Origin of the sequence: Mesorhizobium sp. B2-4-12 (assembly GCF_006441575.1) — a bacterium.
Lineage (GTDB): Bacteria > Pseudomonadota > Alphaproteobacteria > Rhizobiales > Rhizobiaceae > Mesorhizobium.
The window spans coordinates 1-55,600 of sequence record NZ_VFVC01000028.1 but is presented as its reverse complement, the minus strand read 5'-3'; the positions used below and the strand labels follow the sequence as shown (position 1 = coordinate 55,600).

The following is a 55,600-nucleotide window of genomic DNA, read 5'->3' as shown; positions in this document are numbered from 1 at the left end:
CGTTGTCCTTGAGGAACCCGGTCTCGATATAGACCGGCCCCAACGGCGGCAGATGGTCGCCGAAAAAGGCGATGATCGTTGGCCGCTCGCGCTTCTTGGCCCATTCGATCAGCCGGTCAAGGCCACGGTCCGCATCGGCCGAACCCTCCGCATAGCTCAGCAGCGAATCGCGCGCCCACTGGCTGATCGGCGCCTGTACCGAGTGGGTCGGGTTGTTATAGCGGTTTGGCTCATAGGGGCCGTGGTTCTGCAGGCTGACGGCGAAGAAGAACACCGGATCGTCGCTGGCGTCGGCTTCGCGGATGATCTCATCCGTCATTGCCGCATCCGATGCCAGCGGTCCGCGCTTTTCCATGGGCGGCAACGTCTCTTCCGACTTGAAATCGTTGAAACCGAAATCGGCATACACCGCGCCACGGTTCCAGAACCAGTTGGTGCCTGGATGGATGGCACGCGCCCTGTAACCTTCACTCTTCAGGAAGGTCGCCATCGAAGGCGTCGGCGTGCGCACATATTGCTGGTAGGGGATGCTGCCGGCCGGCAGGAAAGCATTGGAAAAGCCGGTCAGCGCCTCGAATTCGATGTTGGCGGTCATGCCGCCGAATTCAGGCGAGAACATCGAACCCGAACGCAATCCCCGCACTGTGGGAATGGGATCCGGCGTGATGGCCACGCCAGGCAGCTTGGTTGGATCCCAGAAGGATTCGCTCATGACGACGATGATGTCGGGCTTGTCATCGGGCACCGATGCTGTCGTCCGCGGCCGCTCGATCGCCGCGATTGCCTTGTCGGAATAGCCTGAGGGTGCCGAGACATGGGCCATCGGCACGTTGAGCGCGAAGGCGAGCGCAAAGCCGTTGGAGGCATAGTTTTCCTTCTGGTCCCACATGATCGGGATGATCTGCAGCCGGTCCCGGGTCCACGAGAAGGTGGCGTAGTCCATGATCGAGACGAAGAAGGCGAGCAGAGGCACTGCCAGCGTCAGCCGCGCAAGGCGGCCTTTGCGGCTGAGAGCCGGAACCTTGCGGTGCCACAGCCGCCAACCGTGGACGAGCAGCGACAGTCCGACGACGATGCCCACGACCATGGCCAGCGCGGTCATCGGCCGTTCGCGCACCAGGAGCGGCAGCAGGGCGAAAATCTGGCGAGCGTAAAGGAAATCTGTCGGATAGAGCGGATCGCCAAGATAGTGCGATTTCTGATGACCGACAAAGGCCAGCCCCAGGGTCAACGGCGCGACAATCATCAGGCTCTGGTGACTGCGGCCGAGCAAGGCGTCGAGGCCGATCAGGATCAGGGCGAACACGACGATGGTCGTCCAGCCGGGCTTGAGCGGTTGAAGAAAGAAGGAAACAGTGCCGGCAACATCGCCACGCACGATCAACTCGATGGCGAACACCAGGACGGCGGAGATCAACAGGCTGACCAATCCGTAACGGACGACCGGCCATCTCCGGCCCGGCAAATAACCGGTGGACGGATCGTCTTCCAGGAACTGCGGCGCGGCCTCGCCGGCGCGTTTCGAATTCTTGGCCACCTTAACTTCCCCACCCAGCGACAAACGCGTCACTCGATTGTCATGAAACTGTCACGCCAAGCTAGCGCCTGTATCGGAAATAAGAAGAGCCAGCAAACGAATCGTGAGCAGTTTTCATCAGGAGTGATCGCCAAAAGTCCTTTTGGAACAGGCACTCGGCAGAAGGTTCCGACCTGAGGCTTGTTTGAAGCGGGCTTGACTTGACCGGCTGCCTTGCGTCACAGGCAAGGAAAATTCGTGTTATCAGGCAAGCAGAACAAGTCTTCGGGAGCCCTCGCATGGCCGTTGCATTCACCTTTCCGGGACAAGGCAGCCAGGCTGTCGGCATGGGCAAGGATATCGCTGATGCCTTTCCCGAGGCGCGCAGGATCTTCCAGGAGGTCGATGACGCGCTTGGCGAAAACCTGTCGAAGCTGATCTGGGAAGGTCCGGAAGAAACCTTGACGCTGACGGCCAACGCGCAGCCGGCTTTGATGGCGGTATCGCTGGCAGCGATCAGGACACTGGAATCGCGCGGTTTCTCGTTGAAAGACAAGGTCGCCTATGTCGCCGGCCATTCGCTGGGCGAATATTCGGCGCTTGCCGCCGCCGGCTTCGTTTCCGTCGCCGACGCCGCCCGGCTGCTGCGTATCCGCGGCAATGCCATGCAGGCGGCAGTTCCAGCCGGCGAGGGCGCCATGGCGGCGATCATAGGGCTGGAGCAGACCGATGTCGAAGCCGCCTGCACCGAGGCCACGCAAGGGTCCGGCAAGGTCTGCCAGATCGCCAATGACAATGGCGGTGGCCAGTTAGTTATCTCCGGTGCCAAGGCGGCGGTCGAACTGGCGGCGAAACTTTGCACCGAAAAGGGCGCCAAGCGGGCGCTGATGCTGCAGGTCTCGGCTCCCTTCCATTCGGCGCTGATGGCGCCGGCGGCAGAGATCATGCGAGACGCGCTGGCCGGAGTGACGAAGAATGCACCTTTGGTTCCTGTCGTCTCCAATGTGTCGGTGACACCGTCGAGCGATCCGGACGAGATCGCGCGGCGCCTGGTCGAGCAGGTGACCGGCCGCGTTCGCTGGCGCGAGACGGTGGAGTGGCTTGGCGCCAACAGTGTCGCCACGCTCTACGAAATTGGTGCCGGCAAGGTGCTTTCGGGCCTGGCGCGGCGTATCAACCGCGACATCGCCACCGCATCGGTCGGTTCGGCGGCTGAAGTCGAGGCAGCATTGGCCGCGCTTGCATAAAGCGCCATTTGATCCCATCCCTATAGGGGCTGTGCTCTTCTCAACCTGGAGACAAAAATGTTCGAATTGACCGACCGCAAGGCGCTCGTCACCGGTGCTTCGGGGGGGATCGGCGAGGCGATCGCCAGGGTGCTTCACGCACAAGGCGCCATCGTCGGCCTGCACGGCACGCGCGTCGAGAGGCTGGAGGCGCTGGCCGCCGAACTCGGTGACCGGGTCAAGCTGTTTCCGGCCAACCTGTCGAACCGCGACGAGGTCAAGGCGCTTGGCCAGAAAGCGGAAGCCGATCTCGAAGGCGTCGATATTCTGGTCAACAATGCCGGCATCACCAAGGATGGGCTGTTCGTGCGCATGTCGGACGCCGACTGGGACACGGTGCTCGAAGTCAACCTGACGGCCGTGTTCAGGCTTACCCGCGAACTCACCCATCCGATGATGCGCCGCCGCCACGGCCGCATCATCAACATCACTTCTGTCGTCGGCGTCACCGGCAATCCCGGTCAGACCAATTACTGTGCCTCCAAGGCCGGCATGATCGGCTTCTCCAAATCGCTGGCGCAGGAGATCGCCACCCGCAACATCACCGTCAACTGCGTCGCTCCGGGCTTCATCGAATCGGCGATGACCGACAAGCTCAACGACAAGCAGAAGGAAGCGATCATGGCGGCGATCCCGACGCGCCGTATGGGCACCAGCGCCGAAGTGGCCTCCGCTGTCGCCTATCTCGCTTCTAATGAAGCCGCTTACGTCACCGGCCAGACCATTCACGTGAATGGCGGCATGGCGATGATCTGACGAATGCCGTCCAGAAGCGCGCAAGCGGTTTTGGGACAATGACAGGCAAGGCCAGCACGCTGTGAAAACAGACCATTTCGGCTTGGACCTTGCCCATTTTTCGTGTAATGCGGCCCGCAACCCGGCGGTTCGGGCAAAAACCGGTCCGTAGCCGTTGCGTTTCCGGCAGGACCATCTTTCAACTTGATTAGCGGCATTCTGCCCGCTAACGAAGACAGACAAACAAAAGACGAGGATGCCCAAATGAGTGACACCGCAGAGCGCGTCAAGAAGATCGTCATCGAGCACCTTGGCGTCGATGCCGACAAAGTGACGGAGCAGGCGAGCTTCATCGATGATCTGGGCGCTGACAGCCTCGACACGGTTGAACTCGTCATGGCGTTCGAAGAAGAATTCGGCGTCGAGATTCCCGACGACGCAGCCGAGACCATTCTGACCGTTGGCGACGCTGTCAAGTATATCGACAAGGCTTCGGCCTGACGCATTCTGCAGTCATCACCGGGGAGGACCTGCGATGAGGCGTGTCGTCGTCACGGGCCTTGGATTGTTGTCGCCTTTTGGCATGGGCTTCGAGCACAGCTGGAAGGAACTTCTGACCGGCCGCAGCGCCGCCAGGCGCATCACCGAGTTCGAGGTGGAAGATCTTGCCTGCAAGATCGCTCACGTCATTCCGCGTGGTGACGGCAGCAATGCCACCTTCAATCCCGAGGCCGTGCTCGAGCCGAAGGAACTGCGCAAGATCGGCGACTTCATCCTGTATGGGATTGCCGCCGCCGACGAGGCGCTGAAGGATTCCGGCTGGCAACCGAAAACCCATGCCGAACAGTGCGCCACCGGCGTCCTGATCGGCTCGGGCATCGGCGGCATCGAGGGTATCGCCGAGAATGCGATAATCCTGAAGGAGCGCGGTCCGCGCCGCATCAGCCCGTTCTTCATCCCGGGTCAGATCATCAATCTCGTCTCCGGCCAGGTTTCGATCCGGCACGGGCTGAAGGGCCCGAACCATTCCGTCGTCACGGCCTGTTCGACCGGCGCGCACGCCATTGGCGATGCGGCCCGGCTGATCATGTGGGGCGATGCCGACATCATGGTCGCGGGCGGCGCCGAAGCGCCGGTGACGCGGCTGTCGATCGCCGGCTTCGCCGCATGCCGGGCACTGTCGACCGAGCGCAATGATGCCCCGCAGACGGCGTCGCGCCCGTACGATCGTGACCGCGACGGCTTCGTCATGGGCGAGGGTGCCGGTGTTGTCGTGCTGGAAGATCTCGAGCACGCCAAGGCCCGCGGCGCCAAGATTTACGCTGAGGTGACCGGCTACGGTCTCACTGGCGATGCCTATCATATCACCGCACCGGCCGAGGACGGCGACGGCGCTTTCCGTTGCATGGCCGCGGCGTTGAACAGGGCCAAGCTTACGCCCGCCGATGTCGACTACATCAACGCGCATGGCACTTCGACCATGGCCGACACGATCGAACTCGGCGCTGTCGAGCGGCTGGCCGGTAATGCCGCCTCAAAGATTTCGATGTCGTCGACCAAGTCGTCGATCGGCCATCTCCTGGGGGCGGCGGGTGCCGCTGAGGCGATATTTTCGATCCTCGCTATCAGGGACAATATCGCGCCGGCGACCATCAATCTCGACAACCCTGAGCGCGAAACGGCGATCGACCTGGTGCCCAACAAGCCTCGCTCCCGCCAGATCGACGTAGCATTGTCCAACTCCTTCGGCTTCGGCGGCACAAACGCTTCGCTCGTGTTCCAGCGCTACAATGGCTGATCGTCCGGCTGCCGGACGCCGCTTTGGCGTGCCGTCAATTTTGCCATATTCGCCTCTACTCTGCCGCAGGGGATTCGTTGAGAGATCAAACGGTAGGGCGAAATGAACACAAATCCGGCGGGCAACGGAGAATCGGGGCAGCGGCCCGCTAACACCGGGCCGATCGTACCGAAGACGGCCAGCGAGGCCTTGCGACCGGAAGCTGGAACGCCGCCGCCGAAGCGCTCGCGTGCTTCGCGCAGCCAGGTCGTCGTGTTCATGAACTTCGTCATCTCTTTGGTGATCCTGACGGTTCTGGCGGCAGGCGCGGCGCTCTACTTCGGCAAACAGGAATTCACCGAGCCCGGCCCCTCGGCCAATGGCGACACCTTCCTCGTCAAGCCGAACACGGGCGTCCAGGACATCGCCGACCAGCTTGAGCGCCGCGGCCTGATCACTGACGCCCGCGTATTCCGTCTTGGTGTGCGCGCCTTTGGCAATGATTCCGCACTCAAGGCCGGCGAATATGCGATCAAGCCCCGGGCATCCATGCGCGACATCATGGAGTTGCTGAAGAGCGGCAAGTCGGTGATGTATTCGCTGACCATTCCGGAGGGGCTGACCGTCGAGCAGGCACTGGAGCGCATTGCCGACGAACCCGCCTTGAGCGGCGTCATGCCCGCGGCCACGCCGCCGGAGGGCAGCCTTGCCACCGACACGCTGCGCTTCACGCGTGGCGCGACGCGCCAGCAGATGATCGACAAGCTGCTGGCCGATCAGAAGAAACTGGTCGATGAGGTATGGCAGCGGCGTGCGCCGGACCTGCCGCTGGCCAATGTCCAGGAATTCGTCACCCTGGCCTCGATCGTCGAGAAGGAAACCGGCAGGGGTGACGAGCGTTCGCGCGTTGCTGCCGTCTTCCTGAACCGGCTGGCCAAGGGGATGCGCCTGCAATCCGATCCGACCATCATCTATGGTCTGTTTGGCGGCAAGGGAAAGCCCGCCGACCGCCCGATCTACCAGTCCGACATCCAGAAGCTGACGCCCTACAATACTTATGCGATCAGCGGCCTGCCGCCGACACCGATCGCCAATCCGGGCCGTGCGGCACTTGAGGCCGTTGCCAATCCATCCAAGACCGACGATCTCTATTTCGTCGCCGACGGCACAGGCGGTCACGTTTTTGCCGCGACGCTTGACGAGCACAACGAGAACGTTGCCCGCTATCGTGCGTTGCAGAAGAAGCAGGCCGATGACGCGGCCAAGGCCGCCGCGGCCGCTGGTACCAGCGGCAACAATGCGGACAAGCCTGCTGACAGCAGCGGCAGCGATAAGCCTGCCGACAGCAGCGGAAATGACACCAGCGGTGGCGACAATGGCGACGCCGGCGGCGATGCGGGCGCTGCCCAGTAAGAGGAAGAAAGGCGTTGCCCCCCAGGGCGACGGCCTGACATTTGAAAGAACGCCATGCGTCTGATTTCGACGCACCCGGGCGTGATCGTTTTTACGCAGCACTTGCCCCTGTCCGGAAAACCGGTTTCGGGGTGATGCGCCAAGGATATGCAGGCGACATGAATTTGCAGAGCATGACTGGATTTGCCCGCACCGTCGCCGAGCATGACGGCACCTCCATCGCCTGGGAGGTCAAGTCCGTCAATGGCAAGAGCGTCGAGGTGCGGCTGCGGCTGCCGCAAGGTTTCGAACGGCTGGAGCCGGCGGTCAGGCAAACGCTGCAGAAGCGTTTCGCCCGCGGCAATTTCCAGGCGACGCTGACCATCGGCCGCGCTGCCGGCGCGCAGGCACAACCCGTCGTCAACGAAGCGTTTCTGAAAGACCTCGCGGGTCTTGCCAAGCGACTGCAGGAGCAGTTCGGCGTTGCCCCCGCGACCGCCGACGGGTTGCTGTCGCTCCGTGGCGTGCTCGACATTCCCGAAACCGTCGAGACTGAAGAGGCGCGCACCGCCCTTGACACCGTTATCATGGCTGCGCTCGACGTGGCGCTGAAGGGCCTGGAACAGGCACGGTACGGTGAGGGCGCTGCACTGGCTCTGCTGCTGTCCGGCCATATCGACGTTATCGAGGTATTGACGCTGCGCGCGGAAGCGGACCCGTCGCGCGATCCGGCGGCGATCCGCGAACGCATCGGCGAACAGGTCAGGCTGTTGATGGACGCGTCCGCCAATCTGGACGCCAGCCGACTGCACATGGAGGCGGCATTCCTCGCCACCAAGGCCGATATTCGCGAAGAGATCGACCGGTTGAAAACGCATGTCGCGTCTGGCCGGGCGCTGCTCACGGGAGGCGGCGCGGTCGGTCGCAAGCTCGATTTTCTGGCACAGGAATTTAACCGTGAATCGAATACGCTGTGCTCGAAGTCGAACGCCGCCGCCGTCACCGCGATCGGGCTGGAACTGAAGGCCGTGGTCGACCAGTTTCGTGAACAGGTCCAGAATCTGGAGTAGCCGATGGTTGCCAAGGAACCGACGGTTCCCAGGGATTTGGGGTCCCGCATTCGCCGCCGGGGGCTGATGCTCGTCCTGTCGTCGCCGTCAGGTGCCGGCAAGTCGACAATCGCGCGCAATCTTCTGGAAAGCGATTCCAGCCTCGAACTGTCGGTCTCGGTCACCACCAGGCCGCGCCGCGGCAGCGAGATCGAGGGCGTTCATTACCATTTCCGGACGATGCGCGAGTTCGAGCGGCTGCGCGATTCCGACGCGCTGCTCGAATGGGCCGAAGTGCACGGCAATTGCTATGCGACGCCGCGCGAGCCGGCCGAACTGGCGCTGGCGCAGGGACGCGACATGCTGTTCGACATCGACTGGCAAGGCGCCCAGCAACTCAAGGAAAAGATGCGCGCCGATATCGTCTCGATCTTCATCCTGCCGCCATCGATGAAGGAGTTGAAGTCGCGGCTGAAACGCCGCGCCGAGGACCAGGAAGCGGTGATCGAGACGCGGCTGAAGAACGCCCGTACCGAGATCGAGCACTGGAAGGAATATGATTTCGTCATCGTCAATGACGATCTCGACCGTGCCTTCGCCGAAGTGCGCGGCATCGTTGTCGCCGAGCGGCTGCGGCGGGACCGCCGGCCCGGTCTGTTCGATTTCGTCTCCGGCCTGCTGGACGAGAAGACGGCGTGAACGCCTCCTCCTTCTCCCCGTGAACCGGCAGAAGCAAGCTTACGCAGCATTGGTCAGGCGCACGAATTCCTCCACACTGAGTGTTTCGGCGCGTCGGGTCGGATCGATGCTGGCGCGTTCCAGCAAGGCCTCGCCGCCGAGGCTTTTCACGCTCTGCCGCAGCATCTTGCGGCGTTGGCCGAAGGCGGCTTCGGTGACGCGGCCGAGTTTTTTCACATCGGCGGGCAGCGGTGTCGCGCGTGGCTCCAGATGCACCACCGAAGAGGTGACCTTGGGCGGCGGCGTGAATGCCTGGGGCGGCACATCGAAAACGATCCTGGCCTGCGTGCGCCAGCCGGCCAGCACGCCAAGCCTGCCATAGGCATCGCTGCCAGGCGCGGCGACGATGCGCTGGGCCACCTCGCGCTGGAACATCAGCGTCATCGAGGCGTAGAAGGGCGGCCAGTCCGGGACCGTCAACCATCGGATCAGCAGTTCCGTGCCGATATTGTAGGGCAGGTTGGCCACGATCCGCACCGGGCCGCCATGTCCGTCGGTCGCGGAAGCAAGCGCGGCGAAGTCAGTCTTCAACGCGTCGCCGGAGATCACCTCCAGCCGGCCGGGATAATGGGCGGAGACTTCCGCAAGGGCGGCCAGGCAGCGTTCGTCGCGCTCGATGGCGACGACCCTGCGGGCGCCGTTGGAAAGCAGCGCTCTTGTCAGTCCTCCAGGTCCCGGCCCAACTTCGATCACCGTGGCATTTGTCAGATCGCCGGCGCTGCGCGCGATCTTGCCGGTCAAGTTGAGGTCGAGCAGGAAGTTCTGGCCGAGCGCCTTTTTTGCCTGCAGCCCGTGGCGCTCGATGACGTCGCGCAGGGGCGGCAGCCCGTCGATGCTCATGCCCGAAGATCCGAAGCTGGAGCGCTCATATGGCCGCAGCCTCTTTGTCGGTGTCGGCGAGCCTTCTGGCAAGCTTCAGCGCCGCAATCAGGCTGTCGGGCCGTGCAATGCCCTTGCCAGCGATGTCGAAGGCGGTGCCGTGGTCGGGCGATGTGCGGATGAAAGGCAGGCCGAGCGTCACGTTGACCGCCTCGTCGAAGGCCAGCGCCTTGGCGGGGATCAATGCCTGATCGTGATACATGCACAGCGCCGCGTCGTAACCTGCTCGCGCCCGGATATGGAACAGCGTGTCCGCCGGCAGGGGGCCGAAAGCATCGATGCCTTCGGCGCGCAGGATATCGACCGCCGGGCGCACGATACGCTCATCCTCCAACCCCATGGAGCCGCCTTCACCCGCATGCGGGTTGAGGCCGGCAATGGCGAGCCTCGGCTTGGCGATGCCGAAGCGGCTGGCGAGGTCAGCGGCGGTGATGCGCGCGGTCGCGACGATCAACTCGCTGGTCAAAACCTTCGGCACCTCGGCCAGAGCGATGTGTATGGTGACAGGAACCGTGCGCAGGTCGGGGCCGGCCAGCATCATCACCGGCATCACCTCGACGCCGCTGTGCCCGACCGCCAGATAGGCCAGATATTCGGTGTGGCCGGGGAAGCGGAACCCGGCATCGTAGAGCGGCTTCTTGGCGATAGGGCAGGTGACCACAGCCGCGGCCTCGCCGGCAAGGCAGGCAGCGACAGCGCGGTCGATAGCCTCGATGGTGCCGGCTGCGTTGGCGGGATCCGGCAGGCCGGGGCTGTCGATAAAGTGGGCCGCCAGTGGAACGATCGGCAAGGCATGGGCGAAGATCTGCGCCGCTTGCGCGGGAGTTGTCTCGACGATCGGCACCGACACGCCGAGGTGACTTGCCCGCGAGGCGATCAGCGCCGGATCGGCCAGCAGATAAAAGGCCGGCAAGGCAACAGCCTCGCGCGCCAGGAAGGCCGCGACGGCGATTTCAGGGCCGATGCCGGATGGATCGCCGACGCTCAACGCCAGCGCGGTCATCGCGCTGCTCACGTCAGCGCTTGACGATGCGGGCTTTCGCCTTCAGCTCGTCGACATACTTCTTGCTGAGATCCTCGGCGGCCTTGTCGTTGGACCCTTCGCTCTGGAACACCATCTGGGCAGCCTTGTCGTCGGACACTTCGCGCGAGGAGCAAATGCCAATGAACTCGACGCCGCGTTCGGTCTCTCGCGTGGTGGTGGCGCCGCCGACCTTCGTCGCCTTGATCTGCTCGGCCCAGTCGGCCGGCAGTTGCGGTGCCAGCACCCGGCCCAGATCGCGGACGGTGACGTCGATCAGGCCCTTGGCAAACTCGCGCGTCGTGTTGCAGCCATTGAAGCGGGCACGCATGGCGTCGGCCTCGCGCTTGCGCTTGGCCAACGTCGCGCTGCGTTCGGCGGGCGGTACGACGAAGATGACCTGCTGCAGCATGTACTCGGTGGCGCTTGGTTTGGCTCCGCCCTTGTCGAGCATGCGCCTGACCGCATCTTGCTCGGTCACGCTGCCGCCTTCGCCGGAACGGTAACGCGCGCTCAAGGCCTGGCTCCAAGCCATCTGGGCGCGGATGAATTCCTTGAAATGGTCCTTGCCGACACCGGACTTTTCCATGACACCGTCAAGCTGGCTGATCTGCATCTTGTTGTTGGTGGCGAAGCGCTGATAGGCAGCCTGCACCTGGGCATCGCTGATGCGGATACCAAGCCGCCTGGCCTCGGCCAAGCGCAGCGTCTGGTCGATCATTTCCTGGGCGGCGTCGCCCTTCTTGTGCTGCAGCTTCAGGAACGCGGCACGATGCGCGATATCGCCGCTGGTGACTGGTATGTCGTTGACGACGTATTTGATCTCGCTGGCGAAAGCCGGCGGCGTCATGACGGTCATTGACACGGATGTCGCCGCCACAAGCAGCGCGAACCCTGCTGAAAAGAGGTATTTCCTCATCGTTAGCATCCCAATTCTATCCCGGTCCCGCCCAATTTCGTCCTCTTCCGGGTGCGCGAATCCGTGCCAGCCCTATGCGGCAAAACGATGTCGCCGACTACTGGATGGTGTTGACTGCGTTGGTCGACGAGCCGAAATCGCCGAGGGTGCGGAACGACAGATTGAAGCCGATGCTCTGCGTCACCTCCCTGGTGTTGAGGTCGCGCGACTGCGAGTACGTCATCAGGTAGGTGAAGCAGGAATCGTTGTAGGCGAAACCGACCCCGTCCTTGACCAGCAGGCCTTCCTGCAGGTCGTAGGTTCCCGTGCCGAACACACGCCAGTTCTGGGCGAGATGTGTCGACGCTCCGAGTGTGACCTCGTGACGGTCGGTGGTGAAGCCATAGAGCGGCTGGGCCTGGATGAAGGCATATTTGGCGCTCAATGACACCGGCAGGCCCGAATAGGCAGCCTTGAACTCGGCGCGGCGAATCTCGAAGGACTGTTCGTCGAAGCGGCCGCTGACCGAGGCCGCGAAGCCGTTCGGGCTGTTGATGCCAAAGAGGCCGACATAGTCGGACGTGGTGTTCTGAAGGCCTGAATAGGCGCCGACATTGACCAGATCAGGCGCTGCGAAGGAATTCTCGCCGCCAAGCTGATAGGATTGGCCGAAAATCGCGTTGGTGCCCCAGCCATTGATATAGGAGCCGGAATAGCGCAGGCCGACATTGGCGCGCGAACCGCCTTCCACACGGTCGTAACCAGAGAACTTGTCGCGTTCGAACAGGGTGGTCGCGTCGAACACCATGCTCTGGGCGTCTTCGTTCGGGACGGAGAGGCCGCCGACATATTGTTCGTTCGGCCGCATGAAGACCTGCGCCATCGGCTCGAAGACATGGCTGGATCCGCTGGCCATGGAAAACAGCACCGGCCAGCGCATTTCGAGGCCGGCGGTTGCCATAAAGCGGGCAAAGGACGAGCGCATATCGTCCTGCTCGCCCAAATTCGTCGCCATGTGATTGATCGCGTCGAGCGAACCCGATGAGGCGTTGAGATAATCGACGTCGCCCTGCAGCGCCAGCAACGGCGTCAGCACCAGTCCCCCGTCAGTGACGAATGACCGCTTCCACTCGGTCTCGGCGGTCAGACGGCCGGATTCGCCTTCGATGCCGCGCACACGCTGTACAGGCGTAGCGGAGTTGTATGGTACATTGAATGCCTCATCGAGATCGTCGCGACGGATAATCCGCGTATTGACATTGAGCGACAGCTGGCCACCCGCGACCGAAACATCGGGAATGTAGGCATAGTCGAGCGACGGCAGCACCCAAGGCTGCTGGCCGCTGCGCGCAGCGGGATTGCTGTTTAGAGTATTTTCCTGGACGTCGAAATGCATGGCGCGCACGTCGAAATAGTTGCGGCCATTGAGGCCCGTCAGGTAAACCGACGACTGGTGAACGGCGGCGTTGTATTTGCCGATATTGTAGGTGCTGGCGAAGTTCTTGTCGGTCTGCAGCAGCACATCCCAGCCGAAATCCCAGCGCTCGTTGATCGCGAATTGCCCCTGCGTGCCCATCATGCCGCGAAACTTGTTCGGATCGCCAGCTGCACCCGAACTGACATTGCGGCCGGCGCTGTCGATGAAGGCGTCGGGATTCCGCTGCTGAATGCCGGCGATCTTCAAACTGTATTCGCCATTGTTGAAGCGCTGCCGCCACTCGGCCTCTCCAAGGAAGCCCTGCTTGGTGTAGCCGCTTCCCGTCACCGTCAGGTCATAAGTCGGCGAAAGGGCGAAATAATAGGGGATCTTGACGCTATACCCCAGGTGGCTGTTGTAGTTGACGCTCGGGATCAGGAAGCCGCTCTTGCGCTTCACCGTCGGGTCGGCGATCTCGAACGCCGGCAGGTAGGCGAGCGGAAAGCCGAAGAATTCGAAATTCGCGTTCTCGAAGCGAACCGTCTTCTTCTCGCCGTTCCAGATGATCTTCCTGGCCTTCACGCGCCAGGTCGGCGCCTTGTCGGGCTTGTCCTCGCACGGTTCGCAGGCGGTGTAGACGCCATTGTGGAAGGTGGTCAGCACGCCACCCATGCGCTCGGCGCTCTCGGCGGCGAAATAGGCCTTGTCGACGGTTTCAACGCGAAGCGCGTTGACGAAACCGTCGGCGAAATCGTCAGTAATGTCGATATGCTGTGAATTGATCTTGGTGCCGTCGCTGTTGACGATTTCAACATTACCGCTGGCAACCATCCGCTTGGTGTTGCGGTTGTAGACCACCTTCTGGGCGACGAGGCGGTTGCCGCCATAGTCGATCTGCACGCCGCCGATAGCGGTCACGGTCTGGTTGTCGTTGTTGTACTCCAGCGTGTCGGCCGCCAGCAGCATCTGCGAGCCGGACGGAACCTTGGTCGCCATGTTGCCGACATCTTGCGCGAACGAAGGCAACGGCACGCCGCAGGCAAGCAGGCACGCCAAGGCGCTCGCCGCATAGAGGCGCGCCAAATTGGCCTGCCTGTTGCTGGGCAAAAACGCCTCCCTCACTAGCCGTCTTCCTTGTATAGCAGGAAAGTCACCCCGAAGAACATAGCTACTACAACCGGCACCCAGGCGGCTATCGCAGTCGGCACGAACCCCGCCACGCCGAATGCCTTCACCAGCACCGAAACGACATAAAGCAGAAACCCGGCAACGACGCCACCCAGAATCATCGTCGCCGATTGCCCCATCCTCGCAAATCTCATTGAAACTGTTGCCGCAATCAGCGTCATGGCGACGAGGAGGAACGGCAACGCCACCAGCGAATCAAACTGCATGGCAAAGGCATTTGCCTTGAGGCCGAAGGAACGGGCAACCTCGATTTTTCCGGGTAGGTCGTAGAAGGGAATGGTTTCCGGGCGCGCCAGCCGTTCCTGTACGAATTCTGGTTTCAGATTGGTCGGCACACGATCGCTCGCCGTGGGCTGGATGGTGCCGTTCCTGAAGGTCTTCACATCCTGCAAATCCCAATAGCCGTCGCGCAGGTAAGCACGCGCGGCGTCCTTGCGCTCGACGATATTGCCTTGCGGGTCGAGGATGAAAAAGACGGCGTCGGCCATCTCCAGGCCTTGGTTGAGGATGGCCCGCGCGCCGATGATGGTGTCACCGGAACTGGTTTTCTGGCGGATCCAGGGGGCGGCATCGGCCGAAACCGTATTTGATTTGCCGGAGCGCAGCTGGGTCTCGATCTGCTCGGACCAGGAGAAGGCATGCGCGGCCAGCGGGTTGATGAGCCCCACCGACACGAAGCCGAACAGTAAAGCCCCGATGCAGCATGGCAAAAGAAACTGCCAGGCGGAAACGCCGGCGGACCGCGCGATGACCAGCTCGTAGCGCCGGTTGAGCGAAACCAGCGTCGCCATGGCCGAGAACAGGCCGACAAACGGTACCGTCTGCAGCATGATCATCGGCATCCGAAGGCCCGAAATGGCCATCGCCGTCCCATAGGTGAAGCCGGGCAGACCGGTGGTGCGACCGGACAGCTCGGTGAAGTCAATCAGGAACACCAGCGCCAGCAGGCCGATGAAGAACCAGATCGTGATCGCCACGTAGCGGAAGAAGAAATAACGGCCAAGCGTCCAGCCCATCAGCCGACCCCTTGACCTGAAGTGTCGCGCCTGGACCAACGCAATTTGAGGGCGTTCCAGCCATCACCGAGACGGCTGGCCAGGTTCGTCATCCAATCGGCCCAGGCCACCGGCAGTTCCATGGTCCGGTTGGACACGATGAACCAGATCGCCACGGCGGAAGCCACGATGGGCACGCCATAGACCATATAGGCATATTGCGGAATCTCGTCGGCCTTGCTGGCGGCAAAGAAGCCAAGCCAGCGTACGAACAGGGATATCGCGATGGCCGTGATCAACGGATTGACGCGCGCCTCGCGATGCGAGCGCGCGTCCCCCGCGACCGCGAGCGCGATCAGGGCAAAGACCATCGAATAGGTCCATTCCGAAAACCGCTGGTTGATTTCGGCACGGTATTCGTTGGGGATTTGTTGAAAATTCTTGTCGTTTGGGCTTGGATTGAGCAGGTACTGGGTGGTCTGGTCCTTCGGCAGGAGCGTCACCTGGCCGGCCGCCGACATGAAGGCCGACATGTCGAAGGCATAGGAGGTGAATCGGATAACCGACAGGTCGCCGGTTAGCGTTTTGCGGTGGATGACGCCGTCATTCATCATCAGCACCTTTTCGCCGCCGCGTTCGACGATGCTGCCGGTCTTGGCGTAATAGACGAGATTGACACCTTCCTCACGCGAATCGGCGACGAAGATTCCGCCCAGGCGATTGTTGGGAAGCCGCTCGCCGATCTGCAGGAACAGCCCGTCCTCGATCTTTCGGAATGTGCCTTCCTGTATGATCAGCGACAACAGGTCCGCGCGCGACTCCGCCACCAGGGCGCGATTTTTCTGCCGCGCATAGGGGTCTATGCCATTGTCGACCGCAAAGGAAAAAACGCTGGCCGCAAGGGCGAGAAGCATGATTGGCCGCACGATCGTCCAGCGTGAGGCGCCCGCGGCGTTGACGACGGCGAGCTCGGAATCCGAATTCATGACGCTGAGTGTCTGGGCGACCGCCACCACCAGCGCGAAAGGCACGACGATCGGGATGATCGAGGGAAGGATGAGGGCCGCGACCTCGAAGAAGGTCAGTGACGACTGGCCGCTGTCGGTGACCAGATCGATTTTGGCCAGCACCTGCGTCGTCCACACGATGGCCAGCGTCCAGACCAGCGCCGCCAGGAAGACCACGAAAGCGCGGCGCATGATGTAGCGTTCAATGACCTTCATGAAGGCTTTACTCGATTTTCTCGAACGGCATCATGCCACCACGCTAAGGGTAGCTGTCCGGCGACGCCCGCACAACTGGCTCCATTGGGCCACATCAGGCAGGCGATCCGGTTCCCGTCCCACGTCGCGTGCCGCAGTGGACCGGAGTGTCGGCGGCAATGGATAAGAAAGGGCGAACATCGATGGTTAACAACAAGTTGCGGCTAAAAGCGGCGCCGTGCCGCGACGAATCGCCATCGATTCCGTGTGTCATATGGGTAGCCATTTTGGCAAAGTCTTGCCAAATGCCGGAAAACGACCAAATGTCGCGGATCGCTTCAAACCGCTTCGCGCAATTTCACGCAATCCCCGAAAGCAGGACATGATGAACCAGAGACCGTCGATCGCCTTTGCAAAATTCGCCGCGCCTCAGGCGTCGGCGAACAGGAAGGGCACGGTCTTCGTGCTGTCGGCGGATGACGGTGGCCTGAGTGATGCGGCCAAGGCTTACGATCCCGGCAAGACGCTGGAACGCGCTTTCCCGGTCGCCGAGTTTAACGGGAAGTTCGCCGGCGTCGTCGAAATGCTGGCGCCGGAAGGAACATCGCTCGACAGGCTAGTCGCGATCGGCGCCGGCAAGACGTCGGGGCTTGACGAATATGCATGGTTGAAGCTCGGCGGCACCATTGCGGCGTCGCTGCGCAAGGCAACCGATGTGGCGGTGGTGCTGGACCTCGTCGGGGCCTCGCCCAATGGCAAGGACGCCGCCGCCCTCGCGGCGGGTATTCTCCTGCGCAGCTATTCCTTCGACAAGTACAAGACCAGAAAGGACAAGGACGACGCAAAGTCCGATCCGGAGAAGCCGATCAAGGTCACAATCCACACCGCCGACCCGGCGGGCGCCAGGAAGGCGTTCACGGATGCCGAGGCCGTGATGGATGGCGTGCTTCTGGCGCGCGACCTTGTCAACGAACCGGCCAACGTGCTGGGGCCCGTCGAGTTCGCCGCCCGCGCCAAGGAACTCGAGGCGATCGGCGTCAAGGTCGAGATCCTGACCGAGAAGGAGATGAAGAAGCTCGGCATGGGCTCGCTGCTCGGTGTCGCGCAGGGCTCCCCCCGCGGCGCCCGAATGGCCGTCATGCAGTGGAACGGCGGCAAACCCAAGGACAACCCCGTCGCCTTCGTCGGCAAGGGCGTCACCTTCGACACCGGCGGCAATTCGATGAAACCGGCGTCGGGCATGGAGGACATGAAGGGCGACATGGGTGGCGCCGCGGCCGTAACAGGGCTGATGCATGCCTTGGCCGCGCGCAAGGCAAAGGCCAATGTCGTCGGCATTATCGGGCTGGTGGAAAATGCCGTCGACGGCCACGCGCAGCGTCCTGGCGACATCGTCACCTCGATGTCGGGACAGACCATCGAGGTGCTCAACACCGACGCCGAAGGGCGCCTCGTGCTGGCCGATGCGCTCTGGTACTGCAACGACCGCTTCCAGCCGAAGTTCATGATCAATCTGGCGACGCTGACTGGTGCCATCATGGTCGCGCTCGGTCAGAATTATGCCGGCCTGTTCTCCAACAATGACGAACTGTCGGAGAGGCTGGTGGCAGCGGGACAGTCGACGCAGGAGCGCCTGTGGCGCATGCCGCTTGGCGCCGAATACGACAAGCTGATCGATTCCAAGAACGCCGACATGAAGAACATCGGCGGCCGCTACGGCGGTGCCATCATCGCCGCGCAGTTCCTGCAGCGCTTCGTCAAGGACACGGCCTGGGCGCATCTCGACATCGCCGGCACGGCAATGGGCTCGCCATCGAACGAGATCAACCAGTCCTGGGGGTCAGGCTTCGGCGTGCGGCTGCTCGATCGGCTGGTGCGTGACCATTACGAGAGCTGACCTCGATCCATGGCCGAGGTGCTGTTCTATCATCTGACCGAATCGACACTGGAGGATGCGCTGCCTGGTCTGCTGGAGCGCAGCATCGATCGTGGCTGGCGCGCCGTGGTGCAGACCGGCACCGAGGAACGGCGCGACGCGCTAGACCAGCATCTGTGGACATTTCGCGATGATTCCTTCCTCGCCCATGCCAGCGACCGCGAAGTCTATCCCGCTGAGCAGCCGATCCTGTTGACCACCGGCGAAGCCAACCCGAACGCGGCGCAGATACGTTTCCTGGTCGACGGGGCCACGCCGCCGGATCTCGGCGGCTACGAGCGCGCCGTGTTCCTGTTCGACGGCCATGATGCCGCCCAGGTCGAGGCGGCCCGGGGGCACTGGAAGGCGATGAAGGACGCCGGCCATGCCGTGACCTACTGGCAGCAGACGCCCGATCGCCGCTGGGAGCGCAAGGCCTAGGCACGTCACGTGATGATGCAGAGGCCCGCCGATGGCCGGCCTCTGCATGTCGCCGGTGGACTTACTGCCCAGCCATTTCCTTCTTGAATGTGTCGAAATCGATCTGCATGCCATTGAAGATGGTGCTCCAGTGGCGGGTCAGCGCCGCCATCGCCACAGCTTCCTGGATTTCCTCATCGGTGGCGCCGGCGCGCTTGGCATCCTGCGTGTCCGACCAGATGCAATAGTTACACGGAATTTGCGCCGCCACCGCCAGCGAAATCAGCGACTTGACCTTTGGCGGCAGTGCCGTCTTGTCGCTAAGTTCGATGGCCTTGACCTCGGCCCAGGCACCGGGCAGACCGGCTTTGGGAAACTGTTTCACAAAGCTTGGCACACCGCCCATGGTCGACTGGATGTCCTTGATGGTTGCATCATATTCATCGGCATGGGCCGGCGCTGCTCCGAGCGACAGGACGCAGGCCGCGGTGGTGAAAAGGAACGCACGGCGGATGGAAGATTGCACGGATTCGGCGATGCGACGGTTCGACATGGTTTTCTCCTCTGGTCTTTTCTAGCCTTACGATGTAAGGTGCGCGGAAGATGAACCTTACAGTGTAAGCTGTCAAGCGACGCCATGGACTCAGAGATCAAAAAAAAGCGAACCCGCGGTCGGCTGTCCCGCGAGATGATCGAGGACGCCGCCTTCGAGGTGATCGAGCGGGAGGGGTTCGCCGGCTTTTCGACGCGCAAACTGGCGGCGGTGCTCGGCTGCGAGGCGATGAGCATCTACCACCACTTTCCGTCCATGACGCATCTGTTCGAGGCGATGGTCGACAGGCTGGTCGGCCCGCTGGAGATGCCGGATCCCGGCTTGCCATGGCGTCAACGGATGCGCATGGCCATATTGGATTATCGCCGGATCGGTCGCGAGCATCCGGCCTTCGCGACGTATTTCCTGACCTACCGCATGAATTCGCCCATTTGCCTTGCCTATCTGGACGGCATCATCGGGCTGTTCAAGGACGGCGGCTTCGACCAGGAGGCGACTGCGAGGCTGTTCCGCGCGGTTGGCTATTATCTGACCGGCGCGGTGCTCGACGAAACAGCCGGGTACGCCAAGGGCCCATCGGCCGCCACCCCCGTCAGCAACGAGGAGCTTGGGCGTAATTTTCCCAATGTCGCCGCTGCCGGCCGTTACTTTGGCAAGGCGGAGTTCGACAAGACGTTCGAGCTTGGGCTCGATATGCTGCTGGATGAAATGGAACGCTTGCGCGACGGCGCCAAGGCAAGCCGGTTGTCCGGCGAGATCTGACCAAGTGACTGTCTGAATGCGATGCCGACGATATACCGATGCGGGCGGTCGATCTTGTCTTGCGCTCCGGGGCGGGCGAAGCCGAAGCCGCGCGCGGCCGATCGGCTTATCCCTGATGGCGGTTGGCTTGATCGGTTTCCTGTCCTTGCATTTCGGTGGCGGCCGGCCGAAAAGTCCAAACTCGCAACCGCCGCCGCGCTGGGGCAGGGGAGCTTCATGAACTACCGCCACGCCTATCACGCCGGCAATTTCGCTGACGTCGTCAAGCATGTCGTGCTGACGCGTCTGCTCGAATATCTGAAGCAGAAGGACAAGGCGTTTCGCGTCATCGACACCCATGCCGGCATCGGCCGCTACGACCTGTCATCACCCGAAGCGCAAAAGACAGGCGAGTGGCAGGGCGGCATCGGCCGGCTGATCGACGCCTCGTTCGATGCCAAGGTGGCGGCGCTGTTGGCGCCTTATCTCGGCACGGTGCGGTCGCTCAATCCCGAGGGCGGTGTGAAGAAGTATCCGGGTTCGCCGCTGCTCGCACGCAATCTCCTGCGCAAGCAGGATCGATTGTCGGCGATCGAGCTGCACCCGAAAGACGCGGTGAAGCTGAAGGCGGAATTCGCCGACGATTTCCAGACCCGGGTGATGGAACTCGATGGCTGGCTGACGCTGGGCGCGCATCTGCCGCCAAAGGAGAAACGCGGGCTGGTGCTCGTCGATCCGCCCTTCGAAGAAGAGGGCGAGTTCGGCCGCCTCGTCGACGGGCTGGTCAAGGCGCACAGGCGCTGGCCTGGCGGCATCTATGCGCTGTGGTATCCGATCAAGGACCGCAAGGCGATCATCGCCTTCAGGAAAGCGCTGAAGCAATCCGGCATCCCGAAAATCCTCGACATAGAATTCGAGATCAGGCCGGCTTCGTCGGAACCCAGCCTCGACGGCAGCGGCATGGTAGTGGTCAATCCGCCCTTCACGCTGGAAGGCGAATTGCGAACCGTGCTGCCGGCATTGCACAGATTGCTCGCCGTGGAAAAGCCGGCGCACTGGTCGCTGGAATGGCTGGTCGGCGAGCAGGCTTGATTTGGAACGGCCGTTTTGCGGTGCGTTGTCCTGGTGAACTTCGCTATTGTTGGCAATTGCAAGCGCCGATTTCTGGAAACCATTGTTTCGGCAACCGCTTGACCGCCGCCAAGCGAATCCGCACAGTGCGCGCAATCGACCTTGAGAGGCTGCCATGACTCGCTTCGCCAAATCCGCACTTGCTGCCCTGATTTCGCTCTGCACCCCCTTTACCGCGCCTCTCGGCGTAACGCAGGCCGTTCACGCCGCCGATGTCATAGGCATCTATTCCGAGGACGACGGCAGCATCTGTGGTGAGTCATGGGTGCTGAACAAGATCACCCATCGCTTCGCCTACCAGGTGCATCACGTGCCGCATCTGCCCGACGTCGCGATCACCGATTTTCACAACATTCACCAGCACCGATATCAGCTGGCGAGCGAGCAATGGCCGATCGGCCGTCACTATTGCCGGGCAACCGTCAGTCTGTCGGACGGCCGTGACCGGTCGATCTTCTATCTGATCGAGGAAGGCCAGGGCTTTGCCTCGATCGGCGACAACGTCGAATTCTGCGTCTCGGGCTTTGACCGCTGGATGGTCTACAACGGCCGCTGCCGCGTTCTGCGCTGAACGCGTCTCTTCCTCGGATGATTTTCGCGCCTGCGACCTGAAGGGGTCGCAGGCGTTTTTGCGTCCTGCGTTGACCGAAGGTGCGATCGCACGCGCCGGGTCAATCGCTCGGCAGGTCATGATCGGCGCCGGCGTTGCCGTGGTCGTTGCACGATGGGAGCGTCCGCTCGGCCGTAGAGCTATTTCCTGCGTTGCGTCGCCTGGGCCTGGTCGATGATCTTGCGAAGAAAGGCCATGTGACCGCGAAAGGCCCGCCGCCCAATCGTCGTTGCCTTGACTCGGGTCTGCGGCCGCCGCCCGACGAAGAGCTTTTCAATCTCGACATAGCCTGCCCTCGCCAGCGTATCGAGGTGCGCGCCGAGATTCCCGTCGGTGGTTTCGATCATCGCCTTCAGCCGCGTGAATTCCAGCGCCTCGCGCCTTTCGAGCCTATTCAGAACAGTCATGATCCTGAGCCGTGTACTCTGGTGGATGATGTCGTCGGCGCTCATCTATGGGCTCCAATACAGCAAGGCTTTGAGCTTTCCCACGTGGCTCGGCGATCTCGGGCAGCAGCGGTTGTGGGACCGACATCGAAGCTCTTAGTTTTCGACAGAATACTCCATTGTACAGAGTTATCTGTCAATTTTCCAACCGGCAATGAAACGGCGCTTGACAAGGTGATCTCCAGATCGGTCGTCGCATTGCGTTCGTGAGCTGCATCGATCGTCCAGCTGTAAAAGAAGATCGCCTCGATAAGGCTGCAGCTCATGATGTTCGTGATCGAAGATCAATGCGCGAAACTATTAGCTATCTTCGAAGGTTCACGGCGGGCTTGGTCCCGCAGCGCATCGAGAATGCCGGTGTCAAATCGCGGGCGATATCCAAAGATGACGCCGCGTTTTTGCGATGATGAGTGCGATCGTGTGCCGATCGCAACCAAAATTTAAGCTGAGAGAATCATATCATTGCTTCGCTGGCTAGCGAGCCGCGAGTCAGATATGCATTGCGCGCTGGGGTCATTCACGGCCATCGGCATAACGTGAAGGGGCATGACATGGCTAAGCAGTCATCTAAAGCGCCGGCATCCAAGACACCGGCAAAGAAAGCACCCGCAAAAGCAGTCGCGGCGAAGGCCGCAACGGCAGTGAAGAAAGCAGCGCCCGCCGCCAAGCCGAAGGCAGCCGCGGCCAAGGCTCCGGCGAAGAAACCCGCAGCCGCGGCGAAGGCTGCTGTGAAGCCGGCGGCGAAGAAAGCAGCGCCTGCGAAGGCAGCGGTAAAGCCGGCGGCAAAAGCAGCCCCAGCGAAGAAACCGGCAGCGGCGAAGGCGGCGGCAAAGCCCGCAGCCAAGAAGGCGGCACCCGCCAAGGCAGCGGCAAAGCCGGTCGCGAAGGCCGCGGCAAAGCCGGCTGCGAAAGCCGCCGCCGCCGCGACCAAGCCAGCGGTGAAGAAAGCGGCCGCGCCGAAGGCCAAGGCAGCGCCTGCGAAGGCGAAAGCTCCGGCCAGGAAGTAGACCGAGCCGTTGGGGCGTCGCGTGTCCTTCGGACACGGCAAGGACGCTCTGACGCTCTGGATCGAAGTATATTCGGCAGTTGGTTCAGCCCTTGGGCTGAACGTCGGAAGGGACCGAGGGCAAGCAAAGCGAGGCGCCGTTTGGCTGCCCCGCTCGCCCGATCCAATTGTGTGGTTGCAGCGGTCGCCGGAGGTTCCCCCCGGGGGGCAATGCCTGGATCCGTGAAGCGTGAAATGCAGGTTCAAAATCCTGTCAGCCTGTTCGTCGTCACTTGCTCGCGTCTCCAGCGTACCGGTCTGTAAGCTTGTCGTGATGTCTGGTCGGAAGCCGCAATCGGTTTCTGGTAGCTGTTTTTTGCGCTCTGCCGGTTGATCACGAGTGCCCGTCCAGTCAACACTGGACGCCTGCAAACAGGAAACCGATCATGCCGAAGCTGCTCTACGCCTCCTCCTCTCCCTACAGCTCCAAGGTAAGGATGGCCGCGGCCTATGCCGGAATCGCCATCGAGCACGTGCCGGTCAAGACCGAGGACAGGCCAGCCGAATTAATCGGTGCCAATCCACTCGGCAAGATCCCGGTGCTGGTGCTCGACGACGGCCGTTCGGTTCATGACAGTCGTGCCATCACCCAGCACCTCAACCGGATTTCGAAGAACGCGCTGTTTCCGCGCAATCCCGACAAGCGGCTGGAAGCGGAAGTGCTGGAGGCGCTGGCCGACGGCATCTGCGATTGCGCGCTGTCGATGGTCTATGAGCGCCGCACCCGGCCTGAAGAAATGGTCTATCAGCCCTGGCTCGACCGCCAATGGGCGAAGATCAGCACCGCACTCGACCTGCTCAACGCCAATCCGCCTAAACTGCCGAAGAAGATCACCGCCGGCCAGATCGCGTTGCGCGCCTGCCTTGGCTACCTCGCGCTGCGCTTTGCCGGCAAATGGGAAAAGGGCCGTGGCCGGCTGACGCGTTGGGCGGCGCGTTTCGACGAGAAATTTCCGGAACTGAAGCCCCTCATTCCGGCGTGAGGCTGCCGCCATAAAAAAAGCCGGGCGCGAGGCCCGGCTTTTTCGTGTCGTGGCTTGGACGACTTAGAACTTCATACCGACGCCAAAGGTGACGCGGTTGTCGGTCGCCTTGACCTTGCCGATACCACCACCGAAGTCCTTGCTGCCGAAATCGGTGTAGCGATACTCGACGCGGCCGAACACATTGTCGGTCAGCTTGATATCGGTGCCGAGACCCGCGGTCCAGCCGATCATGGTGGCGGTGTCGCTGGCGGGAATGACGGAGTCCTCTACCTTCAGGCTTCTGCCGGCGAGACCGCCGGTGCCGTAGAGCAGGATTTCCGGGGTCACCGCGTAGCCGAGACGGGCACGCAGCGAGCCTTCGAAGCCGCCCTTCGAGTGGATGCCGTTGTCGTCGCCCTTGACGCCGTCGTAGCCGAGCTCGGCTTCACCGCCGTAGACGAAGTTCTCCTGCTGCCACTGATAGCCGCCGAAGACGCTGCCGATGAAACCCTTGGTATCGGTCGAAACGCCGAAGTCCTTCTCCTTGGTACGGCCGCTGAAGCCATAGCCAACATTGATACCGGCATAGGGGCCGGCCCACGAAGCGACAGGAAGTTCGGCAACCGGAGCGGGTGCCGGCGGCTCTTCCCGGACGACGTCCGCGGCATAGGCGGTACCACCGAGGGCAAAGAGCCCGAGCGCAACAGCCAGCGGCCGTGCGAATTTAAGATTGGCTTGCATTCTTCTTTACTCCTTAAGCCACAGGACACAGGCTTGTTTCTCACGATCGCCATCGACCCGCCCGGGGGGTGAAACGGATCTGGCGTTCGTCGGTTCCAAATGTCGTGTCAAAATGCGGCTGAACCGAACCTGAACTTGGGTCATTACCCGGCACGAATGAGGCAGAAACTTGACGTTGCATCTTCGCAACAGCGAAATGTCAGCAATCGGAGGGCGTTACGCTGCACACGGCTTGGTACAAGGAGTCCGGCGTCCTATATTGGGCGATGGCTGGCTTTCGTCGAGAAGCGAGTCGAGAGCCCGTCCAGCCGTTTCGCCACAATGCTGCCCCAGGTGCGAACGCCGTTTAACAGATGACAGGCCATATTTTGCCGGCACCGTCTTTTCGTGCCGAAACCGAGGATTGACACACGATGAGCAATGCCACCGCGGCACTGGTGACCGGCGGGGCGAAACGGATCGGCAAGGCGATCGTTGAAGATCTCGCTGGCCATGGCTTTGCGGTCGCCATCCATTCCAATCGCTCGCATGATGAGGCGGATGCATTGGCGGCGCGGATCAACAAGGCAGGCGGCAGGGCCGCGGCGGTCGGCGCCGATCTAACCGACATGGCCGATGTGGCCGGCCTGATCGGCCAGGCTCAGGCAGCGCTCGGGCCGATCTCGCTTCTGGTCAACAATGCTTCCCTCTTCGTCGATGATTCGGTCGAGGATTTTGACTGGCAGTCCTGGGACCGCCATTTCGCCATCCATGTCAAAGCGCCGGCGCTGTTGGCGCAGAGCTTCGTCCGGTCCTTGCCGGATGGACAGGAAGGGCTGATCGTCAACATCATCGACCAGCGCGTCTGGCGGCCGACACCGCGCTATTTCTCTTATGCGCTTTCGAAATCGGCGCTGTGGACGCAGACAGAGATGTTGGCCCAGGCGCTCGGTCCGCGAATCCGTGTTAATGCGATCGGTCCAGGCCCGACGCTTAAGAATCAGCGTCAGAATGATTCTGATTTTGACGCACAGGTCGCTGGTCTGATTCTGAAGCGCGGCCCGGAATTGCCGGAATTCGGCGCCACCATTCGCTATCTCTGGGAGGCGCGCTCAGTTACCGGCCAGATGATCGCGCTCGATGGCGGCCAGCATCTTGCATGGCAGACGCCCGATGTGACAGGCATGACGGAATGAATCCCTTGGATACCAAGAACAAGGCGCGCGCTGGCGCCGATGACCTTCCTCCCGAAATCGACATCGAGGATGAGGCACTCGAGGAGATCGTCGAACCGGCGGGCCCCGATATTGCCTTCACCGCCATCGACTGGACACCGCATGCCGGCGACACCGAGGGCCAGGTCGGCGCCGAGGTCATCCAGACCCTGGTCAAGCGGCTGCCAAATGCGCCCGGTGTCTATCGCATGATGAATGCCACCGGCGACGTTCTCTATGTCGGCAAGGCGCGCAGCCTGAAGAAACGCGTCACCAACTACGCGCAAGGACGCTTCCACACCGCCCGGATCGGCCGCATGGTGCGCGAGACCGCGACGATGGAGTTCGTCGTCACCCGCACCGAGATCGAAGCGCTGCTGCTTGAAGCCAATCTTATCAAGCGATTGCGGCCGCGATTCAATGTGCTGATGCGGGACGACAAGTCGTTCCCCTATATTCTTCTGACCGGTGATCATGTGTCGCCCGGAATCTACAAACATCGCGGGGCGCGATCGCGAAAAGGCGACTATTTCGGTCCGTTTGCTTCGGCCGGTGCCGTCGGCCGCACCATCAATTCGCTGCAGCGCGCCTTCCTGCTGCGCAGCTGCACCAACTCGTTCTACGAAAACCGCACGCGACCTTGCCTGCTCTACCAGATCAAGCGTTGCGCCGGCCCCTGCACGGGCGAAATCTCGCATGAGGGCTATGCTGAGCTCGTCGCCGAAGCGAAGGACTTTCTCTCGGGCCGCAGCCAGAAGGTGAAGACCGAGATTTCGGCCGCCATGCAGCAGGCGTCGCAAGACCTCGATTTCGAGCGCGCCGCAATCTATCGCGACCGGCTGGCCGCACTGTCGCATGTGCAGAGCCATCAGGGCATCAACCCGGCGACCGTCGATGAGGCCGATGTCTTCGCCATCCATCAGGAAGGGGGGCAGACCTGTATCCAGGTGTTCTTCTTCCGCACCGGACAGAACTGGGGCAACCGCGCCTATTTCCCCAAGGCCGATCCCGCGCTGGAGGGATCAGAAGTGTTGGGCTCGTTCCTGGCGCAGTTTTACGACGACAAGCCGACGCCACGCGCCATTCTGCTGTCGCACGGGGTCGAGGACCAGGAATTGCTGGCCGAGGCGCTTTCCACCCGCGCCGGCCGCAAGGTGGCCATCTCGGTGCCGCAGCGCGGCGAGAAAAAGGACCTGACCGACAATGCCTTGCAGAATGCGCGTGAGGCGCTTGGCAGGCGGCTGGCCGAAACCTCGACGCAAGGCCGGCTGCTTGCCGGTTTCGCCGAGACGTTCGGCCTGGCCAAGCCGCCCGTGCGCATCGAAGTCTATGACAATTCGCACATCATGGGCACCAACGCCGTTGGCGCTATGGTCGTCGCCGGGCCGGAAGGTTTTGTGAAAAACCAGTACCGGAAATTCAACATCCGCTCGACCGAGATCACGCCCGGCGACGATTTCGGCATGATGCGCGAGGTGATGGAGCGGCGCTTTTCGCGGCTGCTCAAGGAACATGGTGATGCCGTGGCCGACAACGCTGCTGCCGACGAAGCGGGCGACGACATTGAGGAGGATATCTCCGGCAGCTTCCCGGCCTGGCCCGACGTCATCCTGATCGACGGCGGTCAGGGCCAGATGACGGCGGTGCGCAAGATCCTCTCGGATCTCGGCATAGAAGACCGCGTCATGGCCATCGGCATCGCCAAGGGGCAGGACCGCGACGCCGGCCGCGAGCGCTTCTTCGTCAAGGGCAGGGATTCGTTCTCGCTGCCGGTTCGCGACCCCGTGCTCTATTTCGTCCAGCGGCTGCGCGACGAGGTTCACCGTTTCGCCATCGGCTCGCACCGGGCCCGCCGCAAAAAGGAAATGGTCAAGAGTCCGCTCGACGAGATCTCCGGTATCGGCCCCGGCCGCAAGCGCGCCCTCCTGCTGCATTTCGGCACCGCAAAGGCGGTCAGCCGCGCCGCGATCGAGGATCTGAGGAAGGTCGACGGCATTTCCGAGCAGGTGGCGAGGCTGGTCTATAATCACTTCCATGAGAGCTGATGCATGTCACCCGAATGTGCATGGTTGTTTTGGCACAGCGACATGTATGAAGGGGAAGAACGCACGTCTTTCCGAAATGGAGTGCGGTTTTAGGACAGCGTGTGAGGTTTCCCGTTATTTTCGGCTGGCCAATCGATTTTGGCCTGTTGACCCCCCACATTCGCATCTGATTTGAGTACGCAGGCAGAAAGAGTCCTTGAAGACATGGCCCAGCGCGCATTCAACCTGCCTAACATACTCACCTACGCCCGCATCATCGCGGTGCCGTTGGTCGTGCTGTGTTTTTTCCTCGAAGGTCATCTGAAATCCAGCGACTTCGCCCGCTGGTCGGCACTGATCATTTTCCTGCTGGCATCAGTCACCGATTATTTCGACGGCTATTTTGCGCGCGCCTGGCAGCAGACCTCCAACATCGGCAAGATGCTCGATCCGATCGCCGACAAGCTGCTGGTCGCCACGTGCCTTTTGCTGCTGGCGGCGGATACCGATCGTCATGCCGGCATCGCCGGCTGGTCGTTGTGGGCGGCAATCATCATCCTGTGCCGCGAGATCCTGGTTTCCGGTCTGCGTGAATATCTGGCGGCGCTCAAGGTCTCGGTGCCGGTGACGCAGCTTGCCAAATGGAAGACCACCATCCAGATGGTCGCGATCGCCTTCCTGCTGGCCGGCCCGGCCGGCGACAAGATCTTCCCGCTGACCACGCAGACCGGCCTTGTGCTGCTGTGGATCGCGGCACTGGTTACGCTCTACACCGGCTACGACTATTTCCGCGCCGGCCTCAAGCACATCATGGACGAGTGAGATGACGACCCGCCTCATCTATTTCGCCTGGGTTCGCGAGCGGATCGGCACATCGGAGGAAGATGTCGAATTGCCCGTCGGCATTGAGACGGTCGCCGACCTCCTGCGCTGGCTGCAATCGCGCGGCGAGGGCTATGAGCATGCGCTGCAATATCCCGACGTGATCCGTGTTGCTATCAACCAGGAACATGTCGACCACCACGAGAAGATATCCGGCGCGCGCGAGATCGCCCTGTTTCCGCCAATGACGGGAGGATGACTCATGTCGGCCGTTCTGGCGCCGACCGTGCGCATCCAGCGCCAGGATTTCGACGTCGCCGCCGAGATCGCCGGGCTCACGCAAGGCCGCGCCGACATTGGTGCCGTGGTCACCTTTTCCGGCCTCTGCCGGGACGAGCAGGGCGCGCTAGCGGCGCTTGAACTGGAGCACTATCCCGGCATGGCGGAGGCCGAGATCGGCCGCATCGCCACCGAGGCGGTTCAGCGCTGGCCGCTGCAGGGCCTCACGGTCATCCACCGCCATGGCAAGATCGCGCCGGGTGAGAATATCGTGCTGGTGGTTGCCGCCTCGGCGCACCGCCAGGCCGCATTCGAAGCGGCGAACTTCCTGATGGACTATCTGAAATCGCGTGCTCCCTTCTGGAAGAAGGAGCATCGTGTTGACGGTTCGGAGGGTGGCTGGGTCGAGGCCAAGCAAACCGACGTCAAGGCCGCGCAGCGCTGGAAATCACCAGAATAAAATCCCGCCGCAGCCATGCATTGACCGCAATCCTTTGGCCAATTCAACGACCGTTGGTCGGCCCGGGCATCGGCAGCCCGGAGCATTGGGAGCCCGTGGCAAGGGAGATGGTCATGCTGGACAGGCTCGCGGAGTTCTTCGTCTTCGGCTTTGTGCCGCTGGTCGTCGGCATCCTGGCGGTGCCTGAACTCTCCTTGGTCGCCGAAAAGGCGGTGCGGGGCGAGGTGATCTATCGCGAGCGCATCGCCTTGCCGCCCAGTGCCGTGCTCTCCGTCCAGCTTGCCGATGTCTCGCTGGCCGACGCGCCGGCTAGGATCATCGGCGAACAGAAGATCAAACCTGCCGGTCAGGTGCCGATCAGCTTCGAGATCAAATTCGACCCTTCTACCATCCGGCCACAGATGACCTACGCCCTGCGGGCCCGCATCACCGTCGACGGCAGGCTGATGTTCATTTCCGATCTGCGCCACCAGCTCGATCCGCTGACCGACGTGCCCCAGACCATCGTGCTCAAGACGGTCGCGCCGAGTGGCGAGCCGGCGGCTTCCGTCTTTGATCAGCTTTGGGTGGTCGACTATGTCGACGGCGTCGGCGCCATCACCGCGCCGCAGGTGACGTTCAAGGTCAGCGAGGCCGGCAAGGCCGGCGGCAGCGGCCCATGCAACAGCTATTTCGCCACAGCGAAGGTCGATGGCCAGGCAATCGCGATCAGCGGCATCGGGTCGACCTACAAGGCCTGCGCGCCCGAGGTGATGGCCGAGGAAAAGGCGTTGTTCGATGCGTTGGCCAAGGCGGCGTCATACAAGGTCGATGCCGGAAAGCTCGCCATCGCCGACAAGGACGGACGCGAAATCCTGCGCTTCAGCGCTGCAAGCTGAGTTCTCACTTTGCCGGTACGAACTCATGAAAGATGCGCCGGGGAGCTTCAGACGATATCCCTATACGAAAAAAGGCCAGCATTTCGCCGGCCTTTCAGCATGATTTGCGATATGGGCTATCGGCTCAGCCGACGATTTCGGTGTCCGAGAACCAGTACTTGATCTCCTGCGCGGCGGTTTCCGGCGCGTCGGAGCCGTGCACCGAATTCTCGCCGATCGACAGCGCATGCACCTTGCGGATGGTGCCTTCGGCAGCGTTGGCCGGGTTGGTGGCGCCCATCACTTCACGATTCTTGGCAATGGCATTCTCGCCTTCCAGCACCTGGACGATCGTCGGTGCCGACGACATGAACTCGACCAGTTCGCCGAAGAACGGGCGGTCCTTGTGGACGGCATAAAAACCCTCAGCCTCACGGCGGCTCATCCACACCCGGCGCGAAGCGATGACGCGCAGGCCGGCGTCCTCGAGCATCTTGGTGATGGCGCCGGTGAGGTTGCGCCGCGTTGCGTCCGGCTTGATCATCGAGAAGGTGCGTTCGAGCGCCATGGGTCGTCCTTGTCTGGAGAATGGAATGGAGAGTGGCGGGCTCTATACAAGCCGCCCGGCCCATTGCCAAGGGGTGAGGCCAAAGGATGAGGAATGGTCTACGAAACGGACGGGAAGGCGATTGCCTGGCTTTCCGAATGACGAATGGTGATTGAAAGGTCCGGTGGACCTTTCAAAGGACTTTGAACGCCCGAGGGGCAGGGAGCGACAGCGCAGGGCACGCCGTGCGGCGGGTTGAAGTTCAGATCGATGCCGACGAGCTGCAAGGCAAGTTGAGACCAAATGGCTGCAATATCAGGCTTTGCTTGCTATAGTCGCGTCTCGGCGCCGCGCTGAAGTCGGCCCGAATGGAGACAGTATGACTATGGCAGACGATCGTCAGGAGCGCATTCGCAACCGAGCCCATAAGATCTGGCAGGAAGAGGGGCAACCGGCCGGCCAGCACGAACGCCACTGGCATCAGGCGACAGCCGACATCGACCGGGAAGATGCTACGGGAACGTCGTCGGCAGCCAAAAAGCCCGCCAAAAAGGCAACGGGCGCTGTCAAGGCAAAAGCCGCGCCCAAGGAGGCGAAGGCCGCCAAGAAGACCAGCAAGCCAAAAAAGGCAGCCAAGTAGGCCTGGCCGTCTCCGCTGCCGGCTCTTTGACGGCAGAGTGACCGCGCTTGCCTTGCGGCAGGTCGGGCGTCAGGCCGCTGCGGCGACCTTTCGCCCGAGCCCGCCATGCAGGTCGAGGCAGCGGTCGAACCATTGTGCCACCACGTCGCCGTCGTCGAGCAGCTGATAGGACGTCGCGATGCGCGCCCATTGCAGCGCGCCGAAGACGATATAGTCGGCAAACAGCGGCGAGGCACCGCCGATGAATGGCTGGTAGCTCAGCATCGAGCGCAACGGCTCCAGCGAAGCCCTGAAAGTGCCGAGCCCGGCTTCTCGCGCAGCCTTCGCCTCTTCCAGTTTCTTGCCCAGGCGCTGTTCCCGGCTTTGCCGGAAATACGCGCCATTCGTCTCGTCCTGCATGGCATGCAGATCCACGATCGCTGCGGTGGTCACATAGGGGTGGATGGTCGATTGCGACCAGCGTTCGATGAACCGCGCCATCGCCTTGCCGCCATCGCCGCCAAAAAGCGTGGGACGATCCGGATAGGCCTCCTCGAGATAGAGCGCGATAGCGAAGGAATCGATGACGACCTTGTCGCCGTCGCGGATCACCGGAAGGGTTTTCGAAACGCCGCCTTCGATGGTGGGCACCTCAAGAAAACGCGTCGGCGCGGTCGCGATATCGAGCCCCTTATGGGCCAGAGCCATCGTAGCCTTCCAGCAATGCGGACTGAACGGACGGTTCTCGTCGCGCCCGACGAGATCATAAAGCAGAATGGTCATTGGCGTCGGCCCCTTTGCGGTCTAGGTATCGCCCGAAACGCGGCGGCGGGAGAAGAGATGAAACAGCACTTCATGATGTTTGCGGCGTACAATCAATGGGCCAATGGCCGCATCTATGATGCCGCCGCCGATCTCGATGAAGAAGAATTCAATCGCCATGTTGGCGCTTTCTTCGGCTCGCTGATGGGCACGCTCAACCATCTGCTCGTCGCCGATCGCATATGGATGAAGCGCTTCACCGGCGAAGGCGATGCGCCGACCGCGCTGGACGCGATACTGCATCGCGCCTTGCCGAAGCTGCGGTTGGCGCGCGAGGCAGAGGACCGGCGGATCATCGACTGGCTCGGCGGCTTGGGCGACAAGGCGCTCTCGGGCCGCTTCACCTATATGACCGTATCGGACATGCGCACCGTCTCGCAACGCCTGGCGCCAGCGCTGGCTCATGTCTTCAACCACCAGACCCATCATCGCGGCCAGGCGCATATGATCCTGACGGCTCTCGGCCGCCCTTCCGTCCCGCTCGATCTGGCGCATTTCCAGCGCACTGAAGAGGGAAGGGCCTTTGCCTGATTTCGGTCAGTGAATCCTTCGCGGATTTGTAAAGTCTTGCAGCGCAATTTGACTTTCAGGCAATCTCCAAAGCCAAATCGCTGATTTCGCTGTCTAATTGGGATTGCGTCAGAGCCGCCTCCGCCATGACCCATTGTTTGAAGAGCAGCACCTTGCGTGCGGCAAGGCTCTTGTGGGGGGAAACAAAATACCAACCGGCCGTGTTCGGATGATGGACGGCGAAGGGAGCCACCAACCTCGCGGCACGGATGTCGCTGGCCATGTAGGCGCGGTTGGCGACGGCAAAACCCATTCCGGCGTTGGCCGCCTCGTAGGACATCATGCACGAGTCGAAATAGATGCTTTTGGTCTCGCTGAGCACGAAGCTGGCGCCGGCGAAACCAAGCCAGGATTGCCAGTTCTGGGTGCAGGTGTCGGAGTGCAGCAGCGTGAAGTGCTTGAGGTCGTCCGGTGTCACCTTTGACAGCGGCCTGTCGCCGAGAACCTCAAGGAACAGCTTGCGACTGCACACCGGTGTCAGGTCTTCCCGAAACAGCAGATCAGACGGCAGCCCGTTGAAATGGCCGTCGCCATAGCGGATTTCGAGATCGAAATCCGAGGTCGTGAACTCATGCGTCGCGTAGGAGGTCGAGACCCGCATCACGATATCGGGATGTTGCCGCTGGAAAAGCGGCAGGCGCGGAAACAGCCAGCGCGCGGCAAAGGTCGGTAGCACGGATATCTTCAGCACATGTTCCTGCGATTGCCCGGTTGCTTCCATGCTGGCAGCGACGATCCGCTCCAGAGCCTCGCGAACGCGCGAGACATAGGTTTCGCCCTCCGGCGTCAACGACACGGCATTGCCACCGCGTTGGAATATCTTGAAGCGCAGCTGGTCCTCCAGGCTCTTGACGCGCTGGCTGACCGCCGAAGCGGTGATGAACTGCTCCTCGCCAGCACGCGTGAAATTCCCGTGCCGTGCAGCACTTTCCACGATTTTCAGCGAATTGAGGTTGACCTGACTGAGCAGACGCACGGTTTTCGACCTTAAGCTGGGCTTACACTAGCACTAGCATTCCTAATTTTACAGGGGGGGCTAATTTAATCGACTGTTTACCAAGTGTTTGCCCCCTTATTGGAGAAGTACAATGAACGCACATACCATCCCCGAGCTGCGTTATGCGATGAGCCGCGAGGCCATCATCGGCCACGAAACCGCCTGGAAAGTGTCGAGTTTCGGCGTCGCGCAGTATCGGCATGGCTATGACCCGGCGCTGCTTGCGGCAATCGAGGAGGCTGCGCTGAAGCTCAAGGCCAGCCATGCCGTGCACAAGCACCTCGATCTGACTTTCATCACCGGCGCCGACCGTTTCATCCCCGAAATCAGGGAGTTGCTGCACGACAAGCTACGCCTGGAACGCCTGTCCGACATGATGGGCACGAAGCTGGAGCCCTATCCGCTGTCGATCGTCGGCTCGACCGTCACCTTCATGAATCCCAGGGACGGCGCCGTCGAATGGCATTGCGACGGCGTTCCGGTCACCGAACTCATTCCGCTGTCGATCAGCGATCCGCTGGTCGGCGGGCATCTCGAAATTTATTGCGACGACTCCGAAACCGGTCGCGCCATCCTTGAATCCGGCCGCGAGATCCCGCGCAACCGCATCATGCGCATCGACCACAAGATGCACTTCGCGACACTCGGGCAGTTCCTTGGCGTCCTGCACCGCACGGCGCCGATCCAGTTCGGCGAGCGTGTCACCCTAGTGCTCAATCAACGCTCGGTCGCCAAGCCCTATGTCGACGACAACAGAATGTTCTATCTTGCCGCGGACAACGATCACGACCGCGAGTGGGTCAACGAGCTGGCCGAAGACGTCTGGACCAACCAGTTGCCCGCCTACCGCCGCTTCGAGGCAGAGCGCCCCGTGCCGGTGCCGCCCGAGGCGCCGGTCCCCGGCGGTGCAAGGGAATCGTGGTGACCAGCCATGGCTCCGTCCGGCCGCAGCCGCCCTTTGCCTCGATGAGCCGGGGGTCAGTCGTGGTTGAAAGACAGGAAGGGAGCCTGTCTCGGGCTGCGCAGAACCAGCCTGGCTCCAGGCTGGCGCTGGCCTTTGCCGCTGGCGCGGTCGCACTTTGGGCGACCAACGCATTGGTCGGCAAGGCGCTGTTGGCAAGTCATCCGGTGTCGCTGGTGCAATGCCTGCAGTTCTGCGGCGCGACCATGGTCTTCGCCTTGATCCGCCTGATCGGCGCCGCGCGGCAACCCGCCATGCCGCGCCATGCGGGTCTCGTCGCGGTACTGGCACCATTCGTGGTCGGCTTCGTCGGTCTCGTCGGCACCATGATCCTGCAATATGTGGCCTTCGCCTCGATGTCGGTGATCGAGGCGAACCTCGTCGCCTACACCTGGCCTCTGATGGTCGCGGCGGCGGTGATCGCGTTCGAGAGCCCGCAACGACCCACGGTGCTGGGCCTTGCCGCGGCCCTTGGATTTGCCGGCGTCGTGCTTGTCATCTCGGGCGGGCGCGACCATTCCTGGTTTCAGGGCAACCTTGTCGGCTATCTCGCCGCCTTCGGATCGGCGCTGTGCATGGCCTTCTATTCGATCCTGGTGGGGCGGCTCGCCATGTCAGCGGACCGTCTTTTGCTGCCATCCTCATTGATCGGCGTGGCCGTGACATTGCTGTGGTGCGTCCATGACGGCGCAACCTTGCCCGCTGCTGCCGACCTTGCGCTTGGGCTCTATCTTGGTGCTGGCCCGATGGGCTTGGGCTATTATTTCTGGTCGCGGGCCTTGAAGCTTGAAGGCCACGGCAAGGTCGCGGTTGTCGCCTATCTCACCCCGATCGCTTCGACACTGCTTCTGATCTTCTCCGGCGAACGGCTGACGATGACAGCCGTCGCCGGCGCCGTCCTCGTCATTGGCAGTTGTATTGCCGTCGGTGTGGAGCGTTCGGAGGCCGAAAATCATGTTTGACGACAACGAACGTCTGGCCCGCAGGGAAGCGCACTGGCTGATCAAGGAATTTGGCGCCGAGGCGCCACTTTACGCGGCGATGAAGGCTGAAAAGGCGATTGAGCAGAAGGATTTCGGGCGTTGTGCCCGTTGGAGGCGTATTCTTGAGATATTGGCTGACGGCCGGACAACCAAGTCTGCTGCCTTGAAGTATTAGATTTTCTAATTTGCCCAATGTCGATTTCCCATAGAAATAGTTGACGTCAAGTCTTGATTCGTTTTGGGGCTAGGCGGTCCGTTGGGGGACGCGGTTCGGGCGATACATCGACAAAAGTCTTCTGTGGGGTGGATGACTTTGTCGCAAATGGGATGAAAGAATTGTCAAATATCGAGGATAAGACCGTTATCGAGCTTACGGCCGATATTGTCTCGGCCTATGTCGGCAACAATCCGCTTCCGGTCTCCGGCCTGCCTGACCTGATCGCCAGTGTCAGCGCCTCGGTTCGAAAACTGGCTGGCGCGGCTGTCGCGGAAAGCCCAAGCCTGGTTCCGGCTGTAAACCCTAAAAAGTCGGTGTTTCCCGACTACATTGTCTGCCTGGAGGACGGCAAGAAGTTCAAGTCGCTCAAGCGACACCTCAGGACAGACTATGGCCTGAGCCCGGATGACTATCGGGCCAAATGGGGTCTGCCGCCGGACTATCCAATGGTCGCGCCGAACTATTCGGCCACCAGGTCCGCGCTCGCGAAGTCGACGGGACTTGGCCGCAAGCCGGCCGCGGCGCCGGCCAACGTGGCCAAGGCGACGAAGCGTGGCAAGGCGACCGCCTGAGGTTCTGCTGGCCGGTATGGCAGGCCACTGAGCAGCTGCCCTGACGGCGCAATTGCGCGCGCCGTTTTCGGGCCTTGTGCGTTCAACTGGCCCGCTGGGTCTTGCGAAGCGTTGATGTCCGGTGCAAAAGCGCCGCCATGCTGATCATCAACGACCTTTCACTCCGCATGGCGGGGCGCCTGCTTCTCGACCACGCCTCGCTGACGTTGCCGGCCGGCACCAAAGCCGGCCTTGTCGGCCGCAACGGCACCGGCAAGACGACGCTGTTCAAGGCGATCACCGGCGATTTTCCCTCCGAGACCGGCTCGATCAGCCTGCCGAAGAACACGCGCATCGGTCAGGTGGCGCAGGAGGCACCCGGCACCGAGGAGCCGCTGATCGAAATCGTGCTCAAGGCCGATGTCGAGCGCACGGCGCTGCTCGAAGAGGAAAAGACGGCGACCGATCCGCACCGGATTGCCGATATCCATATGCGGCTGGCCGACATCGATGCGCATTCGGCCGAGTCTCGCGCGGCCACCATCCTGGCCGGCCTCGGCTTCGATGATGCGGCACAGCGCCGCCCGGCTTCGTCCTTCTCCGGCGGCTGGCGCATGCGCGTGGCGCTGGCCGCCGTGCTGTTTTCCGAGCCCGATCTTCTGCTGCTCGACGAGCCAACCAACTATCTCGACCTCGAAGGCACGTTGTGGCTGGAAAACTATGTGTCGAAGTATCCGCACACCGTGCTGCTGATTTCGCACGACCGTGACCTGCTCAATCGTGCCGTCAACTCCATCGTTCATCTCGACCAGAAGAAGCTGACTTTCTGGCGCGGTGGCTACGACCAGTTCGAGCGCCAGTATACCGAGCAGAAGGAACTGCAGGAGAAGGGCCGCGTCAAACAGGAAGCCGCCCGCAAGCATATGGAGTCTTTCGTCGAACGATTCCGCGCCAAGGCTTCCAAGGCGAGGCAGGCGCAGTCGCGCATCAAGGCGCTGGAGAAGATGAAGCCGATCGCGGCCATCGTGAACGATTCGGTGCGGCCGTTCTCTTTCCCCGAGCCGGTCAAGACGGTGGCCTCGCCGATCATTGCGCTGAACAATGTCAATGTCGGCTATACGGAGGGCCAGCCGATCCTAAAGAAGATGACGCTGCGCATCGATGCCGACGACCGCATCGCGCTGCTTGGCGCCAACGGCAACGGCAAGTCGACCTTCGCCAAGCTGCTGTCCGGCCGGCTCAAGCAGGAGACCGGCACCATGACAGTGGCGCCCGGGCTGAAAGTGGCGATCTTTGCCCAGCATCAACTCGATGACCTTCGTCCGGAGGAAAATGCCTATGACCATGTCCGACGGCTGATGCCGGAGGCGCCGGAATCGAAGGTGCGCGGCCGTGTCGCCCAGTTCGGTCTGTCGACCGAGAAGATGAACACACCCGCCAAGGATCTCTCGGGCGGCGAGAAGGCGCGGCTCCTGATGGGGCTGTCGGCCTTCGAGGGCCCGAACCTGTTCATCCTCGACGAGCCGACCAACCATCTCGACATCGACAGCCGCGAATCGCTGATCCATGCGCTCAACGAATTTCCCGGCGCCGTGATCCTGATCTCGCACGATCGCCATCTGCTCGAGGCGACCGCCGACCGGCTCTGGCTGGTCAAGGACGGCGCGGTCAACCCGTATGATGGCGACCTGGAAGATTACAAGACGTTGGTCACCGGCGTGTCTGGCGATCGCCGCGAGCGGCGCGAGGCCGACAAGGCGTCAAAGGCCGACCGCCGCCGCGAGGCGGCCCAGCGCCGCGCCGCCTTCGAGCCACTGGCCAAGGAAATCCGCGCCACCGAAGCGTTGATGGATCGCATCCGCAAACGCATCGACGGCATCGAGGACGAATTGGCCAACCCGGCGATCTACGAAAAGGATCCGTCGACCGCGACGCGATTGGCCAAGGAGCGCTCGCAGCTTGCCCAGACCTTGACCGGTCATGAGGAGAAGTGGCTCACCATGTCGGCCGAGTACGAGGAAGGCACGGCGGAGTAGGGGAGCCTCTTCCTTCTCCACAAACAAGGGGAGAAGGGAACGCGCCATCTGGCTCTACACGCCGAGCCCGAAACCCGCTAGACAAACGCCATGAACCAGCACGCCAAGCTCAGGATCGGCCATTCGGCCTGCCCGCATGATTGCCCGTCGACCTGCGCGCTCGAGGTCGAACTGCTCGATGGTAACCGTATCGGCCGTGTCCATGGCGCGAAGGCCAACACTTATACATCCGGCGTCGTCTGCGCCAAGGTCGCGCGCTATGCCGACCGCGTCCATCACCCCGACCGCCTGCTGAAGCCTCTGGTGCGGGCCGGGGCCAAGGGCGACGGGGTCTGGAAGGAAGCAAGTTGGGAGGCCGCCCTCGATCTGGTCGCCGAAAAGTTCGTTGCGGCCGAGGAGAAATACGGCTCGGAGACGGTCTGGCCCTATTTCTACGCCGGCACGATGGGGCTGGTTCAACGGGACGGCATCGAGCGGCTGCGCCACGCCAAGAAATATTCAGGCTTCTTCGCGTCGATCTGCACCAATCTCGCCTGGACTGGCTGGATGATGGGGGCAGGCGCTTTGCGTGGCCCGGACCCACGCGAGATGGCGAAATCCGACTGCGTGGTGATCTGGGGCACCAATGCGGTGGTCACGCAGGTCAACGTGATGACCCACGTCATCAAGGCCCGCAAGGAACGCGGCGCCAAAATCATCGTCATCGATGTCTATGAAAACGCGACCATGAAGCAGGCCGATATGGGCCTGGTCCTGAAGCCCGGCACCGACGGCGCGCTGGCTTGCGCGGTCATGCACGTGCTGTTCAGGGACGGCCTGGCAGACCGCGCCTATCTCGAAAAATACACCGATGACCCTGCCGGGCTGGAAGCACATCTCAAACGCAGGACACCGGAGTGGGCGGCTGAGATCACCGGGCTTTCGGTGGCCGAGATCGAGGCCTTCGCCTGTCTCGTTGGCAGGACGAAAAGGACCTATTTCCGCCTTGGCTACGGCTTTGCCCGCCAGCGTAATGGCGCCGTCAACATGCATGCCGCGTCTTGCATCGCCGCTGTCACCGGCAGCTGGCAATATGAGGGCGGCGGCGCCTTCCATTCCAACTCCGGCATCTTCAAGCTCAACCAGGATGTGCTGGAGGGCACGCGCATGCGCGATCCCTCGATCCGCTATCTCGACCATTCGCGCATAGGCCCGGTGCTGACCGGCGCCAGCGATGTGCTTTATGGCGGCCCGCCGGTAACGGCGATGCTGATCCAGAACACGAATCCGGCGAATGTCGCGCCCGAGCAGCGGCTGGTGAAACAGGGCTTCCTGCGCGAGGACCTGTTCTCTTGCGTGCATGAGCAATTCATGACCGATACGGCCAGGCTCGCCGATGTCGTGCTACCGGCGACGATGTTCCTCGAGCACGACGATCTCTACAAGGGTGGCGGCAACCAGCACATCACGCTCGGCCCCAAACTGATCGAGCCGCCGGAAGGACCGCGAACCAATCATTTCGTCATCGAACAGCTGGCCGAGCGCCTGGGCGTCGCCGACCGCCCGGGCTTTGGTCTTACCGAGCAGCAGCATATAGACCTCATTCTCGGCAAGCGCGGGCTGGGCAGCTTCGACAGCTTGAAGGAACGGAAGTGGGTCGATCTGCAGCCGGACTTCGAGACCGCCCACTACATCAGGGGCTTTGGCCATCCCGACGGAAAATTCCGCTTCCGCGCCGATTGGACCGGCCAGCCGGCACCCAACCGGCCTCCGAGGAGCATGGGACTGTTTGGCCCCGTGGAACGCCTGCCTGAATTTCCCGACCATGTCGACCTGATCGAGGTGGCGGACGAGGCGCATCCGTTCCGGCTGACGACCTCACCGGCGCGCAATTTCCTCAACTCGACATTCTCGGAGACGCCGGTATCGAAAGCCAAGGAAGGCCGTCCGGAACTGCTCCTCCACCCCGACGATGCCGCCGCGCACGGGCTGACGGTGGGCGACCGTGTCGAGGTCGGCAACCAGCGTGGTGAGGTGGTGCTGCACGCCAGATTGTTCGACGGCATCAAGCGCGGTGTCGTGATCGCCGAAGGCATCTGGCCAAACAGCGCGCATGAGCGCGGCGAGGGCATCAACGTGCTGACCGGCGCCGACGCGCCGGCGCCCTATGGTGGTGCCGCCTTCCACGACAACAAGGTCTGGCTGCGCAAGGCGCAAGAACTCGGCGCCGGCTGAAACCGTCAAATGCTTTTGCTGTCGAAGATCGTCGGCATGAAGCTGAAGACAGGGCGCTTCGCGGATTGAGAAGGCAAAGTGCGGCCGCACTGCGCCAAATCACACCGGCAGGGTTTCGGCGGTCTTTTTCCTGTTCAGCCGGAGCCGGATGTCGTCGGCGATCGCCTGCGCTTCGATCGCGATTTCGCGCAGCAATCCGGTGACGGCATTGTGGAAACCAACAAGGTAGAGGCCGAGATCCGAAGCTTGCGCGGTAACGCCACTGCGGTCTGGCTGGACACTGGGCTCCAGGAATTTGGCATAGCCAGGCCGGAAACCGGTGGCGAAGATGATCGTGTCGAATTCGCTGTGCTTGCCATCGGCAAAACGGGCGCCGCGTTGCGAGATCTCGCCGATACCGGGCGCAACCTTGATCGCGCCTTCCCGGATCTTGCCGATGGTGCCGACATCGATCACCGGTATGCGCGATTCAATCGCAATCTGTTCCAGCAGTCCCCGTCTCGGCCGTTTGAGCCCATATTTCTCTAGCCTGCCCATCACCAGGTCGAGGATGATGGGCAAAAGAACATCATTGAGGCGTTGCGGCCCCAGGCGCGCCGCCATGCCGACCATTTGGATAGGCACGCCGAACAGTTCGCGCGGCACGATATGAACGCCGCCGCGTACGGAAATCGTCGGTCTTGCGCCGCCTTCCGCCAGATCGAGCGCGATCTCCGCGCCGGTGTTGCCCATGCCGATGACCAGCACCGACTGGCCGGCGAAAGGCTTGGCATTGCGGTACTCGGCGCTGTGCAGCGTCAGGCCCTTGAATGTGTCGATGCCAGCAAATCCGGGCCGCAACGGCTCGGCATTGTAGCCCGAGGCGATCACCACATGTCTGGCGCGCAGCGAGCCGGATATCGTGTCCACGCGCCAGCCGCGACCCTCTCGGGTGATCGCCTTCACCGTTTCTCCAAAGCGGGGCTTGACGTCGAACCGCTTCGCATAGGCATCGAGATACTCGACGAAGAGATCGCACGGCACGTAACGTGGATAGTGCTTGGGAAAGGGCACGAAGGGCAGCGACGAATAGCGCTTGGTCGTATGCAGATGGACGCGCTCGTAATGGCACCGCCAGGCGGGCGCGGCCTGCTGCTCTTTTTCGAGAAGGATGAAGTCAACCCCAGCCTGCCGCAGGCATGCGGCAACGGCAAGGCCCGCCGGGCCCGCACCGATGATGGCAACTGGGGTGGTATCGTCCAATCGCGCCTCCACTGCTCAATTCGCGTCCGGAGCATGTCAAAAGCATGGCAGAGCTGGCTTCAGCTGCGTCAGGCAAGGTTCAATCCGGCAACGGCACCGTCAGCCCCACCTTGACGCGATCCATGGCCACGAAGGTGCGGAACTTGCGGACATTGTTGCTGCCGAAGAACAGCTTTCGCGTCAGCGCCTCATAGGCGCCCATGTCTGCCACGGTGATGACGAGGATGAAATCGGCCTCACCCGTCACATAGTAGCATTGCTGCACTTCGGCCGCCGCCGAGAACTGCCGCTTGGCCGCGTCGATCAGCTCGGTGCGTTCGCTCTCGAGCTCCACTTCGACGAAGATGGTGATCGGCTGGCCGACGGCCGCCGGATCGACCACCGCGACATTGCTTGCAATGACCCCGGTCTGCTCCATGCGCTTGATGCGGCGCTGCACCGCCGGTGCCGACAGGTTGACCGCTTCGCCGATCAGCCGCTGCGGCGTGGTGTTGTCCCGCTGCAGGATGGCAAGGATGGCGAGATCGAAGCTGTCGAGTGAGAGGAGCGATGGAGACAATGGAGACATCCTGGCGAAACAAACTTGCATTCCGGAGGGTCAATTACAGCGCTTTTTGCGCCGATCCTGCAATATATTCTCAGCGACCCAAAGGAGAGCGCCAGTGTTCCTGCTCAACCGCAATGCCTTGCACCGCCAGCCACTCACCGCCGCCGATGCCGAAACGCTTGGGGTCGCCGGGGCGGACATCGTCGAGCATTTTCTTGCTCATCGCGACAATCACCTGATAACCCCGCTGCACGGGCTGCCGGCGTTGGCTGCCGAACTCGGCCTCGGTGCCTTGCATGTCAAGGACGAGGGCTTTCGTCTCGGCCTTGGCAGCTTCAAGGCGCTGGGTGGTGCCTATGCCGTCTTCCGCCTTGTGCTGGAGGAGGCGGAGAAGCGGCTTGGCCGCCCTGTCGATGTCGGTGATCTCGATCGACCCGATGTTCGCGCTGTCGCCGCGACGATGACGGTTGCCTGTGCCACAGACGGCAATCACGGCCGCTCCGTCGCGCAAGGTGCTGAGCTTGCCGGTGCCAAGGCCGTGATCTTTGTCCATTCCGGTGTCAGCCAGGAGCGGATTGCGGCAATAGCCCGCTACGGTGCGGAGATGGTCCGTGTCGATGGAAATTATGACGATTCGGTCAGGCAAGCCGCGAAGGTCGCGGCCGACAGAGGCTGGACCGTGGTGTCGGATACGTCGTGGCCGGGCTATGAGCGCATCCCCGGCCTGGTGATGCAAGGCTATACCGCGATCGTGCGCGAAGCGCTGCGCCAACTCCGGGAACCGCCAACCCACGTTTTCGTCCAGGCGGGTGTCGGCGGCATTGCCGCCGCGGTGGCCGGCCATCTGGCCATCGTTCTCGGCGACGCCAGGCCGATTTTCACCGTGGTCGAGCCGGCGCGCGCCGCTTGTGTTGTCGCGGCCGCCCAGGCAGAGCGCGTGGTCAAGGTGGCACACGACCGGCCGACGGTGATGGCCATGCTTGAATGCTATGAAGCCTCGCAAGTCGCCTGGCGCGTGCTGGCACGCACCGCCGACGCCTTCATGACCGTGGATGAGGATGACGCCATCGCGATGATGCGCCGGCTGGCACGGCCGGCCGGCAGCGATCCGGCGATCGTCGCCGGTGAAAGCGGTGGCGTCGGCCTCGCCGGACTGATGCGGGCGGTGGCTGAAAACAAGATGGCTCTCGGGCTCGACGGCAACTCCCGCGTTCTGGTGATCAATACTGAAGGCGCCACCGACGCGCATCGTTATGCCGAACTGGTCGGCACGAGCCCGGCCGACGTGCTGGCCGGCAAGCTGGCTGCCGAGGCAACACCATGATCGCGATCGATGCACAGCGCCTGCTTGGCCGCATCCGTGAACTCGGCGCCATCGGTCGTGATGCCGATGGCAAATTGGTGCGCTTAGCCGCCTCCGACACGGACAGGCTGGGCCGCAATCTCTTCGTCGGCTGGCTGCGCCAGGCCGGGCTTGATGTCGCCATCGACCGCATCGGCAACATCTTCGGCATCTGGCAAAGTGCCGACAATACAGGCAAGGCACCACTGCTCATCGGCTCGCATATCGACACCGTCATCGATGCCGGCATTTATGACGGTTGCTACGGCGTGCTTGCCGGGCTGGAGGTGATCGAGACGCTGAAGGCATCGGGTCTTTCGCCGTCGCGCCCGCTCGCCGTCGCCGCCTTCACCAATGAGGAGGGCGTGCGCTTCTCTCCCGATATGATGGGGTCGCTGGTCTATGCCGGCGGCATCGATGTCGAAGCGGCACTCGCCGCCGTCGGCACCGATGGCAGCAGGCTGGGGCAGGAACTGGCCCGCATCGGCTATGCCGGCGATCGCGAACCGGGCTTTCTTAAGCCGCATATCTATGTCGAACTGCATATCGAACAGGGGCCGGTCCTGGAGCGCGAAGGCGTTCCGATCGGCGCGGTGGAAAGCCTGCAGGGAATCTCCTGGCAGCGCATCACCATCGATGGTGTCGCCAACCATGCCGGCACCACGCCGATGTCGATGCGCTGCGACGCCGGATACGCCGCGGCACGCGTGGTCACGTTCCTGCATGACCGGGCCGCGGCCTCCAACTCGCCAACGGTTGCCACAGTCGGCACGATGCACTTCGAGCCAAACGCCATCAATGTCATTCCATCACGCGCTGTCTTCACCGTCGATCTGCGCGATCCCGACGAGCAGCGCCTGCAGGCGGAGGAGGCGGCGCTGGCGGCCTTTCTGGAACAACTCGCCGCCGACGGCATCACCGTGACGGTCGAAAAGCTGGCGCGCTTCGAGCCCGTTGTCTTCGACAGGCAAGTCGTCGAACTGATCGAGGTCGCCGCGAGGAAGCGCGGGCTTGTCTCGAGGCGCATGACCTCGGGCGCGGGCCATGACGCCCAGATGATCGCGCGCATCGCGCCGGCGGCGATGATCTTCGTACCGAGCGCCGGAGGCATCAGCCACAATCCGCGCGAGCACACCGACGATGCCGAGCTTGTTGCCGGCGCCAACATCCTGCTTGATGTGGTCACCGAACTTGTCGAGTTCGAGGGGTGAGGAAATGGCTGGACGCGATCCCGAAACACTAAAGCGTGAGATGACGGAATGGCGGCGTGACCTGCACGCGCATCCCGAATTCGGTTTCGAGGAGAAGCGCACGGCTGCCTTCGTCGCGGCCAAGCTTCGCGAATTCGGCCTGGACGATGTCGCCGAGGGGATCGGCGGCACCGGTGTCGTCGGTACGTTGAAACGCGGCAGCGGCAACCGCGCCATCGCTCTGAGGGCCGACATGGACGCGCTGCGCATCGCCGAGCAATCGACCGCGCCATATCGCTCCGGCAATCCCGGAATCATGCACGCCTGCGGCCATGATGGCCACACAACGATGCTTCTTGGCGCGGCAAAACTGCTGGCCGAGGCAGGCGGTTTCGACGGCACCGTACGCTTCATCTTCCAGCCAGCCGAGGAGTGGGGCAGGGGCGCGCTGGCCATGCTCGACGATGGCTTGATGGAGCGCTTTCCCTTCGACGAGATCTTCGGCTTGCACAATATGCCCGGCCTGCCCGTCGGGCATTTCGAGACCCGTGCCGGCACGGTCATGTCGGCCGAAGACAACTTCGAGATCGTGCTCAGGGGGTTGGGCGGCCACGCTGCGCGGCCGCATTCGGGTCAGGAAACGCTGGTCGCCGCCTGTGCGCTGGTCGTCAATCTGCAGACCATCGTCGCGCGTCGCCTGAGCCCTGCCGACATATCCGTGGTTTCGGTGACCGAACTGGTTACCGACGGCACCCGCAATGCACTGCCCGGTCTTGCCCGCATCCTCGGCGACGCGCGCAGTTTCCGCTCCGAGGTCAGCGCCGAGATCGAACGCCAGATGCGCGTCATCGCCGAAGGCACCGCTGCCGCTTACAATGTCACCGCCGTGGTCAACTATACCAGAGAGTTCGTTGCGCTGCGCAACGATGCCGAACTGGTCGACGCGGCCTTCGCCGCCGCCAAGAACGTCTTCAAGCCGGGCAGTATCGCGGTCGCCCGCGAGCCAATGACGGCGTCGGAGGATTTCGCCCGCTTCCTCGATCACGTGCCCGGCTGCTTCGTCTTCCTCGGCAATGGCGAGGCCTCGGCGCCTTTGCACAATCCGACCTATGACTTCAACGATGAGGGGCTGTTGTTCGGCGCCAATTTCCATGTCGCCATCGCCAGGCAACGGCTTGGGATTTGAACGGTGATGGATACATTCGGCGCGCTTTTGCCGGGGAAAAACGCCCGGGAAAGCCGGAAATCCGCGATGTCGCATGACGCAGGGGCAAGACTCAGCTAGCCTTTGTGTCGCGGCGGACCTGATATCCGCCTGGCCGGCGCTATCAGATTACCTCCCAAGCGGCGCCGGCCTTCTTCCTGGCGTCTCTTGTCTTGCTAAATTAGCAATCCTTAAATTTAGAACGTTCGCCATTGCAGGAAGTTAGGGTTTTGCTGGCATGGAAGCGACGGACTTTCGGGGATGCTTGCAGGACACAGATGCGCGGGCGGAGCTGGATAAAGGCGTTGCGTCAGGAGGAGGCCCTCCAGGTTCGTGCGCGCATCGCCGAGCTCGAAAAAGACCTGACGGCAGCATCCCCAGCCCAAGGCCGTCAGCAACGGCATGAAGCAGGGCATGAATTGCGCAATGCGAAGTTCCGCCTTGAGCGCCTCGAGGAGTGCATCGCGGCGATGCCTTGATGCTCCGGCCCAAATCCTGTTGTACGGAACGCCATCTCAATTGCCGGCACTGCCTGTTTTCGTAACGGAATTGCCGGCGACGTAAGGGCTCTGTCCGGCATCCGGGGCCTTCGTCGGCGGCAGTTTGTTGTCGCAGGCCGAGACAGTCGCCAAACCGATCAAAGCCACCAGAACGAGGCCCAATCTTGGCTTTTTCATCGCTATCGCCTCCAGCCTCACAACGATGCGGTGCCGGTTTGGTTGCGAATTTCGCGTCGGGAACAAAACGTCATATCTGCGGTTGATCTCCATCAAAGGAGAACCGCCGCATGTTTCGTTTGCTTCTGGCAGGCACCTTTGCCTTTCTCGCCTATCGCCTCGCTCGCAAGATAATCGATGAGGTGCCCGATAACGTCGATCCGCTGCTGCTGCCGGCGCCAAAAAGTGATCGCGAGGCACTGCGCCGCCAATCGGCGGCGATGGGTGTCGATCCGAGACGGTAGCCCGTCGTCACGCCCGCTTCTGTGTTGCGAACAAAGCGGAAACGATGCTTGATGGGCGATGAACCTCGCCGCCCGTGATTCGACTCTCTTGGAATCGACCGCCCAGCCCGCCTATCTCGCCCGGCTGAACGATGCACAGCGCCAGGCCGTCGAGCATGGTGACGGCAAGATCGCCGGGCCGCTTTTGGTCATTGCCGGCGCCGGCTCCGGCAAGACCAACACGCTGGCGCATCGTGTCGCTCATCTGATCGTCAAGGGCGCCGACCCGCGCCGCATCCTGCTGATGACCTTTTCGCGGCGCGCCGCATCGGAAATGGCCAGGCGCGTCGAGCGCATCGCCGGCGAGGTGCTTGGCCGCGACGCCGCGGTGATCACCGATGCGCTGGCCTGGGCCGGCACCTTTCACGGCATCGGCGCGCGGCTGTTGCGCGACTATGCGCTGGAGATCGGACTTGATCCGGCCTTCACCATCCATGATCGCGAGGATTCCGCCGATCTGATGAATCTCGTGCGCCATGAACTCGGCTTCTCGAAGACCGAAGCGCGTTTCCCGACCAAGGGCACCTGCCTTGCCATCTACTCGCGCGCCGTCAACGCGCAGACGCCGCTCGGCGAGGTGCTGGGGTCCGCCTTTCCCTGGTGCGCCGGTTGGGCGGAGCAGCTGAAGCAATTGTTCTCCGGCTATGTCGAGGCCAAACAGGCGCAAAACGTGCTCGACTACGACGACCTGCTGCTCTACTGGGCGCAGATGACGGCAGAGCCGGAAATCGCGGCGCATCTGGGCGGACGCTTCGACCATGTGCTTGTCGATGAATACCAGGACACCAACCGGCTGCAGGCTTCGATCCTTATGGCGCTGAAGCCCGACGGCGCCGGGCTGACGGTGGTCGGCGATGACGCGCAGTCGATCTATTCGTTCCGTGCTGCCGAGGTGCGCAATATTCTCGATTTCCCCCTCCAGTTCGCGCAGGCCGCCGACGTGGTCATGCTGGAGCGCAATTACCGTTCGACGGAGACGATTCTCGCAGCCGCCAATGCGGTGATTGGCGAGGCCCCGGAACGCTTCACCAAGAACCTGTGGTCGGAGCGTAAATCCGCCGACAAGCCGAGACTGGTGAGCGTGCGTGACGAGGTCGAGCAGGCCAATTTCGTCTGTGACACAATCCTGGCCGAGCGCGAGGCCGGCACGGCGCTGAAATTGCAGGCGGTGCTGTTTCGCGCCTCGCACCACAGTGGGCCGCTCGAAATCGAGTTGACGCGGCGCAACATCCCCTTCGTCAAGTTCGGAGGCCTGAAGTTCCTCGATGCCGCGCACGTCAAGGATGTGCTGGCGGTGCTGCGCTTCGCCGAAAATCCGCGCGACCGCGTCGCCGGCTTTCGGGTGCTGCAGCTCATGCCTGGCATTGGCCCTTCGGCCGCCGGGCAAATCGTCGAGACCATGACAACGGCACTGGACGAGGCGATGGGCCTGGCCGGATGGCGTCCCCCGCAACGCGCGGCGGATGACTGGCCGGGCTTCGTCGAGCTCTATTCCGGCCTGCGGGCCGGCGCCAAATGGCCGGCTGATCTCGAACAGGTCAGGCTCTGGTACGAGCCGCATCTGGAGCGTATCCACGAGGATGCGATCACGCGGCGGGCCGACCTGTTGCAGCTCGAGCAGATCGGGTCGGGTTACGCCTCGCGCGAGCGTTTCCTGACCGAGCTGACACTCGATCCGCCGGACGCGACCAGCGATCAGGCCGGACCGCCGCATCGCGACGAGGACTATCTGATCCTGTCGACCATCCATTCGGCCAAGGGCCAGGAGTGGAAGAACGTCTTTGTGCTCAACACGGTCGACGGCTGTATCCCGGCCGATCTCGGTATCGGCACCAAGGAGGACATCGAGGAAGAGCGCCGGCTGCTCTACGTGGCGATGACCCGGGCCAAGGATAACCTGAACCTGGTCATGCCGCAGCGCTTCTTTCCGCACGGCCAGGCGGCGCGGGGAGACCGCCATCTCTACGCCTCGCGCACCCGCTTCATCCCGGCTTCGATCCTGGGTGCGTTCCAGCAAATGTCGTGGCCAGACGCGCAAGCGGCGCAGGGCAGGGCACCCCGGCCGGAGGTGCGCGTCGACATCGGCGCGCGCATGCGCGGCATGTGGAAATAGGAAGGCCATGGCGCAACCGCCGGTCAGGATTGTCATCGCCGGCGCGCTGGCTCGCATGGGCCGCCGATGGCGGAAGCGTCACCGGCGCGTCCCGCCGGCGAGATCGGTTTGCGGTGACGCGTGGCGGCAGCATTGTCTGCGAACACAGCGTCGGCTTCTGTGCCGAAGGTGAGCTTTTTACCCTGTCGCATGCGGCCGGCGACCGCGTCATGTTCGCCCGAGGCGCCATTGCCGCTGCACTCTGGGTGGCGGGACGTTCACCGGGCGAGTACGACATGCGCGATGTGCTGGGGCTGAGCGCCCGGACATGAAATTGCGAATATTTTTGCCTCGTGGCTGAAAGCCAGCTGAAAGCTTGGGCATGTCATGACAGTTTTTGCGGTGTCACCGCATGTCCGGCCCACGACGGTCGGCGAGGGAGGAATGCGGCGCGGCTTCACAGCGCGTCGCCCAAATGGAGGAAGTTTTGTGACCGGTTTCATCTCGAAGTGCGCCTTGCGCACAGCCGCCTTGACGCTTGCCATCACCGCCACGGGCGCCACAGTGGCATCGGCGGCTGACGAAAAGATCTCCATCATGGTGGGTGGCTACGAAAAGCAGATTTATCTGCCCGCCAAGCTCACTGAAGCCCTCGGCTACTTCAAGGACGAGGGTCTCGACGTCGAACTGCTGAATGAACCGGCTGGTGTCGATGCCGAAAACGAAATGCTGGCCGGCGCCGTGCAAGGGGTTGTCGGCTTCTACGATCACTGCATCGACCTGCAGGCAAAGGGAAAGTTCGTCGAGTCCGTTGTCCAGTTCAGCCAGGCTCCGGGTGAGGTCGAACTCGTTTCGGCGAAGCATCCCGAAATCAAGTCTCCCGCCGATTTCAAGGGCATGAACCTCGGTGTCACCGGCCTCGGTTCGTCGACGAACTTCCTGACCGAGTATCTGGCGGTAAAGAACGGCTTGAAGCTTGGTGAGTTCACCTCGATCCCCGTCGGCGCCGGCGACACATTCATCGCTGCCATGCAACAGGACAAGATCCAGGCCGGCATGACGACCGAACCCACCATCACCCGGCTCCTCAAGACGGGCGAAGCCCGCGTCCTTATCGATATGCGTACGATGGAAGGCACCAAAGTCGCGCTCGGCGGCACATACCCGGCCGCATCTCTCTACATGCAGACCGAGTGGGTCGATGCCCACAAGGATGTTGTGCAGAAGCTGGCGAATGCCTTCGTCAAGACGCAGAAGTTCATCAACAGCCACAGCGGCGCTGAAATCGCCGACAAGATGCCGAAGGACTACTACGTCGGCGACAAGGAAGCCTACGTGAAGGCCCTTGATGCCGGCAAGGGGATGTTCACCCCCGACGGGATCATGCCCGAAGGCGGCCCGGAGACGGTGCTGACCGTTCTTTCGGCGTTCAAGAAGGAACTGCAAGGCAAGCAGATCGACCTGTCCAAGACCTACACGACGGAATTCGTCAAAAACGCCAAGTAATGGACCGTGCCGGCGCGATGCCAGGGCATCGCGCCGGCTGTCGTCAATTTTCGCGTCCGGCGGCCGTGGCCGGCGGTGGCGTTTGCTCGAACCAGGAGCTCCACGATGGCCCCTCAAGAAAACGAACAAGACCAGACCACCCCGGCGATTGAACTGATCAATGTCAGCCGCCGCTTCCTTTCGCCCACGGGCAAGTCGCTCACGGCGCTGCGGGATTTCACCATGAGCGTCCGGCGCGGCGAGTTCGTCGCCGTCGTTGGTCCGACCGGTTGCGGAAAATCCACCACGCTCAACCTGATCACCGGATTGGCGACTCCAAGCGCCGGCGAGGTCCGCGTCATGGGCGCGCCCGTCAAGGGCATAGACCCGCGCATCGGCTTCGTATTCCAGACCGACGCGCTGTTTCCCTGGCGCACGGTGATCGACAATGTCATGGCCGGACCGCTGTTTCGCGGCAAGCCGAGACCGCAGGCCCAGGCGGCCGCGCGCGACTGGCTGGCACGTGTCGGTCTGGCTCGCTTCGAGCACCACTATCCGCACCAGCTTTCCGGTGGCATGCGCAAGCGCGTGGCGCTGGCGCAGACCTTCATCAACGGCCCCGAGATCTTGCTGATGGACGAACCGTTTTCCGCGCTCGACGTGCAGACGCGTGTCCTCATGCACGAGGAACTGTTGCGTCTGTGGTCCGACGCCAAGGCATCGGTGGTCTTCGTCACCCACGATCTTGAGGAAGCGATCGCACTGGCCGACAAGGTCTATGTGCTGACCGCCGGGCCGGCGACGGTGAAGTCGGTCTATACGATCGACCTGCCGCGTCCCCGCATCGTCGCCGACATCCGCTACCAGCAAAGCTTCATCGACTATTCGCGCACCATCTGGGCCGATCTCAAGGAAGAGGTCGAGACCAGCTATGCCCGCGCCGCCGCGTGAAGGAGGACACTATGACCGATGCCGCCATCGACATCAGGGCAGGAAGCTTCCGGCCGGGAACTTCCGACGCCGAAATCGAAGCCGCCGCCGCCAGGGCGGCGCAGCATCGCCGCCGCACGGTGATCTTTTGGCGCCTTGCCATCCTCATCGCCTTCCTCGCCGCCTGGGAAATCGCCGGGCGCAAGGCCTGGATCGACCCGTTCTTCTATGCCACGCCGAGCGCGATCGCACAGAGGCTCTATGAATGGACGACGGAAGGCACGTCCGAAGGGCCGCTCTGGTACCATCTCTATGTCACCATGGAGGAGTCCGTCCTCGGCTTCGTGACCGGCTCCGTCGCCGGCATCCTGATCGGCGTGGCCCTCGGCCGCAACCGCATGGCCGCCGACATCTTTTCCATCTACATCAAGGTGATCAACTCCATCCCCCGCGTCGTGCTGGCACCGATCTTCATCATGATCCTCGGTCTCGGCCTTGCCTCGAAGGTGGCGCTGGCCTTCGTCATGGTTTTCTTCGTCGTCTTCCACAACGCCTTCCAGGGCGTGCGCGAGGCCGATCGCGCGATGATCGCCAATGCTCGCATCCTCGGCGCCTCCGACTGGCAACTGACCCGCTCGGTGATCGTGCCGTCGGCGATGAGCTGGATCTTCGCCAGCCTGCATGTCAGCTTCGGCTTCGCCATCATCGGCGCCATCGTCGGCGAATTTGTCGGGTCGCGCTATGGCATCGGGCTCTTGATCAACATCGCCAAGGGTTCGTTCGATGCCGCCGGCATGTATGCCGCGATCGTTATTATCATGGTGGTGGCGCTGGGCGCCGAATATCTGATGACGATGGTTGAGAACCGGCTGGCGAAATGGCGTCCGCAGCCGTTGCACGAAACGCAGTAAGCGGATCCAAACCGGCAGGGTTTGCTTTTAGCTAGCCGCCTGCCAGCGGCAGCCGCACCTCGACCATCAGGCCGCCGGCCGCGCCATCCGCAAGGATGACGCGGCCGCCGGCATTCTCGACCACCTCGCGCACGATGGCGAGGCCCAGCCCACTGCCTTCCTCGGTTGACCCAGCGATGCGGTAGAAGCGCTCGAACACATGGTCGCGTTCGTCGGCGGGTATGCCTGGCCCGTCGTCGCTGACCGTCAGCACGGCCTCGCCATCGGCGAGGAGCTTGACGGTGACGGTGCCGCCCGCCGGTGTGTAGCGCAGCGCATTGTCGACGAGGTTGACGATCATCTCGCGCAGCATGGTGCCGTCGCCGATGACCGGCACGGCGCCGGTTTCATCGAGACCAAGATCGATGTTGCGATCGATGGCCCTTGGCGCGTGCGTTTCCAGCACCTGGCGCGCGGCTTCGGTCAGGTCGATGCGGTCGGCGCGTGGCCGCCGGCTGCCCGGCTCTGCGCGCGACAGGGTCAAGAGCTGTTCGGCCAGCCGTGCCAGCCGTCCGGCGCTTGCCTGCAGGGCGACAAGCGCTTCCCGGCGCGCATCGACAGCGTTTTCGCGCAACGCGTAGCTCGCCTGCGTCGATAACAGCGCCAGCGGCGTGCGCAACTGGTGCGCGGCATTGGCGATGAAGCGGCGTTGCGCCGCCATCTGTGCCCGCACCCGCTCCATATAAGCGTTGAGGGCTTCGACCAGCGGCCGGATCTCGTTCTGCGCGCCGGCGACTTCTATCGGGTCGAGCTCGCTGCGTTTCGACGAACGCACGGCGTCGCGCAGCCTGATCAGCGGCGCCAGTCCGCGCCGCAGGCCGAGCAGCACGAAGACGCCGGCAATCGCCACCAGCGCCAGTTGCTGGGCGAAGGCGCTGAACCAGAGATGCCGCACCATCGCATCATGGCCGGCAAGCGTGACGCCGACGGAGACCGTTATCGGCGAATCGGCACCGGCGCCGACCACCGCATGCGTGAATGTAAGCAGCCGCAGCGCCTGGCCGCGGTAGGTAGCTTCCATGCTGGGGTGTCCCGGCGCCTGGGGCAGCCCGGGATAGCCTGTCAGCAGCCGTCCGCCCGCGGTCTCGACACGGTAGTAGACCCTGTCGCGGTCGCCAGTGTCGAACATTTCAAGCGCTGCCGGCGGCACCGTGGCGTTGAGTACTCCGTCGGTCATGGCCACCTGCTCGGCGATCATCCGTGCCGACCCGACCAACATCCGATCCGTGATCAGATCGGCGGTCGCCTGGGCGCTGCGGTGACTGGTCCACAGATTGACGGTGGCAAGCCCGGCGAGCGGCAGCACCACCCAGGCCAGAAGCTGCAGCCGTAGACTGTTAATCCTCATGGCACCAATTGTCATGACGCCTAATCTTCATTGCGCTTAATCCTCATGGCGCAAGAGATAGCCGAGGCCGCGCAAGGTGGCGATCTGGACCCGCGACCCTTCGAGCTTCTTGCGCACACGGTGCACATAGATCTCGATGGCGCTGGGGTCGGCGTCGGTCTCGAAATCGTAGATCGCCGCCGACAGGGCGGCCTTGCTCACGGTTCGTCCGGCCTTGACCATCAATTGTTCAAGCACCGCGTGTTCGCGCGGCGTCAGTGACAGTGTCTCGCCAGCGAGTGAAAACAGCCTCGTGTTGGTGTCGAAGACGAGATCGCCGCAGGCAACGACAGGCGCGGTCCGGTCGTTGGCGCGCCGCAACTGCACGCGGATGCGCGCTTCGAGTTCCTCGATCTGAAAGGGTTTGGCCAGATAGTCGTCGGCGCCTTCGTTGAGACCCTTGACGCGTCCGTCGAGGCTGGCATTGGCGGTCAGCACGATCACCGGCACCCGGTTGCCGCGCGCCCGCAGCATGCGCAGCACCTCCAGCCCGCTCATGCGCGGCAGCGCAAGGTCGAGGATGACCAGCGCATGGTCGCCGGCCGCCAGCGCATGCTCGACATCCTCGCCGTCATGGACGATGTCCACCACATAGTTTGCCTGACGCAAGGTCTTGCCCAGCCAATCCGCCAGCTCGCGATTGTCCTCGACAAGCAGCAGCCGCATTTCTCTAACTCTGTCCCGGGCAGCATTTCATGCTGAATTCCGTCCGCTTCTTTGACCGGCACAGCCGGATCGCATCCCATTCGATGGGCGTCTGCAAGCGATAATATCGATCCCGTCGCAAGGCAAATGCGGGAGATCCAGTGCCGGCGCGGCAATCTCGATCGTAAAGTCAACCCGTTCGGTTCGATTTCTATCTATTGAGGGACCGTGTGGTGGGCCCGCCGCTCCTGCTTCTGCGCAAGAGGGCAGGCCCAGACGGTATCGTCTTGAGCGCCGGGCTTCGCGCTCGGCACCAAAAAGCTTCCACTTCGAGGAATAAAACCGGGCGGCCTCGGGTCTTGTCCTCAGCGGAACCGTCCTCCCAAGACACCGCCTAACCGATGAAACAGGAGATTGAAATGAACAAGATCGCTCTGGCTATCGCCGCCATCCTCGTTGCTGCCGGCGCCGCCTTTGCCGGCAGTGACCATTATGGTTCGGACACTGCCAACCAGCCGCTTGCTGCGGTAGCCGGCGTCGATCATGCCGTCACCGGCGCGGTCAAGACTGCGGACATGGCCGGGCACAAGGCAGCAGCCGATACCAAGATGAAGACCACCACCGACTGGCCGGAACCGGGCCAGGGCATCTGGGGGAACTGACGTCTTGAGACGGTGTGCAGCAGGCTTGACGGAGTCTAGAGCAGAATCTGATCACTCTGGCTCGTAACCTGCGGCGCTGAAGTAGTTTGTGCATTGCTCGGCGGTGAAGCGT

56 protein-coding genes and 2 pseudogenes (1 of these 58 cut by a window edge) are annotated in these 55,600 nt (G+C 62.5%); 40 read left to right on the top strand and 18 right to left on the bottom strand.

What is annotated here, in order from left to right; translation table 11 throughout:
- Window positions 1–1,537, bottom strand: the 5' portion of a protein-coding gene (locus tag FJ934_RS17530) for an LTA synthase family protein (RefSeq protein ID WP_246671542.1). Its footprint begins 392 nt before the window's first position; 1,537 of the gene's 1,929 nt are visible here — the first part of the coding sequence; its start codon is at window positions 1,535–1,537; the stop codon falls past the left edge of the window.
- 278 nt (window positions 1,538–1,815) lie between these two features.
- Between FJ934_RS17530 and fabD the strand changes: the two genes are divergently transcribed.
- From fabD to fabF, 4 genes are all read left to right on the top strand, one after another.
- The gene (gene fabD, locus FJ934_RS17525) at window positions 1,816–2,763 is read left to right on the top strand and encodes an ACP S-malonyltransferase (protein WP_140610838.1); all 948 of its coding nucleotides are present in this window, start codon (window positions 1,816–1,818) and stop codon (window positions 2,761–2,763) included.
- Window positions 2,764–2,820: 57 nt separating this feature from the next.
- Window positions 2,821–3,558, top strand: coding sequence for a 3-oxoacyl-[acyl-carrier-protein] reductase (gene fabG / locus FJ934_RS17520; RefSeq protein WP_140610837.1), 738 nt, complete (start codon window positions 2,821–2,823; stop codon window positions 3,556–3,558).
- 243 nt (window positions 3,559–3,801) lie between these two features.
- Complete coding sequence (locus tag FJ934_RS17515; RefSeq protein ID WP_006203723.1) at window positions 3,802–4,038, top strand: acyl carrier protein; 237 nt, start codon at window positions 3,802–3,804, stop codon at window positions 4,036–4,038.
- 34 nt (window positions 4,039–4,072) lie between these two features.
- A complete protein-coding gene (fabF, locus tag FJ934_RS17510) occupies window positions 4,073–5,335 on the top strand; it encodes a beta-ketoacyl-ACP synthase II (protein WP_140610836.1) in 1,263 nt (420 codons plus the stop codon).
- Here fabF and FJ934_RS28435 read toward each other — a convergent pair.
- On the bottom strand, window positions 5,323–5,607 hold the full coding sequence (locus FJ934_RS28435; RefSeq protein WP_226890587.1) for a hypothetical protein: 285 nt from the start codon (window positions 5,605–5,607) through the stop codon (window positions 5,323–5,325). The two genes, fabF and FJ934_RS28435, sit on opposite strands and share 13 nt — an antisense overlap.
- Between FJ934_RS28435 and mltG the strand changes: the two genes are divergently transcribed.
- The 3 genes from mltG (at window position 5,594) to gmk (ending at window position 8,454) form a co-directional block, all read left to right on the top strand.
- The gene (mltG, locus tag FJ934_RS17505) at window positions 5,594–6,727 is read left to right on the top strand and encodes an endolytic transglycosylase MltG (protein ID WP_246671541.1); all 1,134 of its coding nucleotides are present in this window, start codon (window positions 5,594–5,596) and stop codon (window positions 6,725–6,727) included. The genes FJ934_RS28435 and mltG overlap by 14 nt on opposite strands.
- Before the next feature lie 158 nt (window positions 6,728–6,885).
- Entirely contained in the window at window positions 6,886–7,776 is an 891-nt protein-coding gene (locus tag FJ934_RS17500; protein WP_140610834.1) for a YicC/YloC family endoribonuclease, read from the top strand.
- Window positions 7,777–7,779: 3 nt separating this feature from the next.
- On the top strand, window positions 7,780–8,454 hold the full coding sequence (gene gmk, locus FJ934_RS17495; RefSeq protein WP_140610833.1) for a guanylate kinase: 675 nt from the start codon (window positions 7,780–7,782) through the stop codon (window positions 8,452–8,454).
- A gap of 39 nt (window positions 8,455–8,493) precedes the next feature.
- On the opposite strand, the gene rsmA is transcribed toward gmk, so the two are convergent.
- From rsmA to lptF, 6 genes are all read right to left on the bottom strand, one after another.
- Window positions 8,494–9,333, bottom strand: a complete 840-nt coding sequence (gene rsmA / locus FJ934_RS17490; protein WP_140610832.1) for a 16S rRNA (adenine(1518)-N(6)/adenine(1519)-N(6))-dimethyltransferase RsmA — start codon at window positions 9,331–9,333, stop codon at window positions 8,494–8,496.
- A 25-nt stretch (window positions 9,334–9,358) separates the two neighbouring features.
- Window positions 9,359–10,375, bottom strand: a complete 1,017-nt coding sequence (gene pdxA, locus FJ934_RS17485; RefSeq protein WP_181165659.1) for a 4-hydroxythreonine-4-phosphate dehydrogenase PdxA — start codon at window positions 10,373–10,375, stop codon at window positions 9,359–9,361.
- Between the two features lie 13 nt (window positions 10,376–10,388).
- A complete protein-coding gene (locus FJ934_RS17480; protein ID WP_181165656.1) occupies window positions 10,389–11,321 on the bottom strand; it encodes a peptidylprolyl isomerase in 933 nt (310 codons plus the stop codon).
- An 88-nt stretch (window positions 11,322–11,409) separates the two neighbouring features.
- Window positions 11,410–13,830 carry an LPS-assembly protein LptD gene (locus FJ934_RS17475; RefSeq protein ID WP_181165655.1) on the bottom strand — a complete coding sequence of 807 codons (2,421 nt, stop codon included), beginning with the start codon at window positions 13,828–13,830 and terminating at the stop codon, window positions 11,410–11,412.
- Window positions 13,830–14,915: an LPS export ABC transporter permease LptG gene (gene lptG / locus FJ934_RS17470; protein ID WP_181165658.1), complete on the bottom strand. Its 1,086-nt coding sequence runs from the start codon at window positions 14,913–14,915 to the stop codon at window positions 13,830–13,832. The genes FJ934_RS17475 and lptG overlap by 1 nt, the downstream gene beginning before the upstream one ends.
- The gene (gene lptF / locus FJ934_RS17465; protein ID WP_140610827.1) at window positions 14,912–16,114 is read right to left on the bottom strand and encodes an LPS export ABC transporter permease LptF; all 1,203 of its coding nucleotides are present in this window, start codon (window positions 16,112–16,114) and stop codon (window positions 14,912–14,914) included. The genes lptG and lptF overlap by 4 nt, the downstream gene beginning before the upstream one ends.
- A 364-nt stretch (window positions 16,115–16,478) precedes the next feature.
- Here lptF and FJ934_RS17460 point away from each other — a divergent pair, with 364 nt between their 5' ends.
- Together FJ934_RS17460 and FJ934_RS17455 are read left to right on the top strand one after the other, a co-directional pair.
- Window positions 16,479–17,990, top strand: a complete 1,512-nt coding sequence (locus FJ934_RS17460; RefSeq protein WP_140610856.1) for a leucyl aminopeptidase — start codon at window positions 16,479–16,481, stop codon at window positions 17,988–17,990.
- A 9-nt stretch (window positions 17,991–17,999) separates the two neighbouring features.
- The gene (locus FJ934_RS17455; protein WP_140610826.1) at window positions 18,000–18,449 is read left to right on the top strand and encodes a DNA polymerase III subunit chi; all 450 of its coding nucleotides are present in this window, start codon (window positions 18,000–18,002) and stop codon (window positions 18,447–18,449) included.
- Between the two features lie 61 nt (window positions 18,450–18,510).
- Here the strand turns inward: FJ934_RS17455 and FJ934_RS17450 are convergent, their stop codons facing one another.
- Window positions 18,511–18,981: a carboxymuconolactone decarboxylase family protein gene (locus FJ934_RS17450; RefSeq protein WP_140610825.1), complete on the bottom strand. Its 471-nt coding sequence runs from the start codon at window positions 18,979–18,981 to the stop codon at window positions 18,511–18,513.
- 135 nt (window positions 18,982–19,116) lie between these two features.
- Here FJ934_RS17450 and FJ934_RS17445 point away from each other — a divergent pair, with 135 nt between their 5' ends.
- From FJ934_RS17445 to FJ934_RS17430, 4 genes and pseudogenes are all read left to right on the top strand, one after another.
- On the top strand, window positions 19,117–19,743 hold the full coding sequence (locus tag FJ934_RS17445) for a TetR/AcrR family transcriptional regulator (protein ID WP_246671540.1): 627 nt from the start codon (window positions 19,117–19,119) through the stop codon (window positions 19,741–19,743).
- Window positions 19,744–19,763: 20 nt separating this feature from the next.
- Window positions 19,764–19,963, top strand: a pseudogene (locus tag FJ934_RS28770) (hypothetical protein); the annotation flags it as partial.
- Window positions 19,960–20,814 (top strand): 23S rRNA (adenine(2030)-N(6))-methyltransferase RlmJ, encoded by an 855-nt coding sequence (locus FJ934_RS17435; RefSeq protein WP_140610823.1) that lies wholly within the window; start codon window positions 19,960–19,962, stop codon window positions 20,812–20,814. The pseudogene FJ934_RS28770 and the gene FJ934_RS17435, both read left to right, overlap by 4 nt.
- Before the next feature lie 154 nt (window positions 20,815–20,968).
- The gene (locus FJ934_RS17430) at window positions 20,969–21,424 is read left to right on the top strand and encodes a hypothetical protein (protein ID WP_140610822.1); all 456 of its coding nucleotides are present in this window, start codon (window positions 20,969–20,971) and stop codon (window positions 21,422–21,424) included.
- 179 nt (window positions 21,425–21,603) lie between these two features.
- Here the strand turns inward: FJ934_RS17430 and FJ934_RS17425 are convergent, their stop codons facing one another.
- The gene (locus FJ934_RS17425) at window positions 21,604–21,915 is read right to left on the bottom strand and encodes a transcriptional regulator (protein WP_140610821.1); all 312 of its coding nucleotides are present in this window, start codon (window positions 21,913–21,915) and stop codon (window positions 21,604–21,606) included.
- A 635-nt stretch (window positions 21,916–22,550) separates the two neighbouring features.
- Here FJ934_RS17425 and FJ934_RS17420 point away from each other — a divergent pair.
- Together FJ934_RS17420 and FJ934_RS17415 are read left to right on the top strand one after the other, a co-directional pair.
- Complete coding sequence (locus tag FJ934_RS17420; protein WP_181165654.1) at window positions 22,551–22,916, top strand: hypothetical protein; 366 nt, start codon at window positions 22,551–22,553, stop codon at window positions 22,914–22,916.
- Window positions 22,917–23,340: 424 nt separating this feature from the next.
- Complete coding sequence (locus tag FJ934_RS17415; protein ID WP_140610819.1) at window positions 23,341–23,937, top strand: glutathione S-transferase family protein; 597 nt, start codon at window positions 23,341–23,343, stop codon at window positions 23,935–23,937.
- A gap of 63 nt (window positions 23,938–24,000) precedes the next feature.
- Here the strand turns inward: FJ934_RS17415 and FJ934_RS17410 are convergent, their stop codons facing one another.
- The gene (locus FJ934_RS17410; protein WP_140610818.1) at window positions 24,001–24,660 is read right to left on the bottom strand and encodes an outer membrane protein; all 660 of its coding nucleotides are present in this window, start codon (window positions 24,658–24,660) and stop codon (window positions 24,001–24,003) included.
- Between the two features lie 413 nt (window positions 24,661–25,073).
- Between FJ934_RS17410 and FJ934_RS17405 the strand changes: the two genes are divergently transcribed.
- From FJ934_RS17405 to FJ934_RS17380, 6 genes are all read left to right on the top strand, one after another.
- On the top strand, window positions 25,074–25,835 hold the full coding sequence (locus FJ934_RS17405) for an SDR family oxidoreductase (protein WP_140610817.1): 762 nt from the start codon (window positions 25,074–25,076) through the stop codon (window positions 25,833–25,835).
- A complete protein-coding gene (gene uvrC, locus FJ934_RS17400) occupies window positions 25,832–27,898 on the top strand; it encodes an excinuclease ABC subunit UvrC (RefSeq protein ID WP_140610816.1) in 2,067 nt (688 codons plus the stop codon). The genes FJ934_RS17405 and uvrC overlap by 4 nt, the downstream gene beginning before the upstream one ends.
- 204 nt (window positions 27,899–28,102) lie before the next feature.
- A complete protein-coding gene (pgsA, locus tag FJ934_RS17395; protein WP_027026303.1) occupies window positions 28,103–28,699 on the top strand; it encodes a CDP-diacylglycerol--glycerol-3-phosphate 3-phosphatidyltransferase in 597 nt (198 codons plus the stop codon).
- A 1-nt stretch (window position 28,700) separates the two neighbouring features.
- The gene (moaD, locus tag FJ934_RS17390) at window positions 28,701–28,958 is read left to right on the top strand and encodes a molybdopterin converting factor subunit 1 (protein WP_140610815.1); all 258 of its coding nucleotides are present in this window, start codon (window positions 28,701–28,703) and stop codon (window positions 28,956–28,958) included.
- 3 nt (window positions 28,959–28,961) lie between these two features.
- Window positions 28,962–29,438: a molybdenum cofactor biosynthesis protein MoaE gene (locus tag FJ934_RS17385; protein ID WP_140610814.1), complete on the top strand. Its 477-nt coding sequence runs from the start codon at window positions 28,962–28,964 to the stop codon at window positions 29,436–29,438.
- A 113-nt stretch (window positions 29,439–29,551) separates the two neighbouring features.
- Window positions 29,552–30,316, top strand: a complete 765-nt coding sequence (locus FJ934_RS17380) for a YbaY family lipoprotein (protein ID WP_140610813.1) — start codon at window positions 29,552–29,554, stop codon at window positions 30,314–30,316.
- Between the two features lie 124 nt (window positions 30,317–30,440).
- On the opposite strand, the gene ndk is transcribed toward FJ934_RS17380, so the two are convergent.
- Window positions 30,441–30,863 (bottom strand): nucleoside-diphosphate kinase, encoded by a 423-nt coding sequence (gene ndk, locus FJ934_RS17375; protein ID WP_008875017.1) that lies wholly within the window; start codon window positions 30,861–30,863, stop codon window positions 30,441–30,443.
- Between the two features lie 358 nt (window positions 30,864–31,221).
- Between ndk and FJ934_RS17370 the strand changes: the two genes are divergently transcribed.
- The gene (locus FJ934_RS17370; protein WP_140610812.1) at window positions 31,222–31,482 is read left to right on the top strand and encodes a DUF2934 domain-containing protein; all 261 of its coding nucleotides are present in this window, start codon (window positions 31,222–31,224) and stop codon (window positions 31,480–31,482) included.
- A gap of 69 nt (window positions 31,483–31,551) precedes the next feature.
- Here the strand turns inward: FJ934_RS17370 and FJ934_RS17365 are convergent, their stop codons facing one another.
- Complete coding sequence (locus tag FJ934_RS17365; protein ID WP_140610811.1) at window positions 31,552–32,244, bottom strand: glutathione S-transferase family protein; 693 nt, start codon at window positions 32,242–32,244, stop codon at window positions 31,552–31,554.
- Between the two features lie 57 nt (window positions 32,245–32,301).
- Here FJ934_RS17365 and FJ934_RS17360 point away from each other — a divergent pair, with 57 nt between their 5' ends.
- Window positions 32,302–32,814, top strand: a complete 513-nt coding sequence (locus tag FJ934_RS17360) for a DinB family protein (RefSeq protein ID WP_140610810.1) — start codon at window positions 32,302–32,304, stop codon at window positions 32,812–32,814.
- Between the two features lie 55 nt (window positions 32,815–32,869).
- On the opposite strand, the gene FJ934_RS17355 is transcribed toward FJ934_RS17360, so the two are convergent.
- Window positions 32,870–33,829, bottom strand: a complete 960-nt coding sequence (locus FJ934_RS17355) for a LysR substrate-binding domain-containing protein (RefSeq protein WP_140610809.1) — start codon at window positions 33,827–33,829, stop codon at window positions 32,870–32,872.
- 112 nt (window positions 33,830–33,941) lie between these two features.
- Between FJ934_RS17355 and FJ934_RS28035 the strand changes: the two genes are divergently transcribed.
- From FJ934_RS28035 to FJ934_RS17320, 6 genes are all read left to right on the top strand, one after another.
- A complete protein-coding gene (locus tag FJ934_RS28035) occupies window positions 33,942–34,775 on the top strand; it encodes a hypothetical protein (protein WP_181165653.1) in 834 nt (277 codons plus the stop codon).
- 59 nt (window positions 34,776–34,834) lie between these two features.
- Window positions 34,835–35,773: an EamA family transporter gene (locus tag FJ934_RS17340; protein ID WP_246671539.1), complete on the top strand. Its 939-nt coding sequence runs from the start codon at window positions 34,835–34,837 to the stop codon at window positions 35,771–35,773.
- A complete protein-coding gene (locus FJ934_RS17335; protein ID WP_140610807.1) occupies window positions 35,766–35,969 on the top strand; it encodes a hypothetical protein in 204 nt (67 codons plus the stop codon). The genes FJ934_RS17340 and FJ934_RS17335 overlap by 8 nt, the downstream gene beginning before the upstream one ends.
- Window positions 35,970–36,121: 152 nt before the next feature.
- A complete protein-coding gene (locus FJ934_RS17330) occupies window positions 36,122–36,583 on the top strand; it encodes a MucR family transcriptional regulator (protein ID WP_181165652.1) in 462 nt (153 codons plus the stop codon).
- A gap of 137 nt (window positions 36,584–36,720) precedes the next feature.
- Window positions 36,721–38,598: an ABC-F family ATP-binding cassette domain-containing protein gene (locus tag FJ934_RS17325; protein WP_140610806.1), complete on the top strand. Its 1,878-nt coding sequence runs from the start codon at window positions 36,721–36,723 to the stop codon at window positions 38,596–38,598.
- Window positions 38,599–38,688: 90 nt separating this feature from the next.
- The gene (locus FJ934_RS17320; RefSeq protein WP_140610805.1) at window positions 38,689–40,812 is read left to right on the top strand and encodes a molybdopterin oxidoreductase family protein; all 2,124 of its coding nucleotides are present in this window, start codon (window positions 38,689–38,691) and stop codon (window positions 40,810–40,812) included.
- Window positions 40,813–40,911: 99 nt separating this feature from the next.
- On the opposite strand, the gene FJ934_RS17315 is transcribed toward FJ934_RS17320, so the two are convergent.
- A complete protein-coding gene (locus FJ934_RS17315; RefSeq protein WP_140610804.1) occupies window positions 40,912–42,054 on the bottom strand; it encodes an NAD(P)/FAD-dependent oxidoreductase in 1,143 nt (380 codons plus the stop codon).
- A 79-nt stretch (window positions 42,055–42,133) separates the two neighbouring features.
- Window positions 42,134–42,622 carry an Lrp/AsnC family transcriptional regulator gene (locus FJ934_RS17310; protein WP_140610803.1) on the bottom strand — a complete coding sequence of 163 codons (489 nt, stop codon included), beginning with the start codon at window positions 42,620–42,622 and terminating at the stop codon, window positions 42,134–42,136.
- A gap of 94 nt (window positions 42,623–42,716) precedes the next feature.
- Here FJ934_RS17310 and FJ934_RS17305 point away from each other — a divergent pair, with 94 nt between their 5' ends.
- The 10 genes and pseudogenes from FJ934_RS17305 to FJ934_RS17265 all read left to right on the top strand — a co-directional run bounded on the left by FJ934_RS17305 (window position 42,717) and on the right by FJ934_RS17265 (window position 52,755).
- Window positions 42,717–43,925, top strand: coding sequence for a diaminopropionate ammonia-lyase (locus FJ934_RS17305; RefSeq protein WP_140610802.1), 1,209 nt, complete (start codon window positions 42,717–42,719; stop codon window positions 43,923–43,925).
- Window positions 43,922–45,154, top strand: coding sequence for a Zn-dependent hydrolase (locus FJ934_RS17300; RefSeq protein ID WP_140610801.1), 1,233 nt, complete (start codon window positions 43,922–43,924; stop codon window positions 45,152–45,154). Before FJ934_RS17305 ends, FJ934_RS17300 begins: the two co-directional genes overlap by 4 nt.
- A 4-nt stretch (window positions 45,155–45,158) precedes the next feature.
- A complete protein-coding gene (locus FJ934_RS17295) occupies window positions 45,159–46,319 on the top strand; it encodes a M20 aminoacylase family protein (RefSeq protein ID WP_140610800.1) in 1,161 nt (386 codons plus the stop codon).
- Between the two features lie 323 nt (window positions 46,320–46,642).
- Complete coding sequence (locus FJ934_RS17290) at window positions 46,643–46,816, top strand: hypothetical protein (RefSeq protein WP_226890592.1); 174 nt, start codon at window positions 46,643–46,645, stop codon at window positions 46,814–46,816.
- Between the two features lie 308 nt (window positions 46,817–47,124).
- On the top strand, window positions 47,125–47,298 hold the full coding sequence (locus FJ934_RS28030) for a hypothetical protein (protein ID WP_181165651.1): 174 nt from the start codon (window positions 47,125–47,127) through the stop codon (window positions 47,296–47,298).
- 58 nt (window positions 47,299–47,356) lie between these two features.
- A complete protein-coding gene (locus FJ934_RS17285) occupies window positions 47,357–49,450 on the top strand; it encodes an ATP-dependent helicase (protein ID WP_140610798.1) in 2,094 nt (697 codons plus the stop codon).
- 107 nt (window positions 49,451–49,557) lie between these two features.
- Window positions 49,558–49,761: pseudogene (locus tag FJ934_RS17280) on the top strand (dihydrodipicolinate reductase C-terminal domain-containing protein); the annotation flags it as partial.
- A gap of 169 nt (window positions 49,762–49,930) precedes the next feature.
- Window positions 49,931–50,935: an ABC transporter substrate-binding protein gene (locus tag FJ934_RS17275; RefSeq protein ID WP_246671544.1), complete on the top strand. Its 1,005-nt coding sequence runs from the start codon at window positions 49,931–49,933 to the stop codon at window positions 50,933–50,935.
- A gap of 105 nt (window positions 50,936–51,040) precedes the next feature.
- The gene (locus FJ934_RS17270; RefSeq protein WP_140610796.1) at window positions 51,041–51,865 is read left to right on the top strand and encodes an ABC transporter ATP-binding protein; all 825 of its coding nucleotides are present in this window, start codon (window positions 51,041–51,043) and stop codon (window positions 51,863–51,865) included.
- Window positions 51,866–51,876: 11 nt separating this feature from the next.
- Window positions 51,877–52,755, top strand: coding sequence for an ABC transporter permease (locus tag FJ934_RS17265; protein ID WP_140610795.1), 879 nt, complete (start codon window positions 51,877–51,879; stop codon window positions 52,753–52,755).
- 31 nt (window positions 52,756–52,786) lie between these two features.
- Here FJ934_RS17265 and FJ934_RS17260 read toward each other — a convergent pair whose 3' ends face one another.
- Both FJ934_RS17260 and FJ934_RS17255 read right to left on the bottom strand, forming a co-directional pair.
- A complete protein-coding gene (locus FJ934_RS17260; protein ID WP_140610853.1) occupies window positions 52,787–54,142 on the bottom strand; it encodes a sensor histidine kinase in 1,356 nt (451 codons plus the stop codon).
- 36 nt (window positions 54,143–54,178) lie between these two features.
- Window positions 54,179–54,847: a response regulator gene (locus FJ934_RS17255; RefSeq protein ID WP_140610794.1), complete on the bottom strand. Its 669-nt coding sequence runs from the start codon at window positions 54,845–54,847 to the stop codon at window positions 54,179–54,181.
- Window positions 54,848–55,245: 398 nt separating this feature from the next.
- On the opposite strand from FJ934_RS17255, the gene FJ934_RS17250 reads away from it, so the two are divergent.
- Complete coding sequence (locus FJ934_RS17250) at window positions 55,246–55,488, top strand: DUF680 domain-containing protein (RefSeq protein WP_140610793.1); 243 nt, start codon at window positions 55,246–55,248, stop codon at window positions 55,486–55,488.
- The last annotated feature ends 112 nt before the right edge of the window (window positions 55,489–55,600 follow it).

Coding starts and splice junctions, on each gene's coding strand:
- FJ934_RS17445 (WP_246671540.1), top strand. CDS start 19,117: ATGATCGAGGACGCCGCCTTCGAGGTGATCGAGCGGGAGGGGTTCGCC.
- moaD (WP_140610815.1), top strand. CDS start 28,701: ATGACGACCCGCCTCATCTATTTCGCCTGGGTTCGCGAGCGGATCGGC.
- FJ934_RS17415 (WP_140610819.1), top strand. CDS start 23,341: ATGCCGAAGCTGCTCTACGCCTCCTCCTCTCCCTACAGCTCCAAGGTA.
- rsmA (WP_140610832.1), bottom strand. CDS start 9,333: ATGAGCATCGACGGGCTGCCGCCCCTGCGCGACGTCATCGAGCGCCAC.
- FJ934_RS17250 (WP_140610793.1), top strand. CDS start 55,246: ATGAACAAGATCGCTCTGGCTATCGCCGCCATCCTCGTTGCTGCCGGC.
- FJ934_RS17335 (WP_140610807.1), top strand. CDS start 35,766: ATGTTTGACGACAACGAACGTCTGGCCCGCAGGGAAGCGCACTGGCTG.
- FJ934_RS17265 (WP_140610795.1), top strand. CDS start 51,877: ATGACCGATGCCGCCATCGACATCAGGGCAGGAAGCTTCCGGCCGGGA.
- lptF (WP_140610827.1), bottom strand. CDS start 16,114: ATGAAGGTCATTGAACGCTACATCATGCGCCGCGCTTTCGTGGTCTTC.
- FJ934_RS17310 (WP_140610803.1), bottom strand. CDS start 42,622: ATGTCTCCATTGTCTCCATCGCTCCTCTCACTCGACAGCTTCGATCTC.
- gmk (WP_140610833.1), top strand. CDS start 7,780: ATGGTTGCCAAGGAACCGACGGTTCCCAGGGATTTGGGGTCCCGCATT.
- FJ934_RS17300 (WP_140610801.1), top strand. CDS start 43,922: ATGATCGCGATCGATGCACAGCGCCTGCTTGGCCGCATCCGTGAACTC.
- FJ934_RS17460 (WP_140610856.1), top strand. CDS start 16,479: ATGAACCAGAGACCGTCGATCGCCTTTGCAAAATTCGCCGCGCCTCAG.
- FJ934_RS17405 (WP_140610817.1), top strand. CDS start 25,074: ATGAGCAATGCCACCGCGGCACTGGTGACCGGCGGGGCGAAACGGATC.
- FJ934_RS17425 (WP_140610821.1), bottom strand. CDS start 21,915: ATGAGCGCCGACGACATCATCCACCAGAGTACACGGCTCAGGATCATG.
- FJ934_RS17255 (WP_140610794.1), bottom strand. CDS start 54,847: ATGCGGCTGCTGCTTGTCGAGGACAATCGCGAGCTGGCGGATTGGCTG.
- FJ934_RS17430 (WP_140610822.1), top strand. CDS start 20,969: ATGACTCGCTTCGCCAAATCCGCACTTGCTGCCCTGATTTCGCTCTGC.
- FJ934_RS17480 (WP_181165656.1), bottom strand. CDS start 11,321: ATGCTAACGATGAGGAAATACCTCTTTTCAGCAGGGTTCGCGCTGCTT.
- fabF (WP_140610836.1), top strand. CDS start 4,073: ATGAGGCGTGTCGTCGTCACGGGCCTTGGATTGTTGTCGCCTTTTGGC.
- mltG (WP_246671541.1), top strand. CDS start 5,594: ATGAACTTCGTCATCTCTTTGGTGATCCTGACGGTTCTGGCGGCAGGC.
- FJ934_RS17435 (WP_140610823.1), top strand. CDS start 19,960: ATGAACTACCGCCACGCCTATCACGCCGGCAATTTCGCTGACGTCGTC.
- FJ934_RS17370 (WP_140610812.1), top strand. CDS start 31,222: ATGACTATGGCAGACGATCGTCAGGAGCGCATTCGCAACCGAGCCCAT.
- fabD (WP_140610838.1), top strand. CDS start 1,816: ATGGCCGTTGCATTCACCTTTCCGGGACAAGGCAGCCAGGCTGTCGGC.
- uvrC (WP_140610816.1), top strand. CDS start 25,832: ATGAATCCCTTGGATACCAAGAACAAGGCGCGCGCTGGCGCCGATGAC.
- FJ934_RS17360 (WP_140610810.1), top strand. CDS start 32,302: ATGAAACAGCACTTCATGATGTTTGCGGCGTACAATCAATGGGCCAAT.
- FJ934_RS17325 (WP_140610806.1), top strand. CDS start 36,721: ATGCTGATCATCAACGACCTTTCACTCCGCATGGCGGGGCGCCTGCTT.
- pdxA (WP_181165659.1), bottom strand. CDS start 10,375: ATGACCGCGCTGGCGTTGAGCGTCGGCGATCCATCCGGCATCGGCCCT.
- pgsA (WP_027026303.1), top strand. CDS start 28,103: ATGGCCCAGCGCGCATTCAACCTGCCTAACATACTCACCTACGCCCGC.
- FJ934_RS17385 (WP_140610814.1), top strand. CDS start 28,962: ATGTCGGCCGTTCTGGCGCCGACCGTGCGCATCCAGCGCCAGGATTTC.
- FJ934_RS17515 (WP_006203723.1), top strand. CDS start 3,802: ATGAGTGACACCGCAGAGCGCGTCAAGAAGATCGTCATCGAGCACCTT.
- FJ934_RS17295 (WP_140610800.1), top strand. CDS start 45,159: ATGGCTGGACGCGATCCCGAAACACTAAAGCGTGAGATGACGGAATGG.
- FJ934_RS17380 (WP_140610813.1), top strand. CDS start 29,552: ATGCTGGACAGGCTCGCGGAGTTCTTCGTCTTCGGCTTTGTGCCGCTG.
- FJ934_RS17330 (WP_181165652.1), top strand. CDS start 36,122: ATGAAAGAATTGTCAAATATCGAGGATAAGACCGTTATCGAGCTTACG.
- FJ934_RS17320 (WP_140610805.1), top strand. CDS start 38,689: ATGAACCAGCACGCCAAGCTCAGGATCGGCCATTCGGCCTGCCCGCAT.
- FJ934_RS28030 (WP_181165651.1), top strand. CDS start 47,125: ATGTTTCGTTTGCTTCTGGCAGGCACCTTTGCCTTTCTCGCCTATCGC.
- FJ934_RS17450 (WP_140610825.1), bottom strand. CDS start 18,981: ATGTCGAACCGTCGCATCGCCGAATCCGTGCAATCTTCCATCCGCCGT.
- FJ934_RS17455 (WP_140610826.1), top strand. CDS start 18,000: ATGGCCGAGGTGCTGTTCTATCATCTGACCGAATCGACACTGGAGGAT.
- FJ934_RS17285 (WP_140610798.1), top strand. CDS start 47,357: ATGAACCTCGCCGCCCGTGATTCGACTCTCTTGGAATCGACCGCCCAG.
- ndk (WP_008875017.1), bottom strand. CDS start 30,863: ATGGCGCTCGAACGCACCTTCTCGATGATCAAGCCGGACGCAACGCGG.
- FJ934_RS17365 (WP_140610811.1), bottom strand. CDS start 32,244: ATGACCATTCTGCTTTATGATCTCGTCGGGCGCGACGAGAACCGTCCG.
- FJ934_RS17410 (WP_140610818.1), bottom strand. CDS start 24,660: ATGCAAGCCAATCTTAAATTCGCACGGCCGCTGGCTGTTGCGCTCGGG.
- FJ934_RS28035 (WP_181165653.1), top strand. CDS start 33,942: ATGAACGCACATACCATCCCCGAGCTGCGTTATGCGATGAGCCGCGAG.
- FJ934_RS17270 (WP_140610796.1), top strand. CDS start 51,041: ATGGCCCCTCAAGAAAACGAACAAGACCAGACCACCCCGGCGATTGAA.
- FJ934_RS17260 (WP_140610853.1), bottom strand. CDS start 54,142: ATGAGGATTAACAGTCTACGGCTGCAGCTTCTGGCCTGGGTGGTGCTG.
- FJ934_RS17500 (WP_140610834.1), top strand. CDS start 6,886: ATGAATTTGCAGAGCATGACTGGATTTGCCCGCACCGTCGCCGAGCAT.
- FJ934_RS28435 (WP_226890587.1), bottom strand. CDS start 5,607: ATGACGAAGTTCATGAACACGACGACCTGGCTGCGCGAAGCACGCGAG.
- fabG (WP_140610837.1), top strand. CDS start 2,821: ATGTTCGAATTGACCGACCGCAAGGCGCTCGTCACCGGTGCTTCGGGG.